This window comes from Amycolatopsis thailandensis, from assembly GCF_002234405.1.
Taxonomy (GTDB): domain Bacteria; phylum Actinomycetota; class Actinomycetes; order Mycobacteriales; family Pseudonocardiaceae; genus Amycolatopsis; species Amycolatopsis thailandensis.
The window spans coordinates 1-57,671 of sequence record NZ_NMQT01000041.1 but is presented as its reverse complement, the minus strand read 5'-3'; the positions used below and the strand labels follow the sequence as shown (position 1 = coordinate 57,671).

Annotated in this window: 29 protein-coding genes (1 of these 29 running past the window's edge); 12 read left to right on the top strand and 17 right to left on the bottom strand. The window is 69.5% G+C overall.

What is annotated here, in order from left to right:
* The 3 genes from CFP71_RS13035 to CFP71_RS13025 all read right to left on the bottom strand — a co-directional run.
* Positions 1–192, bottom strand: partial view of an aldo/keto reductase gene (locus CFP71_RS13035; protein WP_093934118.1) — the start only. 768 nt of this gene lie to the left of the window's left edge; only the first 192 of its 960 coding nucleotides appear in the window; it begins with the start codon at positions 190–192; the stop codon falls past the left edge of the window.
* A gap of 138 nt (positions 193–330) precedes the next feature.
* Positions 331–1,794, bottom strand: a complete 1,464-nt coding sequence (locus CFP71_RS13030; protein WP_244199653.1) for an RHS repeat-associated core domain-containing protein — start codon at positions 1,792–1,794, stop codon at positions 331–333.
* Positions 1,795–1,854: 60 nt separating this feature from the next.
* Positions 1,855–3,069: a M50 family metallopeptidase gene (locus CFP71_RS13025; RefSeq protein WP_093934116.1), complete on the bottom strand. Its 1,215-nt coding sequence runs from the start codon at positions 3,067–3,069 to the stop codon at positions 1,855–1,857.
* Between the two features lie 399 nt (positions 3,070–3,468).
* Here CFP71_RS13025 and CFP71_RS13020 point away from each other — a divergent pair, with 399 nt between their 5' ends.
* Positions 3,469–4,284 carry an alpha/beta hydrolase family protein gene (locus CFP71_RS13020; protein ID WP_208635943.1) on the top strand — a complete coding sequence of 272 codons (816 nt, stop codon included), beginning with the start codon at positions 3,469–3,471 and terminating at the stop codon, positions 4,282–4,284.
* Between the two features lie 8 nt (positions 4,285–4,292).
* Here CFP71_RS13020 and CFP71_RS44130 read toward each other — a convergent pair whose 3' ends face one another.
* Genes CFP71_RS44130 through CFP71_RS12995 form a run of 5 tightly spaced genes read right to left on the bottom strand, consistent with a single transcriptional unit; the run spans position 4,293 to position 31,318 of the window.
* A complete protein-coding gene (locus tag CFP71_RS44130) occupies positions 4,293–5,078 on the bottom strand; it encodes a tryptophan 2,3-dioxygenase family protein (protein WP_167406102.1) in 786 nt (261 codons plus the stop codon).
* A gap of 23 nt (positions 5,079–5,101) precedes the next feature.
* On the bottom strand, positions 5,102–6,424 hold the full coding sequence (gene ccrA, locus CFP71_RS13010) for a crotonyl-CoA carboxylase/reductase (protein WP_093934115.1): 1,323 nt from the start codon (positions 6,422–6,424) through the stop codon (positions 5,102–5,104).
* A gap of 22 nt (positions 6,425–6,446) precedes the next feature.
* Entirely contained in the window at positions 6,447–6,662 is a 216-nt protein-coding gene (locus tag CFP71_RS13005; RefSeq protein ID WP_093934114.1) for an MbtH family protein, read from the bottom strand.
* Entirely contained in the window at positions 6,659–24,193 is a 17,535-nt protein-coding gene (locus CFP71_RS13000; RefSeq protein ID WP_093934113.1) for a hybrid non-ribosomal peptide synthetase/type I polyketide synthase, read from the bottom strand. The genes CFP71_RS13005 and CFP71_RS13000 overlap by 4 nt, the downstream gene beginning before the upstream one ends.
* Positions 24,194–24,208: 15 nt before the next feature.
* On the bottom strand, positions 24,209–31,318 hold the full coding sequence (locus tag CFP71_RS12995) for a type I polyketide synthase (protein WP_093934112.1): 7,110 nt from the start codon (positions 31,316–31,318) through the stop codon (positions 24,209–24,211).
* 460 nt (positions 31,319–31,778) lie between these two features.
* On the opposite strand from CFP71_RS12995, the gene CFP71_RS12990 reads away from it, so the two are divergent.
* The 4 genes from CFP71_RS12990 (at position 31,779) to CFP71_RS12975 (ending at position 46,181) form a co-directional block, all read left to right on the top strand.
* Positions 31,779–33,134, top strand: a complete 1,356-nt coding sequence (locus CFP71_RS12990) for a cytochrome P450 (RefSeq protein WP_167406101.1) — start codon at positions 31,779–31,781, stop codon at positions 33,132–33,134.
* A gap of 66 nt (positions 33,135–33,200) precedes the next feature.
* Positions 33,201–34,433 (top strand): cytochrome P450 family protein, encoded by a 1,233-nt coding sequence (locus CFP71_RS12985; protein WP_244199652.1) that lies wholly within the window; start codon positions 33,201–33,203, stop codon positions 34,431–34,433.
* Positions 34,434–34,457: 24 nt separating this feature from the next.
* On the top strand, positions 34,458–45,788 hold the full coding sequence (locus CFP71_RS12980; protein ID WP_093934109.1) for an amino acid adenylation domain-containing protein: 11,331 nt from the start codon (positions 34,458–34,460) through the stop codon (positions 45,786–45,788).
* A 129-nt stretch (positions 45,789–45,917) separates the two neighbouring features.
* A complete protein-coding gene (locus CFP71_RS12975) occupies positions 45,918–46,181 on the top strand; it encodes a hypothetical protein (protein WP_093934108.1) in 264 nt (87 codons plus the stop codon).
* A 49-nt stretch (positions 46,182–46,230) separates the two neighbouring features.
* On the opposite strand, the gene CFP71_RS12970 is transcribed toward CFP71_RS12975, so the two are convergent.
* The 4 genes from CFP71_RS12970 to CFP71_RS12955 all read right to left on the bottom strand — a co-directional run bounded on the left by CFP71_RS12970 (position 46,231) and on the right by CFP71_RS12955 (position 49,312).
* Positions 46,231–47,259: a pentapeptide repeat-containing protein gene (locus CFP71_RS12970; protein WP_093934107.1), complete on the bottom strand. Its 1,029-nt coding sequence runs from the start codon at positions 47,257–47,259 to the stop codon at positions 46,231–46,233.
* 24 nt (positions 47,260–47,283) lie between these two features.
* The gene (locus tag CFP71_RS12965; RefSeq protein ID WP_143267075.1) at positions 47,284–47,808 is read right to left on the bottom strand and encodes a hypothetical protein; all 525 of its coding nucleotides are present in this window, start codon (positions 47,806–47,808) and stop codon (positions 47,284–47,286) included.
* Between the two features lie 239 nt (positions 47,809–48,047).
* On the bottom strand, positions 48,048–48,527 hold the full coding sequence (locus CFP71_RS12960) for a hypothetical protein (RefSeq protein WP_143267074.1): 480 nt from the start codon (positions 48,525–48,527) through the stop codon (positions 48,048–48,050).
* Positions 48,528–48,628: 101 nt separating this feature from the next.
* Positions 48,629–49,312, bottom strand: a complete 684-nt coding sequence (locus CFP71_RS12955; RefSeq protein WP_093934104.1) for an HNH endonuclease family protein — start codon at positions 49,310–49,312, stop codon at positions 48,629–48,631.
* Between the two features lie 413 nt (positions 49,313–49,725).
* Here CFP71_RS12955 and CFP71_RS44125 point away from each other — a divergent pair, with 413 nt between their 5' ends.
* From CFP71_RS44125 to CFP71_RS12940, 4 genes are all read left to right on the top strand, one after another.
* Positions 49,726–49,887 carry a hypothetical protein gene (locus CFP71_RS44125; protein WP_167406100.1) on the top strand — a complete coding sequence of 54 codons (162 nt, stop codon included), beginning with the start codon at positions 49,726–49,728 and terminating at the stop codon, positions 49,885–49,887.
* 799 nt (positions 49,888–50,686) lie between these two features.
* A complete protein-coding gene (locus CFP71_RS12950) occupies positions 50,687–50,986 on the top strand; it encodes a hypothetical protein (RefSeq protein ID WP_093934103.1) in 300 nt (99 codons plus the stop codon).
* On the top strand, positions 50,983–51,726 hold the full coding sequence (locus tag CFP71_RS12945) for a hypothetical protein (RefSeq protein ID WP_143267073.1): 744 nt from the start codon (positions 50,983–50,985) through the stop codon (positions 51,724–51,726). Before CFP71_RS12950 ends, CFP71_RS12945 begins: the two co-directional genes overlap by 4 nt.
* Positions 51,727–51,947: 221 nt before the next feature.
* Positions 51,948–52,718: an SGNH/GDSL hydrolase family protein gene (locus tag CFP71_RS12940; RefSeq protein WP_093934101.1), complete on the top strand. Its 771-nt coding sequence runs from the start codon at positions 51,948–51,950 to the stop codon at positions 52,716–52,718.
* Here CFP71_RS12940 and CFP71_RS12935 read toward each other — a convergent pair.
* Genes CFP71_RS12935 through CFP71_RS12920 form a run of 4 tightly spaced genes read right to left on the bottom strand, consistent with a single transcriptional unit; the run spans position 52,709 to position 54,461 of the window.
* Complete coding sequence (locus CFP71_RS12935; protein WP_093934100.1) at positions 52,709–53,281, bottom strand: TetR/AcrR family transcriptional regulator; 573 nt, start codon at positions 53,279–53,281, stop codon at positions 52,709–52,711. The genes CFP71_RS12940 and CFP71_RS12935 overlap by 10 nt on opposite strands.
* A gap of 33 nt (positions 53,282–53,314) precedes the next feature.
* The gene (locus CFP71_RS12930) at positions 53,315–53,737 is read right to left on the bottom strand and encodes an SRPBCC family protein (RefSeq protein WP_279629218.1); all 423 of its coding nucleotides are present in this window, start codon (positions 53,735–53,737) and stop codon (positions 53,315–53,317) included.
* A gap of 20 nt (positions 53,738–53,757) precedes the next feature.
* Positions 53,758–54,075, bottom strand: a complete 318-nt coding sequence (locus CFP71_RS12925; RefSeq protein WP_093934098.1) for a metalloregulator ArsR/SmtB family transcription factor — start codon at positions 54,073–54,075, stop codon at positions 53,758–53,760.
* On the bottom strand, positions 54,075–54,461 hold the full coding sequence (locus CFP71_RS12920) for a VOC family protein (RefSeq protein WP_093934097.1): 387 nt from the start codon (positions 54,459–54,461) through the stop codon (positions 54,075–54,077). Before CFP71_RS12920 ends, CFP71_RS12925 begins: the two co-directional genes overlap by 1 nt.
* Positions 54,462–54,736: 275 nt before the next feature.
* On the opposite strand from CFP71_RS12920, the gene CFP71_RS12915 reads away from it, so the two are divergent.
* The 3 genes from CFP71_RS12915 to CFP71_RS12905 are packed head-to-tail and all read left to right on the top strand — an operon-like array spanning position 54,737 to position 57,140.
* Positions 54,737–55,321 (top strand): NADPH-dependent FMN reductase, encoded by a 585-nt coding sequence (locus CFP71_RS12915; RefSeq protein WP_093934096.1) that lies wholly within the window; start codon positions 54,737–54,739, stop codon positions 55,319–55,321.
* Complete coding sequence (locus CFP71_RS12910) at positions 55,318–56,775, top strand: DHA2 family efflux MFS transporter permease subunit (protein ID WP_093934095.1); 1,458 nt, start codon at positions 55,318–55,320, stop codon at positions 56,773–56,775. The genes CFP71_RS12915 and CFP71_RS12910 overlap by 4 nt, the downstream gene beginning before the upstream one ends.
* Positions 56,772–57,140 carry a MerR family transcriptional regulator gene (locus tag CFP71_RS12905; RefSeq protein ID WP_093934094.1) on the top strand — a complete coding sequence of 123 codons (369 nt, stop codon included), beginning with the start codon at positions 56,772–56,774 and terminating at the stop codon, positions 57,138–57,140. Before CFP71_RS12910 ends, CFP71_RS12905 begins: the two co-directional genes overlap by 4 nt.
* Here CFP71_RS12905 and CFP71_RS12900 read toward each other — a convergent pair.
* The gene (locus tag CFP71_RS12900; protein WP_093934093.1) at positions 57,130–57,612 is read right to left on the bottom strand and encodes a pyridoxamine 5'-phosphate oxidase family protein; all 483 of its coding nucleotides are present in this window, start codon (positions 57,610–57,612) and stop codon (positions 57,130–57,132) included. The genes CFP71_RS12905 and CFP71_RS12900 overlap by 11 nt on opposite strands.
* Positions 57,613–57,671 lie beyond the last annotated feature (59 nt).

Sequence of the window (57,671 nt, the reverse complement as noted above, 5' to 3'; positions counted from 1 at the left end):
TTCGTTGCCCTGTTCAGGAAAGTAGTTCATGTACGAGTCAGAGGTGTCGACGAAGTTGCCGCCCCCGGCGAAATAGGCGTCCAGCACCGCGAAGGACTGGGCCTGGTCAGCGGTCCAGCCGAAGACATTTCCGCCAAGGCAGAGGGACGAGACGAGAAGGTCGGACGAGCCGAGCCGGCGAAGTTCAGTCACGTCGGCTCAACGAACGTCACGCCCGGGATGGTTTCACCGCGGGCGATCTTTGACCGGACGGGCAACGCACAGTGGCGCTGAGGGCAATGTGCCGCCGGCCGGGAAGTGTCCAGCGGCACCGGTGCGTCCGCGATGCGGCTATCGCGGGTGTTTGTCCAGTTCGTCCAACGCCTGGTTTGCCGTCTTCACGACGTCGGTCGTTCGTTGCTCACACTCAGCCGGGGAACTCGCTGGTGCCGGCGTCCAGGTTCGGACCGTACAGCGCGGACTTGATGGTCTCGCGCAGGTCATCGAGCGTGGTCTGGCGAGGCCCTCTTCGATCCAGTGGTTGACCACCGGCGGAACGTGTTCGTAGGTCAGGTTCTTGCGGCCTTCCGAGTCGTAGTAGGGAATCTCCCGGCGGGTGGCGTCCCGCCAGGTCAGCTGATCGTGCGGGATCCGCTCGCCGGTCACCGGGTCGCGCGGCGTGCCGCCCTGCGCCCGGCCCTCGTCGGTCCACTTCGCGGCCATCTCGTCGTGTGCCTGCTGCGTGTAACTTTTCGGGTATTCGGTGCTCCGGTTGTGCACGTGATCGGCGGGCGGCAGGGCCGGATCGCGGGCGAACCGGCCGCTCGCCGGGTCCTGGTATCCGGCCAGGCCGAGCGGGTCGGCCACGGCCAGCGGGTTGGCGACGTAGGTGTAGTGGTTGGCCGACGGGGACAGGCCGAGCGGGTCCGGCGACAGGTAGCGCGCGGTGTACGGGTCGTAGTAGCGGTGCACGTTGTAGTGCAGGCCGGTCTCCGCGTCGTGGTACTGGCCCGGGAAGCGCAGCGGGCAGCTCGTCCCAACCGAAGTGGACACCGCGAGCTGATTGCCCCACAGACCGGTCGTCTGGCACCAGGCCACCTGACCCGCGGCGTCGACCAGTTCGGTCGGAGTGCCGATCAGGTCGGCGATGATCACGTGGAACCGCGTCTCGATGATTTCGGCCGGCGCGTCGGCCAGCCACGAGCGGGAGGTCTGGGCGACCGGTTCGGCACTGCCGGCGCGGTAGTCCCATGCGGTAGCGGTCGTGGTGCCCGCCACCGTGCGCTGCTCCTCGGCGAGCAGCGTGCCGTCCCAGGCGATGGTGATCTCCTCGGCGACCGTGCCGTCCGCGTCGAGCCGCTGCTTGGCCAGCCGTCGCCCGAACGGGTCGTAGACGTAGTGCCAGCGCACCCCTTCCGGCGTGGTCACGGCGACGAGCTGGTGGAGATCGTTCCACTCGTACTCGCGCACCAGCCGCCGCCCCGACAAGGTGCGCTTGACCTGCCGGACCACCCGGCCGGCGGCGTCGTAGTCGTAGGAGACGCGGCCAGCTGCCCGCAGCAGCATCCCGTCCACCTGGCGCGGTCCGGCGACCGCCGGGGTGTCCTCATCGGACGGTTCCGGGCCGGGGTCGGTGGCGACCACGTTGCCGAGCGCGTCGTAGGCGTACCGCTCGGACCAGGTGCTCGCCCGCACGCCGGTGACCCGGCCGCCGGGGGTCAGTTCGTAGACCCGGTCGCCGCGCAGCCGGTCGTCGATCGCGGTCACCTGGCCGTCCGCGCGGTAGCGGAAGGTGCGCTGCTGCACCGCGCGCACCTGGCCCTGCGTACCGGGCGACGCCGCCGCGGAGAACAGCGCCTGGCCGGTGAGCCTCCGTTACGGCAAACGGATCGGGTTGACGATGTCGGCGGCCACGGTGAGCAGGGTGATCCCGCCGCCGATGACCACGAGCACGAGCGTGACCGCGGAGAGCTTCGTGTAGTCGACCGGACCGGCCGCGACTTTGCCCCGCACCTTGCGGAACCAGTCGCGGATCCGCTCGTACCAGACGACCGCGATATGCCCACCGTCCATCGGCAGCAGCGGCAGCAGATTGAACATGCCCATGAAGAAGTTCAAGCTCGCCAGCAGGAGCAGAAAGATCTCCCACAGGCCGCGTTCGACCGCCTCCCCACCGATCCGGCTGGCGCCGAGCACGCTGACCGGGGTGTTCGGGTCGCGCTCAGCACCGAAGATGGACTCCACCACGGCGGGCATCCGCGACGGGAACTCGACGATCCGCTGCCAGGTCTCCGTGAACATCGTGCCGGTGAAGCTCAGGGTCCCGCCGACCGCGTCAATCGGGCCGTAGCCGATCAGGCTCGGCTGGCTGGCGGCCGAGGCGCCGATCATCCCGACGTCCTTCACCTTCCCGTCGGTGGCCAGCCGTTGCACCTTGGGGATGTCGACGGTCAGCGTCAGGGTCTGCCCGTTGCGCAGGATTTGGAAGGCCGTGGGCCCGCTGGACGCTTGGACGGTGCTGAGCATGTCGGACCAGGTCGGCGTCGGCTTCCCGCCGACCGAGAGCACCTTGTCCCCCGCCAGCAGCCCGGCCGCGGCCGCGGGCTTCGGGTCGCCCGGCGCGCAGGTGGGGTTACTGGCCTGGTCGGCGGTGACGGCCGATCGCGCGCACGAAGTCGTGGCGATCACCGGGTCGGTCGACGGGTTCGTGTTGGGCAGGCCCATCGTGACGGCCATCAGGTACAGCACCACGAAGCCGAGGATGAAGTGGGTGATCGACCCGGCGGACATCACGACCGTGCGCTTCCAGGTCTTGAAGCGCCACATGGCCTTGGGTGACTCCTCCGGGGTGACCTCGTCGAGCGCTGTCATCCCGGCGATATCGCAGAACCCGCCGAGCGGAATCCACTTGAGACCGTATTCGACGCCGCCACGCCGAAAGGAGAACACCGTGGGCCCGTACCCCACGAAGAACCGGCGGACCTTCATTCCGAATGCCCGCGCGGTAACCATGTGGCCCGCTTCGTGCAGCGCCACGGAGAGACAGATCCCCAGCGCGAACAGAGCCACACCGCCGATGTAAGCGAGCACCCGCTACTTCCCCTTACCGATCATCAGATCCGGCACGTTCACGAGCCCGCTGCTCAGCCACCGGAACATCCTCGACGTCGCCTGGTTCACGACGTTATACGTCGTGAGGCTTCCACCAACTCGGATACAGTATCCACGTCGAAGTGAAGCTGGTGTTCTGCGACGGAAAGCCGACATCGGCATTTCATTACGCCGCCCGCGGCGCGAGAAGCTCTTGTCCGGCCGACGACGGTTGGCTACGGTTGCCAAGCAGCCGGAAACACACCGGCGCCCTGGGGAAAACGTCACTGGGAAACTCACGGTAGCCCCGTTTCCGCGGATCCATCTGCTTGTGACGGTTCCTGGCGACCGTATACAACGGATACTCGACGACCGGCGCCGGGCAGGGGGATTTCGCCGATGGGTCTCGCCGAGGTTCTGGGCAGGACGGCCCGCCGATCCGACAGCACATTGCGCTACGGCGAAGGCATCGAACACGTTGTCGAGCTGTGGTGGCCAGATTCCGGTCCGGTAACGAGCACGGTAGTGGTCCTCCACGGCGGATTCTGGGCAGCCGAATACGATCGGGCCCACATCCGTCCACTGTGCGCGGAACTGGCGCGTCACGGCCATCTCACCGCGGCACTGGAATATCATCGTGTCGGCCAGGACCGCGGCGGCTGGCCGGGGACGTTCGCCGACATCGCCAACGGCCTCGACGCGCTGCCTGCGCTCACCGGCGGGCTCGTCAAGGGTGATCGCACGGTGCTGCTGGGCCATTCCGCGGGTGGACACCTCGCGCTGTGGGCGGCATCGCGGCACCGGCTCCCTCCTGGTAGCCCCGGGCGTGACGGAACTCTTTTGCGTGCCAAGGGAGTCGTCTCGCTCGCGGGGGTCTGCGACCTCGCCGAGGCCTATCGGCTCGACCTGGACGGCGGTGCCGTGGGCCGCCTTCTCGGTGTAGGACCGGCGAGCTTTCCCGATCGCTATCACGCGGCGGATCCGGCTCGGCTCCTTCCCCTCGACGCGCGCTGCGTGCTGATACATGGCGACAAGGACGACCGTGTCCCGCTCGAAATCAGCGAGCGTTTCCACCGTCTGGCGACCGCCCACGGCGACGACGTCACGCTGACGCGGCTCGCCGGCGCCGACCACTTCGAACTCATCGACCCGGACGCACCGGCGTTCGCGGCGGTCCTCGACGCACTCAGGACGGTACTGGCACACGACCGGTGAGGACGGTCTCAGGCACCGCCTTTCATCGTGAGCCGATGCCGGACATCCCACAGGAATGGGAAGAACCGCAGGGACAACCGCCTCTGCAGGTAGCGGGCCGAGGCCCCGCCGGTGCCCCTTGTGTCCTGCCCGATGATCCGCTCCACCAGCACCAGATGCTCATGGCGCCAGGCCAGCCACAGCCGGTCGTACTCCAGCAACGCCTCTCCCAGGAGGAAAAGCGCGCCGTGGTCGTCCGGCGCGGCGTAGACGGCGCCCCAGTCCGCCGCCTCGCCCGCGATCTCGGCGAGGCCAGGCTCGGCCAACGCCTCGAGAACCCGCGCCGGCAGGCTGCCGCCGTGTGCGGCCCGCAGGCCGTCCAGGTAATCGGGGTCCCGCAGTCCGCTGAGGACCTCGATCACCCGGAACTGGACGGACTGGAACCCGCTCGCCGTGCCGAGGAAACTCCGGAACTCCAGGAACGCCTTCGGATTCAGATGCCCCAGTGTGCCTAGCTGCGCCGTCTGCGCGGCGAGGATCGCGTTGATCCGGCCGAGCCCGGCCACCGCCCTTGTCCACGCCGCACGGCCGAGATCGGCTTTGAACCTGGCGAGCTCGTGGACGACGACCTTGAACCACAGTTCGATCGCCTGGTGCGTGACGATGAAGTGGAGCTCGTCGGGATGCTCCGGCACACTGAGCGGTCGTTGCAGCCGCAGCAGGCCGTCGATGGCGAGGTAACCGTCGTAGCTCGGCGAATCGCGGCCGGCCCGTGCCGGGTCGTCCGTCGCCGGTGGACTTTGGATCGAATGCACGAAACCCGTCCCCCTCGCGGAACTCAGTACTTGCGGAACAAACCGATTCGCTGCTCGCCGACCCGTGCCCGCAGCGCGTGGTCCTCCACGCCGAGGCCGTCGCTCGGCGCCAGGCAGCGGATGCCGACCTTGCCGACGTGCTTGCCGAGCTGGACGGCCCTGGTCGCCTCGCCCGCCTCGGTGAGCGGATAGGTGACCGACAGCGTCGGCACGATCATTCCCAGGCGCAGTAACCGGTTGGCCTCGTGTGCCTCGGCCATGTTCGCGCCGTGGCTGCCGACGATGCGCTTCACCTTCATCCACAGGTAGCGGTTGTCGTAGTCGTGCTGGTATCCGCTACTGGACCCGCAGGTCACGACGCTGCCGCCGCGCCGCGCGAGGTAGACCGACGCGCCGAAGGTCTCCTGGCCGGTGTGCTCGAACACGATGTGCGGGTCCTCGCCGACGAGCCGTCGGATCGTCTCGCCCATCCGCCGCAGCACCTTCGGGCTCTTGAGCCCGCCCGGCGAGTTCATGAACTCCTGCCGGTTGATGACCGCTTCGCAGCCGAGGTCGCGCATGAGTTCGGCGCGTTCCTCGGAACCGACCATGGCGACCGGGATCCCGCCGCCGTTCTTGACCATCTGCACCGCGTAGCCGCCCAGCCCGCCCGCGGCGCCCCAGATGAGCACGACATCGCCTTGTTTCATCCGCGCGCCGTTGGGGCTGACCAGCATCCGGTACACCGTCATCCCGCACAGCATGTTGGCCGCGGATTCCTCCCACGTCAGATGCTCGGGCTTGGGCAGCAGCTGATTCGCCTTCACCACGGCGAAATCAGCCATCCCGCCGAAGTTCGTCTCGTAGCCCCAGGCGAGGATGTCGTCGGCGACCATGCCGTCACCGGAGCCGGAGGTCACCTGACCGCTGGCGTAGGTCGGGCTGACGACCACGCGATCCCCCGGCCCCCAGTGCTCGACCGCCGAGCCCACCCGTACGACCACCCCCGACGCGTCGGACCCGATCACCTGCTCGGGGAGGTCGTGCCGCGCGGCGCGGGGGCCCTGCCTGCCGATGCGTTCGAGGAAGGCGAACGTCGGGACCGGTTTGAACGTGGCCGACCAGACGGTGTTGAAGTTGACCGCCGAGGCCATCACCGCGACCAGCGCCTCGTCGGGCGCCAGCTCGGGCATCGCGACCTCGCCGACGTGGATGGAGCGGCGGACGTCGGGATCGGTCTCGTCGTCGCCGAACATGCCGACGTCCTGTTTGCGGATATAGGCCGCCCGGTAGCGGTCCGGGAGCGGGAGCCCGGCGAGCCGTTCGCCGGGCGCGCCTGCCAGTACCGCATCGATGAGCTCGGACATGGGACACCTCCTGGGAGTTCGGTCAGCGGCTTTCGTTCATGGCCCGGACCAGGCTCGACGGCCGCAGGTCGGTCCAGTGCTGCTCGACGTACTCCAGGCAGGCCGCCCGGGTGTCGTCGGCGTGCGCCACCGTCCACCCGGCGGGCACCTCGGCGAAGGCGGGCCACAGCGAGTGCTGGCCCTCGTCATTGACCAGCACCTTGAAGGTGCCGTCGGGGTCGTCGAACGGATTCGTCATGAGTTCCCTTCCCGTCGGTTCCGCGCCACCGCGCGCAGTTTTCGTTCCAGCACCGGGCCGATGACCGCCAGGGAGTCCGGCAGGGTCATGCCGATGTGGTCGCAGGGCACCGGATGCACCTCGACCTCCCGCTCCACGTACTCGGCCCAGACGTCGGCAGTGAGCACCTCCGGCTCGTCCGCGGCGACGAACAGCAGGGTGTCGACCGCGATCGGCTCGTGGCGGAGCCTGCCGATGATGTCGGCGTTGTTCCGCATCACCCGCATCATCGCGGTGACGTGGTCTTCCTCCAGGCTCGCCAATACGATGTTCCGCTCGAAGGCGATCTCCTGGAACCGTTCGTGTGTAAGGGTTTCCCCGGCCAACCCGGCCGCGCTGATGCCGAACGCGGCGAGCATCCGGGTGTAGGCGCCAGTGCGGTCCATGTCCCGGGCGATCGCGAGCTCCTCCGGCGTCCACGGTTTCGCCGGGCTCGCGTCGAGCAGCACGAGCAGCGCGACCTCCTGGCCGCGTCGCCGCAGTTCGGCGGCGATCGCGTGCGCCACCATTCCACCGAACGACCAGCCCAGCAGGTGATACGGCCCTTCCGGCTGGACGCGGGTGAGCTCGGCGATGTAGTCCTGCGCCATCTCCGCCACCGAGCGCGGCAGCTCCCCGCCGTCCGCGAGCCCGCGAGACTGCAGGCCGTACACGGGGAACTCGGGGCTCAGATGGCGCAGCAGTCCCGAGTAGGTCCAGCTCAATCCGCTGATCGGGTGAACGCAGAACAGCGGCGGCCTGGTGCCGCCCCGCCTCAGTGGCAGGACGACGTCGAACGCGGTGTCTTCGCCGCCGTCCTGGATCCGCTGGGCCAGACCGTCCACCGTGGCCGCTTCGAAGAGCGCGCGGACCGGCAGGTCGACTCCGAGCACGGCCTTGATCCGGCTCACCAGCCGGGTCGCGAGCAGCGAATGCCCGCCGAGGTCGAAGAAGCTGTCATCGACACCGACCGTGGCCCGGCCGAGGATTTCCGCGAACAGTCCACACAGGACTTCCTCGACGAGGGTCCTCGGCGCGCGGCCGGTGGTTGCCGGGAGCTGGTCAGGCAGGGCGTCCCGGTCGACCTTGCCGTTGGCGGTCAACGGAATCTCGTCGATGGCGAGGATCGCGGACGGCACGAGGTAAGCGGGCAGCTGCTCGGCGAGCCGGTCACGGAGCCTGGTGAGCAGCCTGCCGGTGAAGCGCGAGCCGACCGGGTTGCTGGCCAGCGCCGCCAGGGAGCGCCCGGACGGTGCACGGTGGACGCCGGTCAGCGGGCCGTCCTGAGCACCGGGGAGCACGACCGCCTCGTACGAGCCGGGGTCTTCGGGCGACCACGTCGTCGCCACCCGGTGCCCCGAGCGCTCGCCCCAGGCGTGCAGTGCCTCCGGGTCGACGCCCTGCCCGTTCTTCAGGTGGAGTCGGATGTCGTCGAGGGACGCATGCCGGGTCAGCGCCCTGGCGGCGGCCAATTCCCCGGTCAACCGCGGGTTCGCGATTCCGGTGAGCCGCACCGGGCTGTCGAGGTCGCCCAGGTCGTCCAGGCCGGTGAACTCCACCTCCGGCAGCTCCGCCACTGATACCGCGTCGGCCCGATCACGGTGAAGGACGACCTCGTACCGGTGCCGGGTCAGCTCGTTGTGCGGTTCGCCTCGTTTGAGCCGGATGTCGATCCCGGCCGCGTTCTCCTCGGCCCACGACGAGAAGAACCCCGGATCGACGACCAGCTCCTTCTCCAGCAACACGGCCTGCTCGACAGACGACCGCAACCGCTCCGCCGACTCCGCTTGCTCCGCCCGCACTGCCGTGTGCAGGGCACGGACCGTCCGCTGATGCCGCACGTCACCGACGAAGATCCGACCACCCGGCGCCAGCAGACGCAGGGCGCCGTCCAGGACACGCGCCAAGTAGGCGCCGTCCGGGAAGTACTGGACGATCGAATTCAGCACCACCACATCGAAGAACTCCGGTGGCAAACCCGAAACGTCATCCGCGGGCTGACAGCGCAATTCAACGCGCTCAGCGTCCACCTGGGCGCGCAGCCGTTCGACCACCGGCGCCGAAAAATCGGTCGCCCAATAGGACTCGACATCGTCCAGCAGCGGCCCGAGCAACAGACCCGAGCCGACACCGATCTCCAGGATCCGGCGCGGCGACGACTCCCGGATCCGCTCAACCGCGGCCGCCTGCCACGACCTCATCTCCTCCAACGGAATCGGCTCACCGGTATACGAGCTGTTCCAACCGGTGAAATCCGAACCCAGAGTCGCGGTCTGCTCGGCTCCGTACATCGTGTCGTAGACGTCACGCCACTCATCGACCTGCGCATCTTCCCCGTCCGTGTCGGTCACGCCTTCCGGGACCACATAGGCGAGCAGGCGGTCGGGTTTGGCGAGGACGACGGCCCGTGCGACCTCGGGCTGGTCGAGTAACGCGGCCTCGACCTCGCCCGGCTCGACCCGGAACCCCCGCACCTTCACCTGATCATCGACCCGGCCGACGAACTCCAGTTCACCACGGCGGTTCCAGCGCACCCGGTCACCGGTCCGGTACATCCGTGCCCCGGGCCCCCCGAACGGGTCGGGCAGGAACCGTGCGGAGGTCGGTCCCGGACGGCCGAGGTAGCCGCGGGCCACCCCGTCACCGGATACGTACAGTTCGCCGACGACGCCGGGCGGCACGAGCCGCAGACGTTCGTCGAGCACGTAGCTCCGCATGGCGTCCATCGGGACGCCGATCGGGACCGTCCCTTGTGGAATGTCGTCCCGCGTCATCACATGCCGCGTCGCGAACGTCGTGCTCTCGGTCGGGCCGTATCCGTCGACGACGGTGAGCCCGGGATAAGTGCCGAGCAGCTCGCGAATCGCGTCAGGCGACACGATGTCACCCCCGGTCCACACCTGCTCCACCGCGGCAAAGCAGTCCCGATGCTGTTCGACCATCAGGCTGAACAGCCCGGCGGTGAGCCACAATGCGGTTACCCCGCCGTCGGCGATGGTCCTCGCCAGCACCGCGGCGTCGAATTCACCCGAGGGCGCGAGGACCAGCGTGCCACCGTGGATCAACGGAACCCACAACTCGTATGTCGAGGCGTCGAACACGTGCGGCGAATGCACCAGCACCCGCCGATGCGCCTCACCCCAGCAGCTGTCCGACACCAACCCGACGACATCGGCCTGCGTCACCGCCACGCCCTTCGGCACACCGGTGGACCCCGACGTGAACATCACGTACGCCAGGTTTCCAGGCAGCACCCGGACGTCCGGATCGGTTTCGGGGATGCCCGTCACGTCCGGCAGCTCACGCAGCACCAGCACCGGGTCCACGTCGTCGAGCAGAGCGCTGACGCGCCCGGCCGGGTACGACGGATCCACCGGGACATAGGCGCCACCGGCTTTCACCACCGCCAGAATCGCGACGACCAACTCGACCGAGCGCTCCAGCAGCAACGCGACCCGGCGCTCCGGTCCGACACCCTCACCGATCAGCCAATGTGCCAGCCGATTCGCCCGGACCTCCAACTCCCGATAGGACAGTTCGACGCCGCCGCTGACCAGCGCGACCGCGTCCGGGTCCCGCTCGACCTGAGCGCGGAACAACTCCGGCAGTGCCGAGCCGACCGGCTCCGGCGCCGCCGGCAACAGCCGTGTCCGTTCGGCCGCGAAGAGGATTTCGGCGTCGCTGATCGGCTTCTCCGGATTCGCGACGAGAGAGCGCAGCAGACCGACGAAGCGGTGGGACAGCTCTTCCACGGTCGCCCTGTCGAACAGCTCCGTCGCGTACTCGACCATCGCCGTGATGCCCGCCGAGGCACCGGAGTCGTCGAATTTCTCGGTGAGGCTGAAGAAGAGGTCGAACCGGGACGTGTAGGTCGGCGCGAGCTCCAGCCGTGCCTCAAGACCTGGGAAGTCGAACTGGACTTCTTCGTTGTTCTGCAGGGCGAGAGCGATCTGGAACAACGGATGATGCGCCGACGAACGACGAGGATTCAACCGCTCCACCAACAACTCGAACGGCACATCCTGACACTCATACGCACCCAAACTCGCCTCACGAACCCGACCAACCAACTCCCCAAAAGACGGATCCCCCGACACATCCGTCCGCAACACCCACGTATTCACAAAAAAACCAACCAAATCATCCAACCTACCATCAGTCCGCCCCGCAATCGGCGAACCAACAGCAACATCACCCCCACCACCCAACCGCGAAACCAACACCGCCAACCCAGCCTGCAACACCATGAACAACGACGCACCCACAGACCGAGCCACCACCCCCAAACCACCCACCAACCCCGCATCCAACCCGAACCACACGGTGTCGCCCGCATACGAAGCGACAGCCGGGCGCGGCCGGTCGAGGGGCACGGTGGATTCGGCGGGCAGTCCGGCGAGCCTGTCCGTCCAGTAGGCGACCTGCCGGGTGAACAGGCTGTCGTCGGCGTTCTCATCGCCGAGCAGCGTTCGCTGCCACAGCGTGTAGTCGGCGTACTGGACGGGCAGTTGCGACCAGCCGGGCACGACACCATCGCGGCGGGCAGTGTAGGCGGCGACGAGGTCACGCGCGAGCGGCCCCATCGACCAGCCGTCACCCGCGATGTGATGCACCAGCACCAGCAAGACCGACGTCGACTCGTCAACCTCGAACAACGTCGTCCGGATCGGGATCTCCCCAGCCAGATCGAACTCGTACCGCGCCGCGCCGCTCAGCGTCTCCGTGAGACCGGCTTCGGTCGTCCGGTCGGTGTGCAGGGACGGCCGGTCGTCGGTGACGAGCTGGTGCGGACGGCCGTCGATCTCGGGGAAGACCGTCCGCAGCGACTCGTGCCGTCCGACGACATCGCCGAGAGCCGCCTCCAGTGCCCCGCGGTCCAGGTCGCCTGTGAGCCGAAGGGCGAGCGCGATGTTGTAGGTCGCTGACGGCCCCTCCAGCTTGTGCAGGAACCACAACCGCTGCTGCGCGAACGACAACGGCAGCACGTCGGGACGGTCCCACGGCACCAGCGCGGGCCGGTCCGAGCCGCCGTGGACGCGCTCGGCGAGCCTCGCCACGGTGTCCGCGTCGAAGAGCGCGCGAACCGGCAGATCCACCCCGAACACCGCCCGGATCCGGCTGACCAGCCGGGTCGCGAGCAGAGAGTGTCCGCCGAGGTCGAAGAAGCCGTCGTCGACGCCGACCGTCGGCCGACCGAGGATTTCCGCGAACAGTCCACACAGGACTTCTTCCTGAGGGGTCCGCGGGGCACGGCCGGTGACCTGGTGCCCGCCGGGTTCGGGCAGGGCAGCGCGGTCCACCTTGCCATTGTCGGTCAACGGGATCTCGCCGATCGCGAGGAACACGGCCGGGACGAGGTGCTCCGGCAGCCGCTCGGCGAGCCGTTCCCGCAGCCGCGCCAGCAGCCGGCCGGTGGTCCGGGAACCGAGCGGGTTGTTCACCAGCGCGGACCGGGGGCGCCCACTGCCGGGGTGCCGGTACACGCCGGTCAGCCGGTCGTCGTCACCGGCGGGGAGGAGGACGGCTTCGTAGGTGGCGGACTCGTGCGGGGACCACGTCGTCACCACCCGGCGGCCGGCACACTCACCCCAGGCGTGCAATTCCTCCGGATCCAGCCCGGTCCCGGAGCGCAGGTGGGAGCGGACTTCATCGAGGGACGCGTGCCGCGCCAGCGCCAGTGCGGCCGCCGCTTCCCCGGCCAGCCGGGGGCTCCGGATCCCGGTGAGCCGCACCGGGCCGTCGAGGCCGCCCAGCTCGTCCAGACCGGCGAACTCCACCTCCGGCAGGTCCGCGACCGACGTCGCGAGCGCGGGATCGCGATGGATGACCACTTCGTACCGGTGCCGGGTCAGCTCGTTGTGCGGTTGACCCCGTTTGAGCCGGATGTCGATCCCGGCCGCGTTCTCCTGGGCCCACGACGAGAAGAAGCCTGGATCGACGACCAGCTCCTTCTCCAGCAACACGGCCTGCTCGACAGCGGCGCGCAGGCGCTCGACGGATTCCGCCCGCCCGGCCTGAACCGCCGTGTGCAGGGCACGGACCGTCCGTTGATGCCGCACGTCACCGACGAAGATCCGGCCGCCCGGGGCCAGCAGCCGCAGGGCGCCGTCCAGGACACGCGCCAGATAGGCGCCATCCGGGAAGTACTGGACGATCGAATTCAGCACCACCACATCGAAGAAGTGGTTCGGCAAACCGGTAACGTCGTCCGCAGGCTGACAACGCAATTCAACGCGCTCCGCCTCCACCTGGGCACGCAGCCGCTCGACCACCGGCGCCGAAAAATCGGTCGCCCAATAGGACTCGACATCGTCCAGCAGCGGTCCCAACAACAGACCGGAGCCGACACCGATCTCCAAGATCCGGCGCGGCGACGACTCCCGGATCCGCTCGACCGCAGCTGCCTGCCACGACCTCATCTCCTCCAACGGAATCGGCTCACCGGTATACGAGCTGTTCCAACCGGTGAAATCCGAACCCAGAGTCGCGGTCTGCTCGGCTCCGTACATCGTGTCGTAGACGTCGCGCCACTCTTCGACCTGCTCGTCACCGATCTCCGGAGCGGTGTCGTGCTCCTGGACGACGTAGGCGACCAGCCGGTCCTCCCGCGCGACTACAACGGCTCGGGCGACCTCGGGCTGGTCGAGCAGCGCGGCCTCGACCTCGCCCGGCTCGACCCGGAACCCCCGCACCTTCACCTGATCATCGACCCGGCCGACGAACTCCAGTTCACCACGGCGGTTCCAGCGCACCCGGTCACCGGTCCGGTACATCCGTGCCCCAGGCCCCCCGAACGGATCGGCCACGAACCGGTCTGAAGTCAGGTCCGGACGGCCGAGGTAGCCGCGCGCGACTCCGGCGCCCGAGACGTACAGGTCGCCGGGGACTCCCGGGGCCGTCAAGCGCAGCCGCTCGTCGAGGACATAAGTCCGCATGGTGTCCATCGGGACGCCGATCGGGACCGTCCCTTGTGGAATGTCGTCCCGCGTCATCACATTCCGGGTCGCGAAGGTCGTCGTCTCCGTCGGGCCATAGCCATCCACCACGGAGATCCCCGGATACGCCTCGAACACCCGGCGGACGGCCTCGGGTGACACCACGTCACCCCCGGTCCAAACCTGCTCCACCGACTCGAAGCAGTCAAGATGGTGCTCGGCCATCACACTGAACAACCCGGCCGTCAGCCACAACCCGGTGACCCCGCCACCCACGACAGTCCTCGCCAGCACCGCCGCGTCGAACTCCCCCGACGGCGCCAACACCAGCGTCCCACCATGAATCAGCGGAACCCACAATTCATACGTGGAGGCGTCGAACACCTGCGGCGAATGCACCAGCACCCGCCGATGCGCCTCACCCCAACACCCGTCCGAGACCAGCCCGACGACATCGGCGTGCGTCACCGCCACACCCTTCGGCACACCGGTGGACCCCGACGTGAACATCACATACGCCAAATTTCCCGGATCCACCAAGACGTCCGGATCAGCCCGCGAACTGTCGTCCGTCTCCGGCAGCTCACGCAATACCAGCACCGGATCCACCTGATCGACCAAATCGCCGATCCGCCCGGCCGGATACGACGGATCCACCGGCACATAGACGCCGCCGGCCTTCACCACCGCCACGATCGCCACAACCAACTCGACCGAACGCTCCAGCAACAACACCACCCGGCGCTCCGGGCCCACACCCTGGCCGATCAGCCAATGCGCCAGCCGATTCGCCCGCGCGTCCAACTCTCCATAGGACAATTCGACACCACCGGCCACCACCGCGACCGCACCCGGATCCCGCTCCACCCGGGCACGGAACAACTCCGGCAGCGTGCGGGCGGGCGCGTCCAGGACCGGGGCCGCGGTGAGCCGGGCGCTTTCCCCCGGAGCCAGGATGTCGACGTCGTTGATCGAGCGGTCCGGGTGGTCGGCCATGGTCCGCAGGACACGGAGCCAGCGTTCGACGAAGTCTTCGATGGTCTCCCGGTCGAACAGTTCGGTCGCGTATTCGACGGCACCCGCGAGACCGCCGTCCGGCTTCTCGGCGAGATTCAGGAACAGGTCGAACCGCGCGGCACCCACCAGCGCGGTCTCCGGGCGGACGTCCAGTCCCGGCAGGGTGAATCGCGGTTCTTCGTTGTTCTGTAAGGCGAGAGCGATCTGGAACAACGGATGATGCGCCGACGAACGACGAGGATTCAACCGCTCCACCAACAACTCGAACGGCACATCCTGACACTCATACGCACCCAAACTCGCCTCACGAACCCGACCAACCAACTCCCCAAAAGACGGATCCCCCGACACATCCGTCCGCAACACCCACGTATTCACAAAAAAACCAACCAAATCATCCAACCCACCATCAGTCCGCCCCGCAATCGGCGAACCAACAGCAACATCACCCCCACCACCCAACCGCGAAACCAACACCGCCAACCCAGCCTGCAACACCATGAACAACGACGCACCCACAGACCGAGCCACCACCCCCAAACCACCCACCAACCCCGCATCCAACCCGAACCAGGTGACCGCACCGGAATACGAGGCCACGGCGGGCCGGGGGCGGTCCAGCGGAATGGTCACCTCCTCCGGCAAGCCGGCGAGTCGCTCGGTCCAATAGGTCACCTGCCTGGCGAACAGACTGTCCACATCAGACTCGTCACCCAACAAAGAACGCTGCCAGAGCGTGTAATCGGCGTACTGGACAGGCAGTGGCGACCACTCGGGGGCGGTCTTCGCGCACCTCGCGGTATAGGCGTTGACGAGGTCACGCGCGAGCGGGCTCATCGACCAGCCGTCACCCGCGATGTGATGCACCAGCACCAGCAACACCGACGTCGACTCGTCAACCTCGAACAACGTCGTCCGGATCGGGATCTCCCCAGCCAGATCGAACTCGTACCGCGCCGCCGCTCCCAGCGCTTCGACGAGTTCGGCCTCGCCGAGCCGCTCGAGACGCAACGTCAGCTCGGTGTCCAGGATTCGCTGCCACGGGCGGCCATCCCGTTCGGGGAACACCGTCCGCAGCGTTTCGTGGCGCCCGACGACGTCGTTCAGTGCCGCCTCGAGCGCGTCCCGGTTCAGGTCGCCGGTCAGGCGCAAGGCCAGTGGGATGTTGTAGGTCGCCGATGGCCCTTGGAACTTGTGCAGGAACCACAACCGCTGCTGCGCGAACGACAACGGCAGCACGTCGGGACGATCGTGGGCCACGAGTGGGGGCCGGGCGGCGGCGCCCATCGCCAGGCGGACGGCGAGACCCGCGGGTGTCGGCGTCTCGAACAGGGCCCGCACCGACAGCTCGACGCCCAGTGTGCCGCGGATCCGGCTGACCAGCCGGGTCGCGAGCAGCGAATGCCCGCCGAGATCGAAGAAGTCGTCGTCGGCGGCCGCTGACGGGACTCCGAGGACCTCGGCGAACAGTCCGGCCAGAATCTCCTCACGCGGCGTCGACGGCGTCCGCCCGGCCGATGCCGGAAGCTCAGGCGACGGCAGCGCCGCGCGGTCCAGTTTTCCGTTGGCGGTCAACGGAATCGCCTGGACGGACAGCACCACCGACGGCACCAGGTGGTCCGGGAGCCGCTCGCGCGCGAACCGCCGCAGCGCGCCAGTGTCCGATTCGTCGGAAACGACATAGGCGACCAACCGGTCGTCACTCGCGATGACCACGGCCTGTGAGACGCCGGGATACGTGCGCAGCACGGCTTCGACCTCGGCAGGCTCGATCCGGAAGCCGCGTACCTTGACCTGGTCGTCGGCCCGGCCGACGAACTCGAGCCCCCCGCGCCGGTCGCGCAGCACCACGTCGCCCGTGCGGTACATCCGGGAACCCGGCGCCCCGAACGGATCCGCCACGAACCGGCCCGCCGTCAGCCCGGGACGGCCCAGGTAGCCACGCGCGACACCGGCTCCCGCCACGTACAGCTCTCCGGCGACACCGGGCGGAACTGGCCGCAGGCCCGCGTCGAGCACGTAAGCCGCCAGATCCGGCAACGGCTCGCCGATCCGGCTGGCGGTCGCCGCCGCGGCCGAGACCCGGTCCAGCTCCAGGTAGCTGACGTGCACGGTGGTTTCGGTGATCCCGTACATGTTGACCAGCAGCGGAGCCCGGTCCGGATGGCGCTCGTACCAGGCGGCGAGCCTGGACAGATCCAGCGCCTCCCCGCCGAACACGACCGTCCGCAGGGCGAGTGGCAACGGGGTCTCGCGGTCGGCCTCGATCAGCTGGTAGAACGCCGAGGGTGTCTGGTTGAGGACCGTGACGCGCTCGTCGGCGAGCAGCCGCACGAACCGTTCCGGTGAGCGGCTGACCTCGTGGGACACCACGACCACCGACCCGCCCCAGGCCAGCGCGCCCCACAGTTCCCAGACGGAGAAGTCGAACGACGCAGAGTGGAACAGGGTCCAGACGTCCTCGTGGCCGAACTCGAACCATCGCCGTGTGGTCTCCAGCAGCCGCACGACGCTGTGGTGCGGCACCACCACACCCTTCGGCGCGCCGGTCGAGCCCGACGTGTAGATCACGTACGCGGCCTGCCCGGGGTCTCCCGGCACCTGCGGGTCCGTGCCGGGGTATGTCTCCAGCGCCGCCCGCACGTCCGGCGCGTCGAGCACGATGGCCCCGGGAACCACCGTCGTCGACGTCGTCAGGACCCGGCTCGGACCCGCGTCGTCGAGCAGGTAGGCGACGCGCTCGGCCGGATAGTCCGGGTCGACGGGCAGGTACGCGGCCCCGGCCTTGAGCACGCCCAGTATCGCGGCGACCAGTTCAGCCGACCTCGGTAGCAGCAGCGCGACCCGGTCCTCCCGGCCGACACCCTCGTCGAGCAGCAGCCGGGCCACACGGTTGGCCCGTACGTTCAACTCCGCGTATGTCCACCGGGTGTCCCCCGACACGACCGCGACGGCGTCCGGGCGCTCCCCGACGCGTTTCTCGAACAGCTCCGGCAACAACGCGCCGACGGCGACGGGTTCCGGCGCGGCGAGCAACGCGGCCCGTTCGTCCGGAGCGAAGATGTCGGCGTCGCCGATCGTGGCGGCCGGATCGGCGACGACCGCCCGCAGCAGCCGCTCCCAGCGGGCCACCAGCGTCGTGACCGTCTCGGCGTCGAAGATGTCGGTGGCGTACTCGACCATGACCGACACCCCGGCGGGCTCACCGCTTCCCTCGGTGACCTGCTCGGTGACGCTGAAGAACAGGTCGAACCGCGAAGTCCCGGTGGACCCGACGTCGAGGCTCGCGGTGAGGCCCGGCAGCTCGAACCGGCCCCGCTCGTTGTTCTGCAGCGCCAGCGCCACCTGGAACAGTGGGTGGTGCGCGGTGGACCGCTGGGGGTTGAGCAGCTCCACCAGGTACTCGAACGGGACGTCCTGGTGGGCATACGCCGCAAGGCTCGTCTCGCGAACCCTGGCCAGCAGCTCGGCGAACGACGGATCGCCCGAGGTGTCCGCGCGCAGCACCAGGGTGTTGACGAAGAAGCCGATGAGGTCGTCGAGCGCGTCGTCGGTCCGGCCCGCCACCGGGGCGCCGAGCGGGATGTCCGTCCCCGCGCCGAGCCGGGTGAGCAACGCGGCCAGCGCGGCTTGCAGCACCATGAACACCGTGGCGTCGCCGGTGCGGGCGAGGTCGACGAGCTGCCGGTGCAGCCCGGCGTCCAGCGTGAAGCGGGCCAGGTCACCCGCGTAGGACGACACCGCGGGCCGCGGCCGGTCGAGCGGGAGGTCGAGTTGCTCGGGCAGCCCCGCCAGCCGCTCCGTCCAGTACGCGACCTGGTCGGCGAGGAGGTGTCCACGCTCGTCGAGCAGGTTCCGCTGCCACAGGGTGTAGTCGGCGTACTGCACCGGCAAGGCCGTCCACTGTGGACGTCCGCCCGCCTGACGGGCGGCATAAGCGGTGGTGAGGTCCCGCGCCAGCGGTCCGACGGACCAGCCGTCGGCCGCGATGTGATGCAGCACCACGACCAGTACCGATTCGCCCGCGCCGAGGGTGCAGAGCCGGACCCGGACCGGGATCTCAGTGGCCAGGTCGAAACCGCGGACCGCCGTCTGCGCCACCGCGTCGTCGACCGTGTCCGGTGTGGACTGGACGACGTCGAAATCGAGGATCGCGCTTCCGGTGTCGAGGATCTTCTGGTGCGGACTGCCGTCCACGGCCGGGAAGACCGTACGCAGGCTTTCGTGCCGTTCGACGATGTCTTCCAGCGCCCGCCGGAGCACCGCCGGATCCACCTCGCCGGTCAGTCGCAGCACGAGCGGGATGTTGTAGGTGGCGGACGGCCCTTCCAGCTCGTAGAGGAACCAGAGCCGCTGCTGCGCGAACGACAGCGGCACGCTCTCCGGCCGCGGCATCGGCCCCAGCGCCGCCCGGCTGCGGCCCGGATCGCCGAGTCGTTCGGCGAGGCTGGCCACACTCGACGCGTCGAACAGCGCACGCACCGGGAGCTCGGTGTCGAGCACGCTCCGGATCCGGCTCACCAGCCGGGTCGCGAGCAGCGAATGCCCACCCAGATCGAAGAAGCCGTCGTCGACGTTCACCGACGCGAGGCCGAGGATCTCCGCGAACAGCCCGCACAGCAGCTCTTCCCGCGCGGTAACCGGCGGGCGTGCCCCCACCGGAGCGTGCTCGGGCATGGGAAGCCGAGTGGCAGCTATCGTCACGACAGCGTCCGACGTCAGATACGCGGGCAATTCCGCTCGAAGAGCTTCGAGCGCGGCGTCACCTTCGACGACCACATACGACGCCATTCGCCCGTTTTCCCTGGGCACGCAGACAGCCTGCGTGACACCGGGACGGCGACGCAGCCATTCCGCGGCCATGTCGAGTTGTTCCCGGCCGACCCGGTCGCCGGCCCCGGCCTGCCGTACGACCGTCCGCCGAGGCCTCGGCACCAGGCCCCGCAGCACCACCGGGAGTTCCCCGGACATGGCACGTTCCCGCAGCGCGGCCGGGTCGACGTCGACCGGCGCGACCAGCGGATCGGCCACCCCCAGCGCGCGGTCGAACAAAGCCAGCCCGCGTTCCTCGGTCATCGCCGTGATGCCGGACCTGTTCAGCTGCACCAGATCCGTCTCGGTGAGACCGCCGTCGACCACGGTGCGCCAGAGCCCCCATGCCAGGGAGACCGCTGGCAGGCCGAGTGCCCGGCGATGGCTCGCCAGCGCGTCGAGGAAGGTGTTCGCCGCCGCGTAGCCCGCCTGGCCCGCGTTGCCGATGAGCCCGGAGAACGAGGAGAACAGCACGAACGCCGCCAGATCGCGGTGTGCGGTGAGTTCATGCAGATACCAGCCCGCGTCGACCTTCGGGCCGAACACACCCGCGAGCCGGTCCGGCGTGATGTCGGCCAGCGGCGCGTCGTCGATGAGACCGGCCGTGTGGACGACGGCGGCCAGGTCGGGGATCGACGCCAGCACCTCGGCCAGCGCGGCGCGGTCGGATACGTCGCACGCGGCGATCCGCACCTCCGCGCCGAGACCGGCGAGTTCGTCCCGAAGCGTTTCCACGCCCGTGGCCGCGGGCCCCCGCCTGCTCACCAGGACAAGCTTCTGCACGCCGTGCCACTCGACGAGGCGACGTGCCACCAGCGAGCCGAGCGCACCCGTACCGCCGGTGACGAAAACCGTTCCCTTCGAAGGGAAACCGAAGCTTTCCTGCTCGCTTGCCTTGGTCACGCGCGGGACGTACCGGCGCCCGGCGCGGACGGCGAGCTGCGGCTCGTCCCGGTCCAGCGCGACCGCGACCGCTCCGCGGACGTCGTCGGCCCCTGCCTGCTGGTCGACGTCGACCAGCAGGAACCGGCCCGGATACTCCGAGGCCGCCGAGCGCAGCAGCCCCCACAACGGAGACATCGCCAGGTCCTCCACCGCGCCATCGCCGGCGGCGACGGCCTCCCGCGTCACCACGACGAGCCGTCCGTGCTCGCCGGTGCTGGTTTGCTGCGCCAGCCGCAACACCGACCGGGCGGCGTCGTGCGCTCGGCCGACCACGTCGTCGTCCCGGTCACCGACGCAGGGCAGGACCGTGACCGGTGAGTTCTCGTCCGAGCCGAGGCTCCACGGGTCATCGCCGAGAATCCGCCACCGGCCAGGTTCGGGAGCCTCGCCGGACAGGGGCATCCAGCCGAGCCGGAACAACGACCCGCCGTCTCCAGGACGTGGTCCGGAGCGCTGGACGACCGAGTCGACGGTCAGCACGGGCGTGCCGAACTCGTCGGTGACCAGCAGCGCAGCGGCTCCGTCCACAAAGGATACCCGCGCGCGAGCGGCGGCGGCGCCCGCCGCGAGCAGGTCAACGCCGGTGAAGGTGACCGGCGCGCCGAATCGCCGCAGCACCGGGTCGAGCAGCATCGGGTGCAGGGCGAACGCGTCCGCCGGCTGGTCCTCGGCCAACTCGACGAGGTCACCCTTGTCTTCGCCCGGTTCTGGGACGGCAGCGCGGCCGGTGCCCGCGCTGAGTACGCCGGAAGCGTGCCGGGTCCAGCCGGACTCCCGCCGAGCGTGCACGGCGATGGTCCACCTGCCCTCGCCGTCCGGGTCCACCGCGACGTGGAGTTCGACCGGATGGCCCGCGCCGACGGCGAGCGGTGCCTCGACCGTAAGCTCGTCGACCCGGTCGCAGCCGGCCCTGTCCCCGGCGACGATCGCCAGTTCCAGCAGGATCGCGCTGCCGTCGCAGTCGGCCAGCCAGGGGTGTTCTCCCGCCGAGAGCCGCCCGGTCATCGTCCACCCCTCGCCGTCCGGGCGCGGGATGACCGCTTCGAGCAGCGGGTGTCCGTCGGTGTGGCGCCCGGCCGCCTTCGACGCGGGTTTCGTCCAGAACGAGCGGTGCTGGAAGGCATAGGTCGGCAAGTCCACCGCCCGCGCGCCCGGCACCAGCGCGGACCAGCCGACGGCGCCGCCCGCGACGTGCAGGCCGGCGGCGGCGGACAGGAACTGCCGCAGAGATCCGTGGTCCCGGCGCAGTGTGCCGGTGATGGTGGCCTCTACCCCGGCCGAGCCGGCGATGTCCCGGACGGCGTTGCCGAGCACCAGATGGGCGGACGGTTCGACGAACACGTCGTATCCGGCGGCGAGCAGCAGCCGGACGGCCGGATCGAACCGGACCGGTGCGCGCATGTTGCGGTACCAGTACTCGGCGTCGAGCGTGGTGCCGTCCACCGCGGCGACGTCCACTGTGGAATAGAAGGGGATTTTCGCGGTCCGCGGGGTGATACCCGCCAGCGCCTCCATCAAGGGCTCGTACAGCACTTCCACCCGTGGCGAGTGCGAGGCGTATGCGGCGGAGAAGGTCCGGAAGTCGATCCCGTCGCGGGTGCATTGCGCGGCGAGTTCCTCCAACGCCGGGACGTCACCGGTGATGACCGTCGACTCAGGCCCGTTCATCACCGCGACCCACAACCGGTCCGGCCACTGCCGTAGCAAGGCTTCGACCCGGTCCGAGGACAACGGCAGCCAAAGCCCGCCGCCCTTGCCCGCCAGCCGCGAAGCGATCTTGCTGCGCAGCGCCACCACTTTCGCGCCGTCCTCGAGGCTGAGCACGCCCGCCACACACGCTGCGGCGATCTCGCCCTGGGAATGCCCGAGCACCGCGGCCGGCCGCACCCCGACGGATATCCACAACTCGGCGAGTCCGAGCATGACCGCCCACAGCACGGGCTGGACGACGTCCACCCGATCCAGGGATTCGGCGTCCTCGGTCAGAACGTCGAGCAGCGACCAGTCCACGAACGACTCCAGCGCGGCGGCGCACTCCTCGATCCGCGCGGCGAACACCGGCGACGACGCGAGCAGTTCTTTCGCCATGCCGACCCACTGCGCACCCTGGCCGGGGAAGACGAAGACGGTCTTGCCGACGTCGCGGGCGAGGCCGGTCACCACGTTCACGCCGGCTTCACCCTCGGCCAGCGACCGCAACCCGGCGCGCAGCTCCGCCGTGTCCGCACCGAGCACGACCGCCCGGTGCTCGAACGACGACCGGTGCTCCGCGAGTGAGAAGGCCGTATCCCGCGCGGGGTGTACGGCGACCGACTCCTGAAGCCGGTTCGCCTGTGCCCGCAAGGCTTCCGCGGTCTTTGCCGACACCGGCCACGCCAGCGCCACCGGTGGTTCGACCGGCGCGGCGGGCACCGGCGTCTCAGCGGGTGCCTCTTCCAGGATCACGTGGGCGTTCGTGCCGCTGATGCCGAACGACGACACCGCGGCGCGACGCGGCCGGTCGGTGCCCTCCCACACGCGGCCGGACTCGAGCACCCGGACGCCGCCGGAGGCCCAGTCGACATAATCCGAGGGCGCGTCGACGTGCAGCGTCTTCGGCAGCCACCGGTTCCGCAGCGCCTCGACCATCTTGAGCACGCCGGCCACACCCGCGGCCGCCTGCGTATGTCCGAGGTTGGACTTGACCGACCCGAGCCAGAGCGGGCTTTCCGGCGCCCGCCCGCGGCCGTAGGTCGCGAGAAGCGCCTGCGCCTCGATCGGGTCACCCAGCCGGGTGCCGGTGCCGTGGCCCTCCACGACGTCGACGTCACCGGTGTCCAGCCCCGCGTCGGACAGCGCGGCGCGGATCACCCGCTCCTGCGCGGGGCCATGCGGCGCGGCGAGGCCGTTGCTCGCGCCGTCGGAGTTGACCGCGCTGCCCCGGATCACCGCCAGCACCGGATGTCCCGCGGCACGGGCCCGGGAAAGCGGCTCCAGCACCAGCATTCCGGCGCCCTCCGCGAATCCGGCGCCGTCGGCCGCCGCGGCGTAGGCCTTGCACCGGCCGTCCTCGGAAAGCACCTGCTGCCGGGACATTTCGATCAGGTTGTTCGGCGTCGACATGACCGTCGACCCGCCGGCGAGCGCGACCGAACACTCCCCCTGCCGCAGCGAGCGGACCGCGAGGTGCAGTGCCACCAATGAGGACGAGCACGCGGTGTCGACGGTGAGCGCGGGACCTTCCAGCCCGAGCAGGTAGGACAGCCTGCCGGACACGACGCTCAGTGCGTTTCCGGTCAGCACCTGCCCCTCGAGCTCTTCGGGGATCTCGCGCGGCGCGTAGTCGCCGATGCTCGCACCGACGAACACCCCGGTCTGCGTGCCGCGCAGTTCCCCGGGCCGGATCCCGGCGGTTTCCAGTGCCTCCCAGGCGGTTTCCAGCACCAGCCGCTGCTGCGGGTCCATCGCCGCGGCTTCCAGCGGACTGATCCCGAAGAACGCCGCGTCGAACTCGTCGGCGGCGTCGAGGAAACCACCGCCGCGCGCGTGGCACCGGCCCGGCTCGTAGGGGTCGGGGTGGTACAGCTCGTCGAGGTCCCAGCCACGCCCGGAGGGCATGCCGGTGATCACGTCCCGTTCCTCCGCGACGATCCGCCAAAGGTCCCGCACGTTCGCGACGCCACCGGGATAGCGGCAGCCGGTGCCGACGATCGCGATCGGTTCCCTGGCCCCGGCGGTCAACTCCCGGTTGCGCCCGCGAAGTCGTTGGTTCTCCTTCAGGGCGGCCCGGAGGCCGTCGACCAGCTGGTCGGCAGACGCGGTCATGGGCGGCAAGCTCCCTCAGTCGGAAAGTTCGGTGTCCAGCGCCATGCGCACCAGGCTCATGGCGTCCATCCCGGCGATCGGGTCGTCGGCCCCGGCCGCCGGTGCGGGTTCGGGCTCCGGAGCGATCGACCGCCACAGGTACCGCACCACCGCGGCCGGGGACGGATGGTCGAAAACGAGCGTCGCGGGCAAGGGAAGGCCGGTCGCGACTGTCAGCCTGCCCCGCAGCTGGACCGCGGCCAGCGAACCGAACCCGAGATCCTTGAACGCCGCGTCGAGTGGGACCCGGGCGGGATCGTCGCGGCCGAGCACGACGGCGGTGTGCGCGCGCACCAGCTTGGTCAGCTCCGGCTCGAGGTCCTCGGGGGACAAGGATCGCAGGCTTGTCCCCGGATCGGCGCCCATCGGGGACTCGACCGCCGCCTCACCGGTGAACCCGCGCAACGGCGCGGGCAGCCACTCCCCCGCACGCAGGCGCGCGGGATCGAGCGCGATCGGGGCAAGGAAGGCCTCGCCCGAGGCCACCGCCGTGTCGAACAACCTGAGCGCGCGGGCCGGGGGCAGCGGGGTGATGCCCCACCGGCCGAGCCGCTCCAGGTCGGTGTCGGTCAGGTGCCCGGTCGTCGCGCTTTCCGTCGCCCACAGGCCCCATGCCAACGATGTCGCGGGCAGACCGCGGGCGTGCCGGTGCCGGGCCAGCGCGTCCAGGAACGCGTTGCCCGCCGCGTAGTTCGCCATGCCTTCGTGGCCGAGCAAGCCGGCGGTCGACGAGAACAGCACGAAAGCGGCGAGGTCGAGCCCCGCGGTCAGCTCGTGGAGATGCCAGGCGCCGTCGACTTTCGGCGCGAGCACCGGGTCGAGCCGCTCGTGTGTCAGCTCCGGCACCAGCGCGTTGTCGAGTGCCCCTGCCGCGTGCACGACGGCGCTCAGCGGCCGGTCCCTGGGGATGCCGTCGAGTACGGCGGCCAACCGGACGCGATCCGCGACATCACAAGCCTCGACTCGGACCTCGGCACCGAGCCCGGCGAGTTCGTCGCACAGCGCGGCGGCGCCTTCCGTCGCCATGCCTCGCCTGCTGGTCAGCACGAGTCGCCGGACGCCGTGCACGGTGACGAGGTGGCGGGCCAGCAGTGCGCCGAGCGTTCCGGTACCGCCGGTGACCAGCACCGTGCCGGTACCGAAAGACGGACGGTCGCTCGCCGAGGGGATCACCGTTGCCAAGCGGGGTACGAGAATCCGCTCGTCGCGCAGGGCGAGCTGAGGTTCTCCGGTAGCCAGCGCGCGGCCCAGATCCGCGGACGTCACCTCGCCCTCGGTGTCGACGAGGACGAGCCGGCCGGGGAACTCCGACTGAGCCGACCGCACCAGACCCCACACCGGTGCCTGTGCGGGATCCACCTCCTCGTCCGCGGTGGCGACGGCGCCGCTGGTCAGCACGACCAGCTTGCCCGGTCCCTCGCCGGAAACCTTCTCCCGGGCGAGTTCCAGCACCCGGCGGGCTTCCGCGTGCGCTGTCCCCACCACCGACTCGCCGCCGCGCCCGACCCGGATCACGACGTCGTCGCCGAGGTCGCCGGATGCCGGAACGGGCACCTCTGTCCAGTCGAGCCGGAAGAGCGATCCTGGGGTCTTCACCGGCCCGTCACGCCAGAACCGACGGCGCTGGAAGGCGTAGGTGGGTAGCTCGATCCGGTTCCCTCCGGGGAACACGGTGGCCGGATCGAGCGAGGCACCGCCGAGCAGCAGGTGCCCGAGCGCCTCGGTCACCGCCACGCGGTCGCGCCGCAGGACGGGTGCGCACGCCACGTCCGGCAGCATCGTGGTGAGTGTGCCGTCCGGGCCGAGTTCGAGGAACGTCGTGACCCCGCGCTCGCCGAGAGTCGCGACCGCGTCGGCGAAGCGCACCGGCAGGCGGAGCTGGTCGGCCCAGTATTCCGGCGAGGACAGCTGTTCGGACGTCGCAATCCGGCCGGTCACCGTCGAGACGACCGGGATTTCGGGCTCGTGAAAGGACAGTCCCTTGAGGACATCGAGAAGAGCGTCCCTCGCACTGTCCATATGAGACGAATGGAAGGCGTGACTGACCCGGAGTCGCTTTATGTCCCGGCCCTGCGCGGCGAAGTACTCGCCCAGCAGGCCGATCGCGGCATCGTCACCCGAGACGACCACCGACGCCGGTCCGTTCACGGCCGCCAGGAACAGCTGCCCGGGGGCCACCGCGTCGATGACGGCCAGCACCTCGTCCTCACCCGCGCGAACGGCGGCCATCGCACCGCCGGAGGAGGCCGCCTGCATCAGCCGTCCGCGGGCCGCGACCAGTGCGCACGCGTCCGGCAGGGTGAACACCCCGGCGACGTGTGCCGCGGTGATTTCCCCTATCGAATGCCCGGCCAGCGCGGCCGGCTTCGCGCCGTAGTGCTCCAGGAGGCGGAACAACGCCGTCTCCAGCGCGAACAACGCGGGCTGGGCGAATTCCGTGCGGTCGAGCAGTTCGGCGTCGGAAAGGGCCTCGCGCAGCGGCTTCGGCAGCAGACCGTCCAGCTGCGCGCACACCTCGTCGAACACCGCCGCGAACACCGGGGAACCCTCCGCGAGTTCCCGGCCCATGTCCGGGTACTGCGTGCCCTGACCGGTGAACAAGAAGGCGAGGCCGCCATCAGCTCGCCGCTGAGGTGGTTCGTCGCCGGACTCCACCGCGGCGAGCGCCGCGAGCAACTCCTCGCGATCCGCGCCGGTGACGATGGCCCCGCAGGCGAGCCGGGCCCGGGTGGTCGCGAGCGACAAGCCCACGTCGGCGATGCCCGCGTCCAGGTTCCCGGTGACAAACTCGCGCAGCCGTTTCGCCTGCGCCCGCAGGGCTTCCGGGGTCGCGGCCGAAACCGGCCACGGCACCCGGACGTGCTCACCGGTCCCCCGCCGGTGTTCGTCGTCGCCCTCTTCGAGAATCAGATGCGCGTTGGTCCCGCTGATCCCGAACGACGACACACCCGCGCGGCGCGAACGCCCGAAGTCCCAGTCACGGCTCTCGGTCAGCAGGCGGAGCCCGCCGGGCGACCAGTCCACCTGGGGCGATGGGGCGTCGACGTGCAGGGTCGCCGGGAGCTCCCGGTGCCGCAACGCCTGGACCATCTTGATCACCCCGGCCACTCCAGCCGCGGCCTGTGTGTGGCCGAGGTTGGACTTCAGCGATCCGAGCCACACCGGCTCCTCCTGGCGATGGGCGCGTCCGTAAGTGGCCAGCAGCGCCCGCACCTCGACCGGGTCACCGAGCGCGGTGCCGGTGCCGTGTCCTTCGACGGCGTCGATGTCGGCCGCGCCGAGCCCGGCGTCGGCCAGCGCGCCGGTGATCACGCGCTGTTGGGCGAGGCCGTTGGGAGCGGTGAGGCCGTTGCTTGCACCATCGGAGTTGATCGCCGAGCCGCGGATCACCGCGAGTACCCGGTGCCCGTGCCTTCGCGCGTCCGACAGCCGTTCGACCAGCAGCATCCCGGCGCCCTCGGCCCAGCTGGTGCCGTCCGCGGCCGCGGCGTAGGCCTTCGACCGACCGTCCGGGGCGAGCCCGCGCTGCCTGCTGAACTCGACGAAGATCCCCGGTGTCGGCATCACCGTCACCCCGCCCGCGAGCGCGAGGTCGCATTCACCTGACCGGAGCGCGCGCACGGCCAGATGCGTCGCCACCAGCGACGACGAGCAGGCCGTGTCGACGGTGAGCGTCGGCCCCTCCAGGCCGAAGGTGTAGGCCAGCCTGCCGGACAGGACACCTGCCGCGGTGCCGGTCAGCAGGTAGCCCGAATCATCTTGTCCGCCTTCGTGCAGCCGCGGTCCGTAGTCTCCGGCACCGGCGCCGACGAAAACGCCGACCGGCTTGCCACGCAGCGAACGCGGGTCGACACCCGCGTGTTCGAAGGCCTCCCACGAGGTTTCCAGCAGGACGCGCTGCTGCGGGTCCATCGCCATCGCCTCGCGCGGGGCGATGCCGAAGAACTCCGGGTCGAACCCCGCGACGTCGTCGAGGAACCCGCCGGACCGGGTGTAGCTGCTGCCCGGCCGGTCGGGATCGGGGTCGTACAGCTTGGCGAGGTCCCAGCCGCGGTCCTCGGGGAACGGCCCGATCACGTCCCTGCCGAGCCGCACCAGATCCCACAGCTGGTCCGGCGAGGCGACCCCGCCCGGCAGACGGCAGGCCATCCCGACGATCGCGACGGCCTCGTCGTCGCCGGCCGGGCGGGTACGAGTGGCTTCCACCTGTCGGGGTTCGCCAAGCGATGCGGCAAGAAGTTCCGGCGTCGGATGGTCGAACACGGCCGCGGGTGAGAGCAGCCGTCCGAGCGTGCCGCTCAGCCGCGCCGCGAGGTCGGCGACCGAGACCGAGTCGAAGCCGAGTGCTTTGAACGTCAGCGCCGGATCGACGGCCGCCGGATCGGGATGGCCGAGCACGGCCGCGGCGGTGGCGCGGACCATGCCCAACGAGTCGGTGGCGGGCACCGGCTCGGACACTGTCGCGCTGGTGCCGAGCCAGTGCCGTCGGCGCTGGAAAGCGTAGGCGGGCAAGGGAATCCGGCGGGCATCAGACCAGCCGAGCCCGGCGGGCCAATCGACGTCGGCCCCGCGGACTTGGAGTTCGGCCAGCGACGTCAGCAGGCGACGCCGTCCCCCCTCACCACGCCGCAGCGTGCCGGTGACCGCGGCCGGGGCACCGCCGGCGCAGGTCTGCTGGACCGCCATGGTCAGCACCGGATGCGCGCTGACCTCTACGAACGTCCGGAACCCGTGCGCGGCCAGCAGTTCGGTAGCCGGGCGCAGCAGCACCGGCTGCCGGAGGTTGCGGAACCAGTACGCGGCGTCCAACTCGGAGGTGTCGAGCACGCTACCAGTGACAGTGGAGTAGAACGGGAGCTCCGACGGCCTCGGCCGCACGTCGACGAGTTCGCGTAGCAGCCGGTCGCGCAGGCCCTCGACGGCTTCGGTGTGCGACGCGTACCCGACCGGGATCAGCCGGGCGCGAACGCCACGTTCGGTGCATGCGTCCACGAACCGGCGGACTTCGTCGGACGGCCCGGCGACCACGGTCGAAGACGGCCCGTTCTCGGCGGCGACCGTGACCGACCCGGGCACCGCGGCCATGACCTCCGCGGCGGGCAGGTCGACCCCGGCCATCGCGCCGGTCCCATCGATCGCGGCCAGCGCCCGTGACCGCAGCGCCACGATCTTCGCGGAGTCCTCCATCGACAGCGCGCCCGCGACGTACGCCGCGGCGATCTCGCCCTGCGAGTGGCCGACGACGGCCTCGGGACGCACCCCGAACGCACGCCACTGCGCCGCCAGCCCGATCATCATCGCCCACAGCGCGGGCTGGACCACCTCGACGCGGTCGAGCGCGGTTTCGCCACCCCTCAGCACCTCCGTGAGCGACCAGTCCACAAAGGACTCCAGCGCCGTCGCGCAGCGGATGATCTCCTCGGCGAACACCGGCGAGGTGTCCAGCAGTTCGGCGGCCATCCCCGGCCACTGCGAACCTTGGCCGGGGAAGACGAACGCTGTCAGCCCGACGTCGCCCGCCACCCCGCCGACCACCGACGGATGCGGCTCGCCCCTCTCGACGGACTCGAGCGCGTTCTCGAACCCGGCCCTGTCCTCCGCGATCAGCACCGCGCGCACCGGCAGCGGTGTCCGGGTGGTGGCCAGTGAAAATCCGACGTCGCGCAGGTCGTCGATCTCCGCCTCGCGCAGTCGCCCGGCTTGGGCCCGCAGTGCCTCGACAGAAGCGGCCGACACCGCCCAGGGCACGGGACCGGCGGGCGCGCGCGGCGGTACGCCCGGCACCGGATCGGACACGAAATCGGACAGAACGACGTGGCAGTTCGTTCCGCCGACGCCGAACGAGCTGACCCCGGCGACGCGCTCGCCATCGGTCCCGGCCCACTCGGCCGTCTCGGTGCAGACCCGCAGGTTCAGCTCGTCAAGCGGGATCCTCGGGTTCGGGGTGGTGAAATGAAGGCTGGGCACCAGCCTCCGGTTCTTCAGGCACAGCACCGTCTTCAGCAGCCCGGCGATCCCGGCCGCGGCCTCCAGATGCCCGATGTTGGTCTTGACCGAGCCGACGCGCAGCGGCGGGCCGTGACGGCCGCGGGCCCCGCCGAGCGCCGCTGCCTCGATCGGGTCACCGACCTTCGTCCCGGTTCCGTGCAGCTCCACGTACCCCGCGACGGACGGGTCCAGCCCCGCCCGCTCGTAGGCGAGCCGAAGTACCTCCTGTTGCGCAGCGCCGTTCGGGACGGCGAAAGCGTCCCCGCCGCCGTCGTTGTTGACGGCACTGCCACGCAGCAGGCAGTACACCCGATCGCCGTCGGCGAGTGCGCGCGAAAGCGGCTTGAGCAGCACGAGTCCGCCTCCCTCGCCGCGGACGAAGCCGTCAGCGGCCGCGTCGAAGGTGCGGCACCGGCCACCCGGCGACAGCGCACCGAAGCGAGCGGCGGCGAAAGCGTTCTCCGGCAGGAGGTTCAGCTGGACACCGCCGGCGAGCGCGAGGCCGCATTCGCCGCGCTGGAGGCTTTCGGCGGCCAGGTGCACGGCGACCAGCGAGGACGACTGCCCGGCGTCCACGGTGTAGCTGGGGCCGGAAAGGCGGAGAAAGTAGGAGAGCCGGTTGGCTATCGCGCCACGCTGCGTACCGGTGAAGGTGTGCGCGGTCCTGGCCGCGGCGCCGAGCCGGTCGAGCAGGACGGCGTAGTCGCCGGAGGCCGCGCCGACGAAGACTCCGGTGCCGTCACGTCGTGCGGCGGCGCAGGCGCCCGCGTCCTCCAGCGCCTCCCAGCCGAGCTCGAGCGCGAGCCGCTGCTGCGGGTCCATCGCGGCAGCCTCACGTGGGGAGATACCGAAAAAGCCGGCGTCGAACTCGTCGATCCGGTCGAGATAGGCACCGTGGCGAACCGCGCTCGCCTGCTCGGCGGTCAACCCGGCTCCGGCGAGCGAGCTCTCGGGAAACCGCTCCTCCGGCGGCGAGGAAACCGCGTCCACGCCCGTAAGGAGCAATCGCCAGAATTCACCTGGCTCCCGCGCGGCGGGAAATCGACAGGAAATGCCGACAACGGCGATCGGATCGTCGTTGTGACCACTCATCCGCATCGGGCCGGACGACTCATGGAACGCATGAATGACATTCCTTCCCCCGCACACCTCCGACAAAAGGAGAATGCCGGAAACGGCGCACTACAAAAAAGTCCCAGTCATGGAACCCCCAGCGGACGTCTCTGCCGACGTCGACCCGAGCGCCGCCCCATACGGCCTCGATCACACCGTACCAGCCGCTTCGCCGGGCAAGCAAACCTTTACCTGGCAGCGGGAAACTTCCCCACCACGGCTGATCGCCTCGACGGTAAGCACGGGATGTGGATCAAGACAAGCCCTCCACGCGGGTTTCATCCGGTCAGCCCAGCGTCCGCTTCGAGACACGGCACGAGACCCCGCGACACAGTACGAATTGCGGCGCAATAGAAGAATTGGTTATGCGGTTTCCGTAGCTCGACGGCCTGCCGAGTCTTCGCTACACTCGCCGCCGTGTCATATTCGTGATTGGGGGCCGGTCGTGCGTGGGAAAGACCGCGATTACAAACTCGATGCCATTCCGGGCTCCTGGGGTGGCCTCGGGCACATCGTGCGACTGTGGCGGGATCCGCTGGGCTTCCTGGAAAGCCTGCCGAAACACGGCGACCTCGTGCGGCTGCGGCTGGGCACGGTACGGGTGTGGATGCTGTGCGACCCGGAGCTGACCCATCATGTCCTGCAGGACGGCCGCACGTTCGACAAGGGAGGCACGTTCGACGAGGCGACCCGGCTGATCGTCCAGGACGGGTTGGTGGTCGCCCCGCACGAACCGCACAAGCGGCAGCGCAGGCTCGTCCAGCCGGTGTTCCACCACCAGCGTCTGGACCAGTACGCCGCGGTGATGGACACCGAAATCCGCGCCGTTTCGGACTCCTGGTCGACCGATCGGGTCCTCGACGGCGTCGGCGAGATGCAACGACTGGCCATGCGGGTCACCGCGCGCACGATGTTCAGCTCCGCGCTCGGCGAACACACCGTGGCGCAGGTCCGGGAGGACCTCACGAACATCATGGACGGCGCGCGGCACAAGCTGTTCGCGCGGATGTCCGGGCTCGCCTGGGTCCCGACCGCGGCCGGGAAGCGGTTCGACACCTCGATCGCGCGGATGAACAAGACCGTCACTGACCTGATCGCCGACTATCGCCGCAGCGGCCGCGACCACGGCGACATGCTGTCCATGCTGCTGGAAAGCACCGACGAACACGGCGACGCGCTCACCGACGACGAGGTGCACGCACAAGTACTGACGGTGTTCATGGCGGGCACCGAGACCACGGCCAGCCTGCTGGCCTGGGCACTGCATCTGGTGTCGGAAGACGAGGATCTGCAGGACCGCATCCGCGAGGAGGCCCGTGAACTGCCCAACGAGGGAGTCGGCCTCGCCGATGTCGGCAAGCTCAAACTGACCCGCCGCGTGCTCACCGAGACCCTGCGCATGTACCCGCCGGTGTGGATCTTCCACCGGCGACTGCGGACGGAGTCCAAGGTGCTTGGCACGCGCCTCCCCGAGGGCTCGAACCTGTTCTACAGCCCATACGTCATCCACCACCGGCCCGACCTGTACCCCGAGCCGCACGAGTTCCGACCGGACCGCTGGCTGCCCGGCGCGTCCGACCACCTGCCCAAGGGCGGCTACGTGCCCTTCGGCGGCGGCAGCCGCAAGTGCATCGGCGACGAGTTCGCGCACACGGAGTCGGCCATCGCGCTGGCCCGGATCCTCGGCACGTGGCGGCTGCGCCCGATGCCAGGAGAAGTGGTGCGACCCGCGGTCAAGGCGTCCTTGCGCCCGGACGCGGTCCGGTTGCGCCTGTACCGCCACGCGCGCCAAGAGGCCTGAATCCCGCGAGGGAAACCGAAGACGGAGAGCTCCATGACCACCACCCCGGATACCACCTTTTCCTTGATGGGACCCGAATTCCAGGCCGACCCGTACGCGACGATCGCCCGGCTGCGCGAGGCGGGACCAGCGGTGAAGGGCACCTTCATCGACGGCGAGCCGTGCTGGATGTTCGTCCGGGACGCCGAAGTCCGGACGATCCTCGACGACCCGCGGTTCGTGGTGAACCCGGCTTCGGTACCCGGTGGCGCCGTCCCCGACCGCCGCGTCGAGGGCATGGTCGCGATCGGCATCGACGAGGAGATCGCGCGCCCGTACCTGTCCGCCAGCATGGCCGAGCTCGACTCCCCCGGCCATCCCCGGCTGCGCAAGCTGGCGTCGCGGGCGTTCACCGCCCGGCGCATCGCGGAACTGCGGCCCCGGATGGAACAGGTCACCGCGCGACTGCTCCACGCGCTTCCCGAGTACGCCGAGGACGGGGTCGTCGACCTCATCGAGCACTTCGCGCATCCGCTGCCGCTGACCGTGATCTGCGACCTGATCGGGGTGCCGGAGGCCGACCGTCCACTGTGGCTCGAATGGAGTCACGCGGCGATGTGGCACGTCAAACCCGGCGCGATGACACTCGCCGAAGCGATGCGGGCCATGGTGGCGCAGATCCAGGAACTCATCACCGAGCGGCGGGCCGCGCCGGCCGACGATCTCATCGACGCCTTGATCCGCGTCCAGGACGAGGACGGCGATCGGCTGTCCGACACCGAACTGGTCATGCTGCTGCTCGATCTCGGGGTCGCCGGCCACGAGACGACGTCGTACCTGATCGGCACCGGCACCGCCGCTCTGCTGACGCATCCCGACCAGCTCGCGCTGCTGCGGTCGGACCTTTCCCTTCTGCCGAAGGCGATCCACGAGTTGATGCGCTGGTGCACGCCGGTCATGCTGACCAGGCCGCGGCACGTCACCGTCGACCTCGACCTCGGCGGAGTGCCACTGGCCGCCGGCGAGCGGGTGATGGCGATCCTCCCCGGCGCCAATCGCGATCCGCGGCGGTTCCCCGACGCGGACCGGCTGGACATCACCCGGACCTACGAGTTCCGCGGCGAGCAGCACGTCGGCTTCAGCCACGGACCCCACTATTGCCTCGGTGCCGGGCTCGCGAAGGAGGAAGGCGAGGTCGCGTTCGGCGCGCTGCTGCGGAAGTACCCGGACCTGGCCCTCGCCGTCGACGAGTCCGAGTTCGAATGGCAGCAGCCGCATCCGGGGATGCGCAGACTGGCCAGGTTGCCACTGCGCCTGTGACGGCGTGACGAGGGGGACGAACGAGTGAACGCTCCGCTACCGCTTTCGGCTGCCCAGCGGGAGATCTGGCACGCGAGCCGGGCAGATCCCGGAAACCCGGCCTACCACCTGGGGCTCTACCTCGATCTCGATGGCGTGGTGGAGGTCGGAGTGCTCCGGCGGGCGCTGACGCGGACGCTCGCCGAAGCCGACGGCCTGCGAGTCACCTTCGCCGAGACCGGTGGCGAAGTCCGGCAGTTCGTCCACCCGGCCACCGAGGTCACACTGCCGCTGATCGACCTCGGCGATCAGCCCGACCCGGACGCCGCGGCCGACACGTGGATCAGGGGCCGCCTGACCGAGCCGTGGAACCTCGAGAACGGGCCCTTATTCGACTTCGCACTGATTTCCCTTTCTCCCCAACGGTTCCGGTGCTACCTCGGCTTTCACCACATCGTCATCGACGGGTTCGGCCTGAACCTGTTCAGCGGCCGTCTCGCCCAGCTCTACACCCGGTTCCTCGCCGGGGAACCGGCCGGGGAAAGTCCGTTCGGCTCCTTCACCGAGTATCTCGCCGAGGACGCCGCCTACCGGGACTCGGCCGAGTTCGCGGAGGCCCGCAGGTACTGGGCGGACCGGCTGGCCGGGGTGTCCGGGCCGACCTACCTCTCGGCGGGCAGTGGGCTCGCCCACGACGTCGTGCGCCGGACCACGCACTTGCCGGCGTCGGTCTTCGCGGACCTACAGCGGGCCGCGTCGGCCGCGGGTACCCGCTGGTTCCGACTCGTCCTGGCGGTGACCGCCGCCTACCTGGCCCGGATGCGGGGCGAGGACGATGTCCTGCTGAGCATGGCGATAGCCGGTCGCGCGACCCCTCTCGGCAAGACGGTGCCGGCGATGGCCTCCACCGTGGTGCCCCTCCGCGTCGCCGTGCGCCCGGAGGGGACCTGGGCGGAGCTGGCAGGCGCGGTATCGGACGAGGTCCGCGCCGCGATCGCGGTGCAGCGGTACCGGGGCGAGGACGTCCGCCGTGACCTCGTCCGCCACGGTGGCGGGCCGTTCTTCGGGCCGATCGTGAACTCCGTCCCATTCCACCCCAGGTACTCTTTCGCCGGGCTCGTCGCGAACCTGCACAACTGCTCGCTGATGCCCGTCGACGACCTCTCCGTGCTCTGCTACCCCACCGCGGACGGCGGCCTGCGGTTCGACACCGACGCCCACCCCGCCCGCTATCCCGCCGGGGAGCTCGATCGCCACCACGAACGGCTGGTGGGCGTGTTGACCTCTCTCGCCGAACACGGCGCCGACGGCCGGATCGGCGATCTGGACCTGATCGACGACGCCGATCGCGCGCTGCTGACGGCCCGGCACGGCGCGGTCCGCTCCGTGCCGCCGTCGAGCCTGCCGGACCTGTTCGCCGCGCAGGCATCCGCGTCTCCGGACGAGGTCGCCGTCGAATCCGACGGGACGACGTTGTCGTACGCGGACCTCGACGCGAGATCCACCCGGCTCGCACTGCGGCTCGTGGCCGCGGGGGTAACGCCGGAGACGCCGGTCGCGGTACTGATGCGGCGGTCGGCCGAGCTGATCGTCGCGGTGTTGGCCGTGGCGAAGGCAGGCGGAACCTACGTCCCGCTCGACCTGCGCTACCCCTTGCCGCGCCTGCGAAATGTGCTTGCCGACGCGGGGGCTCCGCTGCTGCTCGTCGACCGGACCACCGGCACGCACGAGGTGGCGACCGAGCACCGGGTGCTCGCCGCGGACACCGACGAGCCGCCCGCGCCGGGAAACGTACTACCCCGGCAAGTCGCACCGGATTCGCTGTTGTACATCATGTACACCTCGGGCTCGGCCGGCGCGCCGAAGGGCGTCGAGATCACCCATCGCGCGGTCGCCGAGTTCGCCGCGGACAGTGCTTGGCATCGTCCGGCGCACCGGCGTGTCCTGGTGCATTCCCCGCACGCGTTCGACGCCTCCACCTACGAAATGTGGATCCCGTTGCTGTCCGGTGGCCGCGCGGTACTCGCCCCCGGTGACGTCGACACCGCCCTCCTGCGCCGATACGCGGGTGGTGGGCGGATCACCTCGGTCTTCCTGACCACCGGCCTGTTCCGGACGCTCGCCGAGGTCGACCCCGGTTGCTTCGCCGGGCTGGCCGACGTCTGGACCGGTGGCGAGGCCGGCTCGCCGCAGGCGTTCCGGCGGGTGCTCGACGCCTGTCCGGACACATCGGTGGTCAGCGTGTACGGCCCGACCGAGACCACCACCTTCGCCACCTACCACCGGCTCGGCCGCGACTACCGGCCGGACGACGGGGTGCCGATCGGCGAACCCATGGAAAACACCCGCGGCTACGTGCTCGATGAGCGGCTCCGCCTGCTGCCGCCGGGCGCGATCGGGCAGCTGCACCTCGCCGGGACCGGGCTCGCCCGCGGCTACACCCGGTCGCCAGGGCTGACCGCCACCCGGTTCCTGCCCGATCCATTCGGCGGGCCGGGACAACGGATGTACACCACCGGTGACCTCGTGCGCTGGCGGCCCGACGGCGCGCTCGAGTTCGTCGGCAGGGTGGACGAGCAGGTGAAACTCCGCGGGTTCCGGATCGAACCCGGCGACATCGAGGCCGCGCTGACCGGGCATCCCGAGGTCGCGCAGGCCGTGGTCGTCGTTCGGGAGGACGGCGGCGCGGGAAAACGGCTCGTCGCCTACGTCGTCCCACGGGACCAAGAAGTCCCTGCCGACCTGCCCGAGCGACAGGTGGCCGAGTGGAAGGAGATCTACACCTCCGTCTACCGCGACGCGGACCGCGTCCCGCTCGGGGAGAACTTCTCCGGCTGGAGGTCCAGCTACGACGGCGCGCCCATCCCGCTCGGCGAGATGACCGAATGGCGGGACGCCACGGTGGCCGAGATCGCGGCGCTGGCGCCGAAGCGGGTCCTCGAAATCGGTGTCGGCTCAGGGCTGCTGCTCGCGAAGCTCGCGCCGGACTGCGAAGAGTATTGGGGAACGGACTTCTCGGCGGCGGCGATCGACGCCCTGCGGACCCGGCTCGAAGCCGAGCCGTCGGGCCGGGTCACCCTGCGGCGCCAGGCCGCCGACGACTGGGACGGGATCCCCGTGGGGTTCTTCGACACGATCGTCCTCAACTCGGTGGTGCAGTACTTCCCGAATGTGGACTACCTTGCCGAGGTCCTCCGCGCGGCGGTCCACGCGCTGGCGCCCGGCGGCTCGGTGTACGTCGGCGACGTCCGCGTGCGCGCGCTGAACCGGGTGTTCCGCACGGCGGTGGAGCTGCGCGCGGGTTCGGACCGCGACCGGGCCGCACTGCGGCGGACGATCGAGCAAAGTCTGTTGCTGGAGAAAGAACTCCTCGTCGACCCGGAGTTCTTCGCCGCGCTCGGCGCCAGGCTCGGCGGCGTCGGCGGCTACCAGGTCCGGCTCAAACGCGGCCGCGCGCACAACGAGCTGACCCGGTATCGCTACTCGGCGATCCTCCACAAGACGGCGCCTGCCACACCACCCGGCGAAACAGTTCTGCGCTGGGGTGTCGATCTGTCCACTCTGGACGAACTGCGGCCATCGGACGGCGATCGACAGCTGCGGCTCGAAGGCGTCCCCGACCGGCGCGTGTGGACAGAGGTACAGGCAGAGCGGGCGTGGACACTTGCCGACGAGGAAGGTGCGTTCGACGCGTTGAACGCGGTGCCCGGTCGCGAGATCCTCGACCCGGAGGACGTCAGGGAGTACGGCGAACGGCTCGGCCGCCACGTCACAGCACGCTGGTCGGCCGGTGGGGGCGGCAGAGTCGACTACGTCTTCACGTACGGTACGGCCACGCCGGACGTCCCTCCGCCAGGACTCGCGCAGGTGCCGCTTTCCTCGTACGCGGGCGATCCGGCGCGTTCGCACCAGCTCGGCGCCCTGACCGGCTCCCTCGGCCGTTACCTCGCCGAGCGGCTGCCGGACTACATGGTCCCTTCGGCGTTCGTCGTTCTCGACCGGCTGCCGCTCGGCGCGCACGGCAAGCTGGACCGGCGCGCGCTGCCCGCGCCGGTCCAGGACACCGCGAGCGGTTCGCGGCAGGCCGCCACGCCACGGGAGGAGCTGCTCTGCGGACTGTTCGCCGAAGTGCTCGGCCTGTCCAGGGTCGGCGTCGACGACGGGTTCTTCGACCTCGGTGGGCATTCCCTGCTCGCCACCCGCCTGGTGAGCCGGATCCGCACCGTACTCGGGGCCGAGGTCGCCGTGCGCGACCTATTCGATCATCCGACCGTGGCCGGGCTCGCCCCGCGACTAGGCGACGCCGTCGTCCGTCCGCCACTGAAACCGTTTCCCCGAAACGAAACCGTGCCGCTTTCCTTCGCGCAGCGACGGCTGTGGTTCCTGTCGCAACTGGAAGGTCCATCGGCGACTTACACCATCCCGCTCGCTGTGCGGCTGACCGGCCAACTCGACGTCCGGGCGTTGCGCCTCGCGCTCGCCGACGTCGTCGAGCGGCACGAAAGCCTCCGGACGGTCTTCGCCGAAGTCGCCGGCGAACCAGTGCAGCGAGTCGTGGCAGCGGTTCCGGTCCTCGCGGTGAGCGAGGCCGAGGACATCCCCGCCGCGATCGCCGCGACGACGGCCCGGGGTTTCGATCTGTCCGTCGACCTGCCGGTCCGCGCCGAGCTGCTGGTACACGGCGATGAGCACGTCCTAATACTGGTGCTGCACCACATCGCCGCGGACGGCTGGTCACTGACCCCGCTGGCCCGCGACCTCAGCACCGCCTACCAAGCCCGCCGAGACGGCACCGACCACCACTGGACCCCGCTACCGGTCCAATACGCCGACTACACACTATGGCAACGAGAACTCCTCGGCTCCGAAAAGGACTCCGGCAGCATCCTCCACCGCCAGCTGGCGTACTGGACGGAGCGGCTCGCCGACCTCCCTGATCGCATCGACCTGCCCACCGACCGCCCGCGCCCGCCCACCGCGTCCTACGCCGGCGACACCATCCACTTCCGACTCGACGCCGAACTGCATCGCGCGCTGCTCACCCTCGCCCGCCGCCACGACGCGACGCTGTTCATGGTGGCGCAGGCCGGATTCGCCGCACTGCTCACCCGCCTCGGCGCGGGCACCGACCTCCCGATCGGCGCCCCCGTCGCCGGTCGCACCGACGACGCGCTCGACCCACTGGTGGGGTTCTTCGTCAACACGCTCGTACTGCGGACCGACACCTCGGGCGACCCGACGTTCACCACGCTGCTGGCCAGGGTCCGGGAAACCGATCTCGCCGCCTACGCCCACCAGGATGTCCCCTTCGAATACCTGGTGGAGAAGCTCAACCCGAGACGCTCCCCCGCTCACCACCCGCTTTTCCAGGTTTCGCTCGCCCTGCAGAACAACGAGGAAGCCGGCTTCGACTTCCCCGGCGTCGACAGCAACACCGCATTCGCGCACGCCGGGGTGTCCCGGTTCGACCTGTTCGTCAACCTCGACGAAACGTTCGACACGGCGGGCGCACCCGCCGGGATCGAAGGGTTCGCCGAGTACCCCACCGACCTGTTCGACTCCGGAACCGTCGATGAGCTCACCGCACGCTGGCAACGGCTGCTGCGCACCTTCGCCGCCCGTCCCGACCGGCCGATCAGCGAGGCCGAGATCCTGACCCCGGCCGAACACCACCGATTTCTCGTCAACCCAGCGACCCCTGCCGACTGCCCGTCACTGGCGGAGTTGTTCCAGGCGCAGGTCCGGCGCGCCCCGGAGGCCGAGGCCGTCATTTCGGGCGGGGCCGCCTTGACCTACCGCGAACTCGACGCACGTGCCGATCACGTCGCGCTGGAGCTGACCGCACTCGGAGTCGGCCCGGAACATCGCGTCGGCGTCCTGATGCCGATATCGGCCGACCTGGTCGCCGTCATCCTCGGCGTACTGAAGGCGGGCGGCGCGTACGTCCCCGCTGACCCGGGCCATCCCGACGAGCGGCTGCGGCGCGTCTTCGCGGATTCAGGGGTTTCGGCGATCGTCGCCCCTGGCGAGGAAGCCTCGCGCGCCCGAAACCTCTTCCCGTCTGCCGCGGTGTGGGAACTCGCCATCCCCGACCGGGCCGAAGCGTCCGATGTCCCGTCTCGGGTCACCGGCGACAACGCCGCGTACGTCCTTTACACCTCCGGCTCCACCGGGCTGCCCAGGGGTGTCGTGGTACCGCAGCGCGCCGTCGCGGGGCTCGCGCTTGACAGCTGCTGGGGCGACGCGCACCGCCGGGTCCTGCTGCACTCTCCCCCGTCGTTCGACGCATCGACGTACGAGCTGTGGGTGCCGCTGCTCCGCGGTGGCACGGTCGTCATCGGCACCCCAGGCCTGCTGGACACCGCTCTGCTCGCCGGGGACATCGCCAAGTACGGGGTGACCGGGCTGTGGCTGACGGCGGGCCTGTTCGCCCTGATGAGCGAAGAGCGACCGGACTGCTTCGGGGACGTCGAACAGGTCTGGACCGGTGGAGACGTCGTCTCGGCGGCGGCCGTGCGGCGCCTGCTCGCGGCACACCCCGGGCTGAGGATCGTCAATGGGTACGGACCGACCGAGACAACCACGTTCGCGACCCGGTACTTCGTGGGCGGTCCGCCGGTGAACGGCGTTCCGATCGGTGAACCGATGGACGACAGCGGCCTGCGGGTGCTGGACGCCCGGCTGCGACCGGTGCCGCCGGGCGTGCCCGGCGAGCTGTACGTCAGCGGCCCCGGTCTCGCCCGCGGCTACACGGGACAGCCCGGTGCGAGCGCGTCGAGATTCGTCGGGGATCCCTTCGGGCCGCCCGGTTCCCGCATGTACCGGACCGGCGACGTGGTGCGCTGGAACCGGGCGGGCGAGCTGGAGTTCGTCGGCCGGGCCGACGACCAGGTCAAGATCCGCGGGTTCCGTGTCGAGCCCGGTGAAGCGGAGGCGGTGCTGGCGGCCGCACCCGAGGTCGCACAGGCGGCCGTCGTGGTGCACGAGGACGCGACCGGCCGGCGTCTGATCAGCTACGTCGTACCCGCCAAAGGTGACATCGACGTCGTGCGCCTGCGGGCCCACCTGGCGGACCGGCTGCCCGAATACCTCGTGCCCTCGGTGGTCGTCCTGGACCGGCTTCCGCTCACCGCCAACGGAAAGCTCGACCGAGCCGCACTGCCCGCACTGGAGTCCACTGTGGACGTCACTCCAGAGTCCACTTCGGACGGTGAGCGCGAGATCCTGCTGTGCGGGTTGTTCGCCGAGGTGCTCGGCAGGCCACAGGTCCGCGTGGACGACGATTTCTTCGACCTCGGCGGCCATTCGCTGCTCGCCACCAGTCTGATCAGCCGGGTCCGCGCGGCACTGGGCGTCGAACTGCCCGTCCGCGCGCTGTTCGACGCCCCAACGGTGGCCAGGCTCTCCCGGCACCTCGACGAGAGCCTGCCCGCCCGGCCGCCGCTGATCCCCCGGCACCGCCCCGAACCGCTTCCGCTCTCGTTCGCCCAGCGCCGTCTGTGGTTCCTCGCCCGGCTCGAAGGACCGTCGGCGACGTACAACATCCCGCTCGCCGTACGGCTGCTCGGCCCACTCGACATCCCGGCGTTGCGGCAGGCCGTCGCCGACGTGGCACACCGCCATGAAGCCCTCCGCACGATCTTCCCCGAGGTAGCCGGGGAACCACGTCAGCTGATCGTCGACGCCGCCCCGGTACTGACGGTCCGGAACGCGGACAAGTCCGATATGGACGGTCTACTCTCGACCGCCGCGCGCCACGAGTTCGACCTCGCGAATCAGCTTCCGGTCCGCGCCGAGCTCCTGTCCTGCGGGCCGGAGGAGCACGTCCTGGTACTGGTCCTGCACCACATCGCCGCCGACGGCTGGTCACTGACACCACTCGCCCGCGACCTCAGCACCGCCTACCAGGCCCGCCGCGAAGGAACCGACCACCACTGGACCCCACTACCGGTCCAGTACGCCGACTACACACTATGGCAACGAGAACTCCTCGGCTCCGCTGGTGAGACGGCACGCCAGGAAGGCCTGCTGCACCACCAGCTCGCCTATTGGACGGAGCGGCTGGCCGACCTCCCCGATCGCATCGGCCCGCCCACCGACCGGCCACGCCCTGCCGTCGCTTCCCACTCCGGCGCGACCGTCCGGTTCGAAATCGACGCCGACCTCCATCGCCGGCTGCGCACTCTCGCGCGTCGTCACGACGTGACGTTGTTCATGGTGCTGCACGCCAGCCTCGCCGTGCTGCTGACCAGGCTCGGCGCGGGCACCGACATCGCCGTCGGCTCGCCCGTCGCCGGGCGTGTCGAGAACCGGCTCGAGGACTTGGTCGGCCTGTTCGTGAACACATTGGTCATCCGTACCGACACCAGCGGCGACCCCACTTTCGCCGAGTTGCTCGGGCAGGTGCGGGAAACAAGTCTCGGCGCCTACGCGCATCAGGACGTCTCGTTCGAATACCTCGTGGAGCGCCTGAACCCGCAGCGCTCGACAGCCCATCACCCGTTGTTCCAGGTCGCTTTCGCGCTGCAGAACACCGAAAGCGCACGGTTCGCGTTCGCCGGGCTGGAAAGCCGTCTCGACTTCACCACCCCAGCCGTCGCCCGCCTCGACCTTTTCCTCAGCCTCACCGAGAACCACGACGAAACCGGTGAACCGGCGGGAATGACGGGGCTGATCGAGTACGCCACGGACCTGTTCGACCAGGAGACCGCCACCACGCTGGCGGCTCGCTGGACGGTCGTTCTCCGTGCCATAGCGGAGAATCCCGCCCGGTCGATCGCCGTGGACCTGATGACACCGGAGGACCGGGAAGACCTCGCGGCGCTCTGGCGGGCACGCGCGTCGGATGCCGCGCCGGCGACGGTGCCTGAGCTGTTCGAGGCGCAGGTGGCCCGCACCCCGGACGGGTCGGCACTGGTCGACGGCGCGGTTGAATGGACCTACGCCGAACTCGACGCACGGGCGGATCGCCTGGCGGAACGGCTCAGTGCGCGGGGCGTCGGCCCGGAACGAATCGTCGCGGTCGCGCTGCCCCGCTCGGCCGAGCTTATCGCCGCGTTCCTCGGCACCGTCAAGGCGGGCGGGGCCTATCTGCCGATCGATCCGTCCTACCCGGACGAACGTGTGGCGTACATGCTCACCGACGCCGCCCCGGCGCTGGTCGTCACCACCACCGAACTCGCCGGCCGTCTCCCCCGGGACTTCCCGGTTCTCCTGGTGGACAACGACGACGAAACCGGTGCGCCGCCTCGGCGTCCGTTGCCGCTCAACCTGGCGTACGTCGTGTACACGTCCGGTTCCACCGGCCGTCCCAAAGGAGTTTCACTGAGCCACGAAGGGATTCCGGACCTTCTCGAAGAGCTGAGGGAGACCCTCGCCATCGAACCGGGCCACCGGGTCCTGCAACTCGTCTCACCGAGTTTCGACGCGTCGCTGTGGGACATCCTCGGCGCGCTCCTGTCCGGCGGAACACTTGTGCTCGCCCCGCCCCGAGGGGTCACCGGCGAAGAGCTGACGGCGTTCGCGGCCCGGTACCGGCTGACCCATCTCACCATGCCGCCCGCGGTGTTGTCCGGGCTGCGGCCGGGCAGCCTGCCCACCGGGGTGACACTGACGGTGAGCGGCGACGTCTGCACACCGAAGCTGGCAGCGGACTGGTCCGGCGACTACCGCTTCTTCAACGGCTACGGCCCGACGGAAGTCACCATCGGCGCCACCACGTTCCACTGCCACCCGGAGGACGCGCGCGGCGTCGTCCCGATCGGGCGCCCGTTCCGCGGCGAACGCGTCTACGTGCTCGACGAACGCCTGCGACCGGTTCCGGCCGGCGTGATCGGCGAGCTGTACGTGGCGGGCAGCGGGCTCGCTCGCGGATATCTCGGCAGGCCGGCGACCAGCGCGTCGCGCTTCGTGGCGGACCCGTTCGGCGAACCCGGCGCGCGGATGTACAGCACCGGCGATCTCGGCCGCTGGACCACCCGCGGTTTGCTGGAGTTCGCCGGGCGTGCCGACAGCCAGGTCAAGTTCCGGGGATTCCGGGTCGAGCTCGGCGAGATCGAGTCCGTGCTGGCCGGGCATCCCGGCGTCTCGCAGGCGGCGGTCGTGGTCCGTGAGGACACGCCCGGCTCGGCCCGGCTCGTCGCGTACTTCGTGCCGTCGGGCGCGGTGGACGGTGCGGCTCTCCGTGAGCTGGCCGCTACACGGCTGCCGGAGTACATGATCCCGGCGGCGTTCGTCGCACTCGACCGGCTGCCGCTGACGACCAACGGCAAGCTGGACCAGCGAGCGCTGCCCGCGCCTGCCGCCGTCGCCGGGCGAGCGCCCCGGACCCCACGCGAAGAGGTCCTCTGTGGACTGTTCGCCGAAGTCCTCGGCACCAGCGGGGTGGGCGTCGACGACAGCTTCTTCGACCTGGGCGGTCATTCGCTGCTGGTGACGAAGCTGGCGGAGAGGATCCGCGCGGTACTGGGCGTCGACCTGCCGGTGCAGGCTCTCTTCGAGGCACCGACCGTCGCCACGCTGGCCAAGAGGCTCGACGACGGAGTGGAAAGCGGCGGCTCCGGCGCGCTGGGCACTTTGTTGCCACTGCGTCCGGGCGGCCGGTACGCGCCGTTGTTCTGCGTTCCCCCGGTGACCGGGCTGAGCTGGACGTATGCCGGGCTGCTGCGGTATCTCGACGCGGACTTCCCTGTTTACGGGCTGCAGACGCGGGGCCTGACCGACCTCGCGGAGCTCCCGAAGTCCGTCGAACAGCTCGTCGGCCACTACGCCGACGACGTCGTCCGCATCCAGCCTGACGGTGCTTTTCACCTGCTCGGCTGGTCGTTCGGGGGCATGATCGCGCACGCGCTGGCTGCCGAGCTGCTGCGCCGGGGCCGGGAAGTCGCGCTGCTCACCCTCCTCGACACGACCCCGGCGGAACCGGCTTTGTGGGCAGCGTCTGGGCAGAGCGCCGAGGTACCCGACGAAATCGCCCGCGTCCAACTGCTGGAGGCACTCGGCATCGCCGTCCCGTCCGGTGAACGGGAGACGCTTTCCCAGGAGCGGTTCCTCGAACTGGCCGGGGCGGGCCACACCGTGCTCGCGAGCTTGGACGAAGAGCAGGTGCTGCGGATGGTCCGGGTGATGAGCGTCAACCGGCGAATCGTCACCGAATTCACCCACGAACGAGTGAAGGTCACCACGCTGCACTTCCTCGCCGCCGACGAGCCGACCGGCGTCCTCGACCCCGGTGCCTGGCGGCCATATCTCGAGGATGATGCCGAATCGATCGAGGTCGCGGCGGATCACCTCGGGATGACCTCGCCGGAGGCGCTGCGTGTGATCGGCCCGGTGCTGGAGCGCAGGCTGCGCACGCACGGCACCGGCACGCGGTGAGTGCTGTGAGCATCAACCTGTTCTCACATAGTCGGTGTACCGACCCCTAGCGGCACAGCCAGATCGAGAACGAAACCCCAGGGACGTACCCTGAGGTCGAAGTCGTTCTCACACAACAGGACTGGGCACATGGACTCCGTGGCGGGCGCGGTCGGCCGGATGGTCGACCGCGGATGTGATCTCCTCGAGCTCATCGAGTTCCTCCGGGCCCGCGAAACGTTTCGGCTGTCTCCGCTGCGCCTCATGTGGATCCTCGACAACGAGGCGGGCATCCCCTGGACGACCACACGAAGAGAGTTCGGGTCGATGTTCGATCCCGACCTCCAGCCCCTCACCTCGCGAGCGGAGATCGAAACCCGCTGGCAAGCCCTCCTCCACGCGCGACGAACCTGAGCGAGGCCCCACTGGAAGTACACCGCCGCCGAGTGCCCGGCCCCCCGCGTCAGCCGTTCGGCAGCTTCGTCCTGGAGTTCGTCCGCGCCTGGGCGAGTTGTTCGGGCGTCGTGGCATCGGCTCCGGTCAGGTCGGCTTCGGTCAGGTTGGCCGCGGAAAGATTCGCCGCGCCGAGATAGGCGTCGTTCAGTTTCGCGGCGAACAGGTTGGCGCCCATCAGTTTCGCGGCGCCGAGGCTCGCGCGGGTCAGGTTGGCCTGTGGCAGGTCGGCTCCGTTGAGGGTGGCGTCACCGAGGCGGGCGTAGGTCAGATCCACCTGGTCTAGGTGCGCGCGGGTCAGGTCGGCCGAGGTCAGGGTGGCGTCGACCAGGTTCGCCTCGGAAAGGTCGGCGCTGTGAAGCCGCGCGTGCGTGAGGCTCGCGTTGTGCAGGTCGGCCTGCCGCAGGAGCGCGTTCTCCAGTGAGGCTTCGTGCAGCAGAACGAAAGCGAGGTTGGCACCGGTGAGGTCCGCGCCCGCCAGCTTGGCCCTGCTGAGATCCGCGCCCGCCAGTTCGGTCTGGTGCAGGTCGATCCGTGCCGAACCGCCGTCCGGGCGGCGGTTCAGCACGGTCAGCACCGCCTGTACGTCCGGCGGTGGCCGGACCGGGCTCTTGGGCGTCCGGCTCGGCCGAGGCGGCGTTGTGGTGGTGGACGGTGGCGTGACCTTCCGCGGCGCGTGCTCCCGGACGAACGCGCACAGCACCTCCACGATGGTCGGCACATCCGCGGCGGAGTCGCGCATCAGGCGTTCGAGGGAGTAGATCGCACCCAGGCGCACGTCGATCTTCTCCGACCCCAACTGGTCCGTGGCCCGGCTGTAACGGTCGGTGATCTGTCCCTGCTCGGTCAGCCGCAGTTGCTCGGTCGTCGACCGGGACGTGTAGACGAGCGCGGCGATCGCTGTCAGCACGGTCAAGCCCGAAACAATCGACTGCACCCAGTTGTGCTTCGACGCCGCGGCGGGGCGGCGGACCGGCCGAGGCGTCATCCGGGAGTACAACCGCCGCCGCGGGACGGCCTTTCTGATGTTGCGGCGCATTGATCCGTCGCTTTCCGGAAACCGTCAAGCCGACTCGGCCGGCCGCCACGGTTTGGGCAGCCAGACCCAGCGGGAACCGAGGTACACCAAGCCGTCGTAGGCCATCCCGAGGTCGCTGCCCGGCACGACGTACTTCCAGCGGTAGAACGTCAATCCCGGTTTCAGGGATGGAGCGATCTTCGCGTAGCCGCCCGGGAAATGGACGAAGTTCCCGGCCTTCGCCTTGAGGTCCTCGCTGGAGGCGGCCCAGAGTTCCAGTTCGGTCTGGTCCGGTTTGGCGATGGGCCCGGTCTCCGGCGTCGCGAACTGTTTCCCGTAGTACGCCTCGGCTTTCGCGGCGAGTTCGCCCTCGAAGACGGCCCGGCAGTCTTCCGCCGTCGGAACGAGGGTCTTGATCAGCGGCAACGGATCGCCGGTGCGGAGATCCGTGACCAGCTGACGGGCACCGTCCTGGGTGCCGGGGTAACGGCTCCCAGGTGATTCGGGCTGAGTCGAACTACAGCCGGTCAAGGCCAGGATCAGGACTGCGTACAAGACGACGGTTCTCATGTGGCTCCCACTCGCGGACACCGATGACAGTCGAGGCGCCGGTGGGATTCGTTACGCCTTGGTGATTCTCGCCGTCAGACGTGACGTCGGGCGTTCGACGGTCCTCGGTGGGGTGCTGCCAAGACGTTCGTTTGTCAGGTGACAGGAAGCGCGACCTGGCCAGACTTACCGCGGCGTCCGGGCCGATCACCCTGCCGCAGCGCCGACCTGCTCGCGCAGTACGGCCGGCTTCTCGGCGGCTACAGTCGCGAGATGTCACGAGCCAGATGCGATCTCCTGAGCCGTCGATTGCGAAGGATCCAGGCGCGATCCGCCCGGCGCCCATAGGCCAGCTGAACATGGAAATAGTTGACGTACTCGGCGACGGCCAGAGCCCACAACGCGGCACCCAGCCAGAAACGACCAAGAGATCCCGCCTGTGCCTCCACCACGATCGGCACAACACCGATCGCGATCAGCGCCACGTTCACCGGCGCCAGCACCCGCAACGCTCGAACCACGAAGGTAAAAGCGCCACGGTGACCTTCGAGTTCGCGGCGTTTACCCATCCAGTAGGCACTGCCCTGTAACAGCATGACCGTGGTGAGCAGGTACCCCGACACGTTCGCGACTGTCGGTGGCACCCCCGCCAGCACGAAGAAGACGACGAAGAACACCACGACACTGACCAACTCGCCAACCGCCAGGCTCGCCATCCGTCCTCGCAGCTGCCGCCTCATGGTCACGCTCCCTCGTCCACGCGGGATCAACCCATGCTAGAGCCCGCGGAGGTTTCACCACGAGTCCGGGACCGGCCAGTGACGCGGCTGAGCAGATCGTGTCAGGGGCACCGATCGAGCATGCCCGCCAGCGCGGTCCGTTCCGGCACGGTGATCGACAGCCCGTACCCGGCTTTGACGACGATCCAATCGGTCGCGTAAGCACACCAGAACGACACCAAGGGCGGCTTCCACTCATCCGGCGCCTTGTCGCCCTTCTCCTGGTTCACGTTGTCGGTCACCACCAGCAGCTGCGGACTAGTCAGGTCATTGGCGAACTGCTCACGCCTGGCCTGATCCCACGACTTCGCGCCGCTGACCCACGCATGAGCCAACGGCACCACGTGATCCACATCGACATCGGACGCCTTCCGCCACGTCTCGCCGTCGTAAGGGCTGCGCCAGGACCCCGACGTCGGAGCGCAGTCCGCATTGACCCCGACGTTCTCGCCGGCGCGTTTGAGCACTTCCTCTCGCACGTTGCAACTGCCGGACACGGTCTTCCAATGCGGGAACTTATCCCGATCGTACCCGTCCAGCACCCCGCGGACCGCGACCTGCAACGTGCCCAGCAGCTTCCGAGCCTCGGCCGCCGAAACCGCCGGTGCCGTTCCCTCGGCCGAGCCACTATCCGGAGTGGCCGGTGTGGTGCGAGGTACCTCGCACGAAACCACCGAAGCGAACAGCGCCGCCGCCATCACCGCACGCCCGAACCTCAGCCAGACAGCCCGTCTCTCGCCGACCACGCCGCTTCCTCCCCCATCGAAACCCACCTACAGGGAGCAGTAAACGGCACCCACGCCTGCGGCGTGACTGGCGAACAGCGCAACTTCCGTGCGGACCTTGAACCCGGCCTCGGCCGCGGCACCTGACGCTGCCCGTGCGCGTGGGTAGCCGGTTCGGGACAGCCGGGGGTGTTGAACGGACAGCGCCCTGGCCACCACCCCGGAAATCGTGGTTCGCTGGGAAGTTCTCCCCCGCACCCGTCGCCCCATCGCCCACGGGTGACCCCTTACCCGCCTGAGCAGGTGATAAGCGAAGGTAAGGGGTCATATCGGGTACGGGTGTAGGTGATCACCCAATGCCCTGTGGCACCCCTCAGGACGACTCTGATCACTACCAACGAGGCAGTGATGAAGTCCTGAAGGGAAACACCGAGATGAACAGCAACGACGTCCTGCTCACCGGCGTGTTGGCCGAGGTCGACTACCGGACCGAGCAGATGCTCAAGGCCGGCCGCAGCGTCTGGATCGACCGGGCACGACGCGCGGGCAGGCGACTCCGCACACACCGCACCCAGACCCGGGCGACGAACCATTAGCGCGGCGCCGGCCGAACATCGCCTCGGCGGGGCAGCGCGCCACTCCGACCCGGTGAAAGACGTGTCGCGGTACGGCTCCGGCGCTTGGGCGCCAGAGCTATCGCGGGGCTCCGCTGGTGGCCTTCTCTGGTGGCGGTGGTACGGGCGGCGGGATCGCGCGGGGCGTTCACCGCTGCGTGTTCACGGTGTCCACGCGATCTTTGTGGACGGCTCTGCGACCCTCTTGACCTGCACGATCGAGAAACTCGGTGTCCAGGTGTCCACGTGTAGTCTCCGCACAGGAGAGGTACGCGGCATCCTTGTTCTCGCAAGCTACGGGAGCTACCCGGCCTGGATTGGAGGGCATTGTGACCACCTACGTCGTCACGCGGTCGCCGCATCGCATGCCCCCTTCCATGCCATCCGGTGCCCGAGCTGTGTCTTCTCCGCCCGTGAGTGGGGCGGCGGGGGTCCTGAAGCCCTTCTGCGTGGTTGCGGTAGAGCAGGGACTTGCGGTCTAGCTGGAACTAGCCCGCGCACTCAGGCGAGGCCTCGAGCGTAGTTTTCGCTCGGGGCCTTCGTCATGTCTACGTAGACACCGTTGTGTTGCAAGGTCTTCTCCTGTGCGTGCGCGTGCGGGACGATTTCCTTGTTCCGGTCCCACCCCGGGATGTCGCCGACAGGGCCGTGGTTCCAGCCACAGCAAGCCCGACCGGTGAGTGCTCGTAAATCCGCAACCACGAAACGCACCATCCTCGCCCGCCCCCTTCTCCATGTTCTCCGGGGCGGGCAGGCGCGTTTCTCGCAGAAGGGCACGAACATGACCTTGAAAGCGGCGAGCCCGCCCTCGGGGGCAGGCGCCGTCCCGGCCGCGGTCAGACTGACCTGGCCGGAGGCCTTCATCATCACGCTGGCCGTCGGCCTGACCATCTTCCTCAACGTGCACGACCACACCCCGATCATCGCGGCCGCCGGCATCGCCGCCGGGGTGATGGCCGTGTTCGTCGCCGTGATCACGGTCCCGCGTGGCATCGGCGAGATCACCAAGAACCTGCGGTTCCTCCGCTCGGCAGCCGACGAACTCGCCCGCCTGCACCACGAGCAGGAGGGACGGCGATGACCATGACCATCCCCGGCCAGCAGCAGAACGTCTACGAGGCGGCCGACGCGACCGAGTTCCGGGCCCTGCTCGGCCGGGTTCTGGGCCAGTCGCCGCTGAGCTGCGGCCAGATCGCGATCAAGACCGGCATGCCGCGCTCCACCGCCTACAGCCTGCCCGACACCAAACGCCCCGGCCTGCCCAGCAACCCCGACCAGGTCGAGGCCTTCGTCAAGGCCTGCGGCCTCACCCCCACCCAGATCGATCTGGTGATGGACCTGTGGCACAAGCTGCATCAGGAGGCGGAGAACATCCGCTCCAACGGTGAAAAGGCTGCCGACGACACCGCGCCCCCCTCGATGACGAAGCGTGCGGAGGCAGCCAGCGGTCTCCCCAGCAAGTACGAGCGAATACTCACGGACAGCGACACCAAGTTCTTCATCGGTGACGCCAGTTTGCTGCGCACCACTGAAGGATGCGCGAAGTTTCCCCATCGCACGCTGTTGTTCTCGCACCGGAACACCAGCTGGACCGAGTTGCTGCACTATGTCCTGGGTGACGAACGCCGGACTCGCCGCGCGGTCACGCTGCTCATCCCGATCACGCTGCTGCTGCTCAGCATCGTGTGCGCGCTGGTGTTCCTCGCGGTCAAGATGCCCACGACCACGCCCCTGGTAGTGGCCGGGCTGCTCTCCCCGCTCCTGCTCGCTCTGCGCAAGAACGGGCGGAAGCCGACGAAGAAGGTCGCCGCCGACGATTAGCACCTGATGGGCGTCGACAGGCCCGGCGGCCGGTGCGCCGCCGGGCCCCCGGTTCATCGTCACGGCGACGTTGTGCGGTTCCCAGTCCGCCCGGCCGAGCAGGCGGGTGGCCGGGTTGATCAGCCGCAGGCGCCGGTTGCGCACTGTGCCCTGATCTTTCTCGGCCGCACCGGAGCAGTAGCATCACCAGGTATGTCATCACCGATTTAGGGATCCATCCCGTGTTTTGCACCACTAGTAAGCGCTTAGTCAGTATCGGGGACTCCTTCACCGAGGGTGTCGGCGACGAGGACCCGTCGTCCCCCAACGGCGTCCGGGGCTGGGCAGACCGCGTCGCGGAACGGCTCGCGGCCAACCACCAGGACTTCCGCTACGCGAACCTCGCGATCCGAGGCAAACTCCTCGGGCAGGTCCTCACCGAGCAGCTCGAACCGGCCCTCGCGCTGAACCCGGATCTCGTGACCTTCTACGCGGGCGGCAACGATCTGATGCGGCCGAAGGTCGACATCGACGCTCTGATCGACGACTACGACCTCGCTGTCGGCAGGGTCGTCGCGACCGGCGCGCGGGTCGTTCTCTTCACGGGCGTCGACGGGGTCGAGGACGCCTTGTTCCGCAAGATCCGGGGCCGCGTCGCGATCTACAACGAGCACGTCCGCGGCATCGCCGCGCGGCACGGGGCGCTGCTGGTGGACATGTGGGCGATGCGCCGTCTCCGCGACCGGCGCCTGTGGGCACCGGATCGCTTGCATCTGAACTCGTCGGGACACAACGAGATCGCCATCGCCGTCCTCGACGCGCTCGGCGAACCGCACAAGCTGACGCCCGCCGAACTCGGACCGCGGCCGCTGTTGAGCCCGCAGGCTCGGCGCACCGAGAACCTCCAGTGGGGCAAGGAACACGCCGTCCCGTGGATCAAGCGCCGGCTGCGCGGCGAATCCTCGGGCGACGCGCTCCCGCCGAAGCGGCCGACGATGGACCCCTACGCCTGACGCGGCCGGAGACCGTCGAAGAGGATGCAGATCGTCCGGGTCCGTAGTTCGGGCCCGGCGTGCTCTGCCGCTTTCGCCGTCCCGATGATCACCGGGATCAGTTCGTCCACACCGAGGTCCTTCCGGACGTCGCCCGTGTCCTGAGCCCGGCTGAGCAGTACGCCGAGCGCGTCCTTGAGACGGACGCCGATGACCGAGCCCGCCGAGGGAACGCTGACCCCGGCCGCCGACAAGGCCTCGAAGTAGGCGTTCTTGGCGTCGGCCATCGCGATCCAGCCGGTCAGGAACCCGAAGAACGCGGCGCCCGGATCGGGCGAGTCCGCGGCGACCGTGGTTTCCGCGTCGTCGACGAAGCGGTGAAGGCGCGCGTAGAGGACAGCCTCCAGTAGGGCTTCTTTCGTCGGGAAGTGCCGGAACACCGTGCCGACGCCGACGCCTGCCTCGCGGGCGACTTCTTCAGTGGGCGCACTGGTGCCTTTGGCCGTGAAGACGCGCTCCGCGGCCTCCAACACCCGCGTGCGGTTACGGCGGGCATCGGCTCGGAGCGGTTTTTCGTCCGTCACAAGCGGGGATCCTAGACCCGGTGTCCAGAGCCGCTACGGGGCCTGGTCCGGCATCTCGTCCAGCACGCGCGCCAGCGCCTTGGGGACACCGGTGCGCCAGCCGCCGCCCATGATCCGGCGTGACATCCGCTGGAACTCGTCGTCGGGATCGAAACCCTCGTGACTGAGGAACAGCCGGGTGCCACGGCCCTCCGGTTCGAGCCGCCACGTCACAGTCCACTCCGGACCCCAGCTGATACTGAGCAACCGCTCCGGCTCCACGGCCAGCACCTCGCAGGCGACCGGCCCGCCCGCGAAACCGGCGGCGGGAACAGGGTCCGCGAGCAGTTCGAACCTGTGCCCCACAACGGGTTTCATGTCGTTCGGCATCCGGAGCCAGCGCTCCAGCAGCTGCGGTTCGGTCAAGGCGCGCCACACCTTCCGCGGTGAATGCGGAAGAAACTGATCGACGTGGATGACCGTCGGATCCTCGTCGTTCAGAGCTCCTCCTCGTCCAGCAGGTCACGCAGGTTAGCCAGCTTGTCGCGCCAGTACCGTTCATACGGCGAAAGCCAGTCGGAGACTTCTCGCAGCGGACCGGCTTCCAGAGAGTAGACGCGGTTGCGTCCCTGGCGCTCTTCCCGGACGAGCCCGGCTTCGCGGAGCACCCGAAGGTGTTCCGACAGGCTCGGTCGCCGCATGTCGAACTGGTCGGCGATCTCCCCCGCCGCCTGTGGGCCGTCGAGGAGAATGCCCAGCACCTCGCGGCGGGCCGGGTTGGCGAGCGCGGCGAAGACGTCGTCGTTGACCGGCACTAGCGCGGCCAGTTCCCGTAGCCGGAGGGTTCGAGCAGCCCCATCGCGTTGCCGTCAGGGTCTTTCAAGGAGGTCACCCGACCCCACGGCATCTCTTCCGCGTCCTCGACCTCGACGCCCTGGGCGCGAAGTTCCGTGATGTCGGCATCGACGTCGGAGGTGCTCAGCTGGAAGTGCACGCGAGTGTCGTGATCGAGACCACCGACGGCGTGGTCGACCAGGACGATGCCGGTTTCCGCCCCCTTGGGTCCGACCATGACGAACGGACCGTGCGGGCCGCTGACGTCGACGAGCAGATCGAAGCCGAGCTTGCCGACGTAAAAGTCCCGCGCCTTGACCTGGTCGGACACCGGCACGGTGAGGAACTGGATGCGGTCGATGTTCATACCCAGACGATACGTAGGCGATTTCCTACATGTCAACATCGGCGGAAGGTCCCGCTGCCTGTTGGTCGGATTCCCGGGCCTCCGCGCACCCCGAGCGCCACGCCTGGAACGCTCACCGTCTCGAGCGTGGCGCTCGAGACATCATGAAGTCCGGCGGGGAACAAGGCTCGCCATTGAGCACCCATACAACCTCGACTTAAATAGAGGTCCAGTGTTCGTGACCAGCGCCGCAACGGCTTGAGTTCGCCTATGGACGAACTTTTAGCGTCGTCGGCATGAGCACTGAAACCACGGAACAGTCCCCGCTTCGCGTCGCCGTGATCATCGGGAGCGTCCGGCACGAACGATTCGCCGACGCCATCACGGGCTGGCTCCTGACCGAACTCGCCGCGATCGACGGCTTGGAGGTCGACCCGATCGACCTCGCCGACGTCGACCTCCCGTTGCAGGGAACCCAGCCCGGGGGCACCGAGACGCCGATCAGCGGCAGGCTGCACGCGGCCGACGCCTACCTTGTCGTCACCCCGGAGTACAACCACAGTTTCCCGGCCGCGCTGAAGAACGCGATCGACTGGCACTTCAGCGAATGGGCGCACAAGCCCGTCGCGTTCGTCGGCTACGGCGCGGGTTCGGGCGGGATCCGCGCGATCGAGCAGCTGCGGCTGATCTTCCCCGAGCTCAGGGCCACCACCATCCGCGACGCGGTGCTGCTGAACGCTCCGTGGACCCGTCTCGGTCCGAACGGGTACGAGGGCACCGAAGGCGAGCGCGCCGCGCTGGCCGGGACGATGGCCGAGCTGGGCTGGTGGGCCCGCACGCTGCGCGCCGGACGGATCCAGGGTCAGGAGAGTGCGGCATGAACCGCCTGACCACACAGGAACTGCGCATCGCGGCGGTGATCGCGCTCGGCGGCTTGATGGCCGTTCTGGACACCACGATCGTCGCCGTCGCGCTGCCGCGGTTCATGACGACCTTCTCCGCGTCCCTCACCACGATCCAGTGGGTCGTGACCGCCTACGCGCTCGCCATGGTCGCGGCGATGCCGTTGGCGGCCACCTTCGCTCAACGCTGGGGTGCCCGCCGGGTGTACCTGGCCGCGCTGCTCGTGTTCGCGGCGTCGTCCGCGGCCGCGGGAGCCGCCGGCGATCTCGGCTGGCTGATCGCGGCAAGGGCCGTGCAGGGGCTGGCAGGCGGCCTGATCAATCCCTTGGGAATGACCATCGGTTTCGGGGCCGTGGACCCGGCGCGCCGGAGCCGGATGACCACGATCACCGGGCTTCCTCTGCTGATCGGACCGATTCTGGGTCCGTTGCTCGGCGGCTTTCTGCTGGACAGCCTGTCGTGGCGGGCGCTGTTCTTCATCACCGTTCCGCCTGCGCTGCTCGGGATCATCGGCGTGCTGCGCTGGATCCCCGCCGATGTCTCGTCGGCGGAACGCGCCCCGATCGACCTCGTCGGCGGTCTGCTGCTCGTCCCCGGCGTCGTCGCGGTGGCGTACGGGTTCAGCGAGGAGACGCTCGGCGCGGGCACCCGTGCGGCGATCGTCGTGGCCGGGCTGGCGCTCGTGGCCGTGTTCACGCGCCGGTCGTGGCGTCATCCCGCGCCGCTGCTGAACGTCCGGCTCCTGCGTGACCGGACGTTCGGGCGCAACACCGCGGTCCTGGTCCTGTACGCCGCGCCGTACTTCGGCTCGATGCTGCTGATGCCCGCCTACATCCAGGTCATCCGCGGTGACTCGCCGATGGTCAGCGCACTGATGTCGGTGCCGGCGGCGCTCGGGATGGGCATCACCATCCAGTTCGCGGCCCGTGTCCTAGAGCGCTTCGGTCCGCGGGTCGTCGTCGGGACCGGCTTGAGTCTCGCGATCGTCTCGACCGGGCTGACGATGCTCGTCCTCACCCCGGACACCCCTTACCCGCTGTTGGCGCTCTTGGGCGTGTTTCAGGGAGCCGGCACCGGAGCGATCATGATGCCCACGATCGTGAGTGCCGGCCGGAACCTGCGTGGCCCGGACCTCGCGTCCGGTTCCGCGATCCTCCCGCTGTCCAGCACCATCGCGAGCGCGGTCGGCACCGCGGCGGTGAGCGCCGTGTTCACCGGATTGATCGCCGAGGCCACCGGAGGACGGGGACTCGCGGCACTGGGCGATCCATCGGCGGGCGCGACTCTCACCGGGGACGTGGTCTCCGCGTATCGCCTGACGCTCGCCGGTGTCCTGGCGGTCATGGTGATCGCCCTGGTGGTCAGGCTGAGGACCCGGCCGGTCCCGGTAGCCTCGGCGGTGGAACCCACGACGGCACGGAGCGCAGCATGACGACCCCGACCCGGCTCGATGCCCACCTGACCATCAGCGAGGTCGCGAGCCGGGCGGGAGTCTCGGCCAACGCCGTCCGTTACTACGAGCGCTACGACGTCATCACCGCGCAGCGCACCACGGGCAACGCGCGCCGGTTCACCATCGACGCCGTCTGCCGGATCCGGCTCGCGGTCGCCGCCCAGCGGGTCGGGCTCAGCCTCGCCGAAAGCGCACAGATCCTGGCCGAGATCCCGCCGATGTCCCCCGATCTCGAGAAGTGGTCCCAGGCCGGGCAGCGGCTCATCGACGCCGGCCAGGCCCGCATCGCCGAGCTCACCGCCGTTGTCGACGAGTACCGGACGCTGGACTTCCTCACGCGCTGAACGGCCCTTCCGCCGCGTTCGACCAGCGCGACACCGGGTGGTTCCCCAGACCGGGGTAGGCGACGGCCATCCCCCGGTCCGGGGACATCGACCACAGCAGGGCGGCAGGCGACGCGGCATGGTCCGTCCAGGCCGGGGACCACTCGGGGACGTACCGCTCGTAGATGCGACGGACCCGGGCCAGGTCCTTGGTCTCCAGCCTCGCGGGCCCGGTCATCCGCACCTGACGGACGTCATCGGGCGGGTCGAACGTCGCGACCATGACGGCGACCTCACGGTTCGCGCGAGCGGCGGCCAGGAACGGTGACGGCCGGTCGCCGGCTACCGGGGTATGGAACCACAGCCTGCCTTCCTCGGCCACGAACCACATCATCGCCAGCGCCGGGTTCCCGCGGCCGGTGGTGGTGGCGACACTGGCGGGCAGGCGCGGCTCGTCGAGGAAGGCTTGTACGGCGAAACTCGCTTCGGTCATGAAGCCACCGTGCAACCTCGACCGCGGTCGAGGTCCAGCCCGAGTACATGAAGGCCCCC

Excerpts from the sequence above, each read along its gene's own strand:
- CFP71_RS12960 (WP_143267074.1), bottom strand. The coding sequence starts at position 48,527 with ATGAGGCGGCAGCTGCGAGGACGGATGGCGAGCCTGGCGGTTGGCGAG.
- CFP71_RS12985 (WP_244199652.1), top strand. The coding sequence starts at position 33,201 with ATGGGACCCGAATTCCAGGCCGACCCGTACGCGACGATCGCCCGGCTG.
- CFP71_RS12975 (WP_093934108.1), top strand. The coding sequence starts at position 45,918 with ATGGACTCCGTGGCGGGCGCGGTCGGCCGGATGGTCGACCGCGGATGT.
- CFP71_RS13005 (WP_093934114.1), bottom strand. The coding sequence starts at position 6,662 with ATGACGAATCCGTTCGACGACCCCGACGGCACCTTCAAGGTGCTGGTC.
- CFP71_RS13000 (WP_093934113.1), bottom strand. The coding sequence starts at position 24,193 with ATGACCGCGTCTGCCGACCAGCTGGTCGACGGCCTCCGGGCCGCCCTG.
- CFP71_RS12900 (WP_093934093.1), bottom strand. The coding sequence starts at position 57,612 with ATGACCGAAGCGAGTTTCGCCGTACAAGCCTTCCTCGACGAGCCGCGC.
- CFP71_RS12915 (WP_093934096.1), top strand. The coding sequence starts at position 54,737 with ATGAGCACTGAAACCACGGAACAGTCCCCGCTTCGCGTCGCCGTGATC.
- CFP71_RS12965 (WP_143267075.1), bottom strand. The coding sequence starts at position 47,808 with ATGAGAACCGTCGTCTTGTACGCAGTCCTGATCCTGGCCTTGACCGGC.
- CFP71_RS12995 (WP_093934112.1), bottom strand. The coding sequence starts at position 31,318 with ATGCGGATGAGTGGTCACAACGACGATCCGATCGCCGTTGTCGGCATT.
- CFP71_RS12910 (WP_093934095.1), top strand. The coding sequence starts at position 55,318 with ATGAACCGCCTGACCACACAGGAACTGCGCATCGCGGCGGTGATCGCG.
- CFP71_RS12945 (WP_143267073.1), top strand. The coding sequence starts at position 50,983 with ATGACCATGACCATCCCCGGCCAGCAGCAGAACGTCTACGAGGCGGCC.
- CFP71_RS44125 (WP_167406100.1), top strand. The coding sequence starts at position 49,726 with ATGAACAGCAACGACGTCCTGCTCACCGGCGTGTTGGCCGAGGTCGAC.
- CFP71_RS12905 (WP_093934094.1), top strand. The coding sequence starts at position 56,772 with ATGACGACCCCGACCCGGCTCGATGCCCACCTGACCATCAGCGAGGTC.
- CFP71_RS12920 (WP_093934097.1), bottom strand. The coding sequence starts at position 54,461 with ATGAACATCGACCGCATCCAGTTCCTCACCGTGCCGGTGTCCGACCAG.
- ccrA (WP_093934115.1), bottom strand. The coding sequence starts at position 6,424 with ATGTCCGAGCTCATCGATGCGGTACTGGCAGGCGCGCCCGGCGAACGG.
- CFP71_RS12950 (WP_093934103.1), top strand. The coding sequence starts at position 50,687 with ATGACCTTGAAAGCGGCGAGCCCGCCCTCGGGGGCAGGCGCCGTCCCG.
- CFP71_RS12970 (WP_093934107.1), bottom strand. The coding sequence starts at position 47,259 with ATGCGCCGCAACATCAGAAAGGCCGTCCCGCGGCGGCGGTTGTACTCC.
- CFP71_RS13020 (WP_208635943.1), top strand. The coding sequence starts at position 3,469 with ATGGGTCTCGCCGAGGTTCTGGGCAGGACGGCCCGCCGATCCGACAGC.